Genomic DNA, 56097 nt, shown 5'->3' with positions numbered 1-56097 from the left:
ATAGTATTGCAGACGTTTTTCATCGACGTTGGCCAGGGCGGCGCGCAACCGCAGCTCTTGAGCGCTGAGATCCGGGCGACGGCTCAGGACGCTAGCGGGAATGCCGGTGTTGATCTGCGGCATCGCCGTCGTCGGCAGGCGCACGGGCGCGATGGTGGCCTGGCCTGATGGCGCGCCCAGCAGCACCGCCTGCTCGTTCAGCGCCTGTTGACGATCGTGTTGTAACGCCAGCAGGCTGCGTTCCTGCGCCAGCAAGTTTTGTTCCGCGTTCACTACGTCCAGCGCCGAGATGCTGCCGGCCTGATAACGGGCGTTGGCCAGCCGCAGCGTCGTTTTGGCATAGGCGATGCTCGCCTGGCTGACGCTGATTTGTTGATTGAGAAAACCGATGCGCCAGTAGTTGGTGGCGGCGTCGGCCAACAGTTTCAGGCGCGCCGCCTGCAGATCCTGCACGGAAGCCTGGCTGCTCCACTCGGCGGCGTCGCGCTGGCGCGCCAGCTTGCCCCACAGATCGACTTCATAGCTGGTGGTGAGCGACGCGTTGCTGGTTTTATTCCACGCGGAGGACTCGGACAGCGGGCGATTGATACCGCTGCCTAATGAGGCGCTGATGCCGGGCGCGGTGCTGATGCCGACGCGTTCCGCCTCGAGCTGCGCGCGGTAAACGCGCAGTACGGCGGCGGCCAGATCGTTATTGCTCGCCATCACCTGTTGCAGCCAGCGATCGAGCTCAGGATCGTGGAAATCGCGCCAGTCGAACGGCGTGGGCGCGGCGTTGTGGGCGTCGTGCTGCCAGCTCGTCGGATAGTTGACCTGCGGCGCCCGGTAGTCGCTTTTCAGGGCGTTGCCGCAGCCGGCGGTGAGCAAGGCGACGAGGCTTAGCGCCAGGGGAGATAAAATTTTCATGGGTTACTCGCTGGCCAATGAAACGACCGGATCCATCCTTGCCGCTTTACGGGCGGGGAGATAACCGAAGATCATGCCGATTAAAGTTGAACAGAAAAACGCCGTCGCGGCAGCTTGCCAGGAATAGATGGCGGTGAACATACCGCCCGCCAGCGAGGTGAACAGCGACCCGGCGGCGAACGACAGCGCGATGCCCAATGCGCCGCCGATCAGACAGACCAGCACCGCCTCTATCATGAACTGTTGCATGATGTCGCTGCGCCGCGCGCCGACCGCCATGCGCACGCCGATTTCGTGGGTGCGTTCGGTCACCGAGACCAGCATGATGTTCATCACGCCCAGGCTGCCGATCACCAGCGCGATTGATGCCACCATCAGGATCAGCAGGCTAAAAGTCATTGACGTGCGTTCGATGGACTTTCGGATTTTATCGAAGTTGTACAAACGGAAATCTTTTACGCCGTGGCGCTGGGTCAACAGCTGTGTGATAGCGGTGACGGCCGATTCGCTGGCGACATTGTCCTTTAGGCGAACGGTGATGCCGCTGAGCGTCGGTTTGCCTACCATGCGATACATGACAGTGCTGTAGGGCATCCATACAGTGATGCGATTGGGCGCGTAATTGCGATTGCTTTTAGCCACACCGATCACCCGGGCCGGCACCGAGCCGAGAAACACGATCTGGCCGAGCGGCTCGACGCCGAAATCGCCGAACAGCGCCTGGCGCGCATTGTCGTCGATGATCACTTCCTGCAGCGCATTACGATCGTCGCGGAAAGTCACGCCTTGTAACAGCTCGACGCCGTTAACGCGGAAATAGTCGCGCCCGACGCCGGTGATCGAGGCAGTGGCGGATTTGCTGCGAAAACGGATGCTGTCGGAGGCGTCTACTTCCGGGCTGACGCTGTCGACGAAGCTTTGCTGTGCCAGCGCGTCGGCATCGGCCGGTACCAGGGTGCGGATGCTGTCGATGGCGTCGTCGAAGAAATCGCGGCCCGGATAGATGCTTACCACATTCGTGCCGAGATCTTTGAGGTTTTCCAGCGTGCGCTGTTTGGCGCCTTCGCCCAGCGCCACTACCGTGACCACGGCGGCGATGCCGAAGATGATGCCGGTCATGGTCAGCGCGGTGCGCAGACGATGAGCGTTCATCGCCTTCAACGCCATGTGCAGCGATTCGCGAGTGCGGTCGATCAGGCGTTGCCAGCCGCTTTGCCGGCTGCGGTTCGGCGGCGGCAACGATGGGCCGGACGCCGACTTGCGGCCACTGTCAGCGATGATCTTGCCGTCTTGCAGTTCGATGACGCGCTGCGCATGTTGCGCCACTTTCATATCGTGTGTGACGATCACCACGGTGTGGCCGCGCTGATTCAGTTCGCTCAGGATCGCCAGCACTTCCTGGCCGGATTGGGTGTCCAGCGCGCCGGTCGGTTCGTCCGCCAGGATGATCTCACCGCCGTTGATCAGCGAACGGGCGATGCTGACGCGCTGCTGCTGGCCGCCGGAAAGCTGGCCGGGTTTGTGGTCTTCGCGTCCCTCAAGCCCCAACCGCGCCAGCAATTGCGCCGCCCGCTGCCGCCGCTGATCGCGCCGGGCGTTGGCGTAGATAGCCGGGATTTCGACATTGCCCAGCGCGCTGAGATCGGGCATCAGGTGGTAACGCTGGAAAATAAAGCCGATATGCTCGCGGCGCAGGCGGGCCAGTTCGTCCGGCGACAGGTGGGCGGCGTTCTGGCCGCTGATGTAGTAGTCGCCGCGATCCGGCACGTCGAGGCAGCCCATGATGTTCATCAGCGTCGATTTACCGGAACCGGAGGCGCCGATGATCGCCACCAGCTCGCCGGCGGCGATGGTCAAATCGATGTCTTTCAACACCGTCAGCGCCTGGCCGCCGTTGGTGTAGGTTCGGCTGATGCCTTTTAGTTCGATGATCGCGTTCACAGGAAGATGCCATCCTCAGCCGATTTGGCGGCGGGCTGCGACAGCACCACGGTTTCACCGGCTTTCAGGCCGCTGAGGATCTGAATGTCGACGTTGTTGGTGATGCCGGTGGTCACTTTGCGCGTTTCCAGCCGCTGGTCTTGGGTCAGCACCTGCACCTGCTGCTCTTGGCCATCGATTTTATGCACCGCCTGGATCGGCACCAGCAGGGTGTTCTTCGCGTCGCCGAGCAGCAAGGACACCTGCGCGGTCATGGCGATGCGCAGGCGGTTTTCCGGGTTGGGCACGTCCAGCAGCGCGTTGTAATAGACCGAGGCGTTCGAGGTGCCGGAGCCGGAAGCAGAGCTGGTCCCGGCGAGCGAGTCGTCTTTCATCACCGATTCCGGTGCCAGCTCGATGGTGCGCAGCGTGGCGTCGTACCGCTTATCCGGATCGGAGAAAATAGTGAAGTACGCCTTTTGTCCCGGCGAAATGCGGGTGATGTCGGCTTCGGAGATCTGCGCCTTGATGGTCATCATATCCAGCCGCGCCAGCTTGACGATGGTCGGTGCACTTTGGCTGGAGTTGACCGTTTGTCCCTGCTGCGTGACCACGGCGATAACAATGCCGTCCATCGGCGCAACCACGCGGGTATAGCCCAGATCGATTTTTTTCTTTTCGACTTCGATCTGCGATTGCACCAACTGCGCATTGAGCGCCTGCAGATCGGCGCGAGTGGTGGCGAGCGAGGCTTCGGCGGTCTCGAAGTCTTCCCGCGAACTGGCTTCGTCGTTCAGCATGCGACGCTGGCGTTTAAAACGCGACTCCGCCTGTTTCAGCAAGGCCTGTTTGGCTAACATATTGGCTTTGACTACGTTCAGCGCCGCCTCGGCGTTGCGCAGATCGTTGCGCTGTTGCAGATCGTCGATGTCGGCGATCGGTTGCCCTTTGGTGACGCGATCGCCCAGCTTGACCTTCAGCGATTTGACTTCGCCGGAGACGCGGGCGCCGACGTTGACGCGTTCGATGGCATCCAGCCGCCCGGTGGCCAGCACGGCGTTTTCGATATCGCCCAGGCGGGCCGGCGCGGTAACGTAGTCCTGCTGAGGCGGGCGTTGCCAAAAAATGGCCAGCGCGACGGCGACGGCGATGAAAACGATGGCGGCGATCAACGCCAGACGGCGGGAGGGGAGTTTCAGTGATGACATACCCAGGTTTTCCATAACGATAAAAGCGGCGGTTCCAGTCTGCCATCATGGCAGCGCCAGCTTGAACTGGCGCTAAACGTGAGGCGCTTTCCCGCTGGAAAGGGGATAGTAAAGGCTTTCCCGCTAAAGATCACGGCGAGTTATTATCCACCACGTGTGCAACCGGCTGCGTTGGGCGTTATACTGGGTAAAAAACCAGTATTAATTCATCAGCAGGATAACACCACCGCCATGATGCCAAACCGCCTCGAGCCAGAACTCGACATTTACCAATACCCGGAGCACCTGCGCGCCTGCCTGGCGCCGTTGCCCAAAGGGCCGGGCGTGTATGTGTTTCACGGTCAAAGCGAGAGCCTGCCGCTTTACATCGGTAAAAGCGTCAATATACGCAGCCGGGTGATGGCGCACTTCCGCGCGCAGGACGAGGCTAAAATGCTGCGCCAAACCCGGCGCATCAGCTTTATCGAGACCGCAGGCGAGTTGGGGGCATTGCTGCTGGAGGCGCAATTGATCAAACAGCAACAGCCGCTGTTCAACAAACGTCTGCGGCGTTCGAAACAGCTGTGCGCGCTGCGCTTGCAGGCAGATGCGGTGACGATTGCTCACGCCAAAGAGATCGACTTCGCCGTCACGCCCCACCTCTACGGGCTGTTTGCCAATCGCCACGCCGCGCTGGAAAAGCTGCGCGCCATCGCCGATGAGCATCGTTTATGTTACGGCAAGCTGGGGATCGACAAGCTGCCGGCAGGGCGAGCCTGTTTCCGCTACAGCCTGCGCAAGTGCGCGGGCGCCTGCTGTGGCGTGGAGTCGGCGCAGGAGCATGCGCTGCGGCTCGGCGCGGCGCTTGAGCAGTTACGCATCGCCTGTTGGCCGTTCGCCGGGCGCGTGGCGCTGGAGGAGCAGGGCGAGACGCTGCGTCAGTACCATGTGATCCACAATTGGTTTTATCTGGGCTCGGTCGGCGATCTGGCGCAGGCGGAGCAGCTACAGAGCGCGGCCAGCCATTTCGACAGCGATGGCTACAAGATTTTGTGCAAGCCGCTCATCGCCGGCGATTACCCGATTATTGAGCTGCCGTAAGGCCATCATGCTGGTGATAACCTAAGATTTATCCGTAAAGTCAGGGCATTATGCTAAAAAAGCTTGAATCCATAATGTTGTTATGGATAATGGCGCCCCGAAGCGAAGGAACGCGCTATTAACTCAGTTGGCAGAGTGATTGGTTTTATAATGGCTTGTTTTGGCTTGAAAATTGATAGACGCGGGTTCGAGTCCTGCATAGCGCGCCAGCTTTCTTCCTTCGTCTCATCGCGCTTACCGTAAAGCGCACCCGGGTTGATTTGCACTATCGGCTCCTCGTTGGGATTTTCGGGTGTGCTTTACCGTAACCGCTGGCTTTCCTTCCTCTTTCTCTTTCGATCCTTTGCTAAACTGTAATCAGGCAGGCTTGCTGCCCGGCAACAGGAGGTCGATATGTCTCACTCCGATCAACTGCAGGAACTCTTGCAACGCGTCGCCGCCCTCGAGGCGAGAGAGAAAGCGCTGACCGCCGCGTCCAACGCTTATCAGGCGATTATCACCACCATGTTAGGCAATATGGAGAAGACCGAACGTGATCGGATCATCGCGATGATCGATCAGGCCCATGAAATCGCCTACGCCCGCGCCATTCAGCGCAGCAACGAACCGCAAAAGCAGAAAATCAAGCAGGCCGACGATGTGGCCCAGCGCATGTTCATGTTTGCGCAAGGCAAGGCCGCTCAGCCGCGCTGAAGCCGAACTATAACAGTTGCCGTCATTAAGTTGGCTAACTGATCTACCCGGCAAAACTGTACTTGTGTTACTTTTAGCAGCGAGATTTGATGGCAATGCTGTTTCCAGCATAAGGTTGTAACGATGGACGCGATTAAAAGCATCTTGGTTAAAGAGATTGAGCAGATCAATCGGCGCGAAGGGCGTGACGGCAAGCCGCGCTTCAACAGCGAATTCGCCCGTACTCACCGCTATTTGTGCCTTGCCATGTTCGCCGGTTACTTCGCGGTGATCGCCGTGATGTATCAGGTGCCGTACATGGGAGTGTATGCCTTCCTGGGCTTCACCGCCTTCGTGCTGTTCATGTTCGCCATGCTGCTGATCGAGATCCGGCCGGTGTACCGTTTCGAGGACATCGGGGTGCTGGATCTGCGGGTTTGCTACAATGGCGAATGGTACTTCACGCGCGCGCTGTCGCCTTATGCGGTGCAGCAATTGCTGGATGAGCCCTCCATCGGCGCCGCGCTGAAACAGAAGATGCGAGTCATCATCGGCAACAAGGGCGAAATCGACTTCTACGACGTGTACGATATGGCATACGGAAAAAAGCCGCAGGATGAGCCACCGCAGCTGGCGGCGGCAAACTGAAAGGTTTCCGGCCGGCGGCTTGTCGATTATACTCAGCGTTTGAACATGAAGCAGAATAAGGACCAAGCGATGAGTGATGATATTTTCGATTTTGATATCGATGCCGAACTGGCGAAAGCCGAAGAAAAAGCGGCGCAGAAGGTAAAAGAGGTCCCTGAAATCCTCGAAGACGAAGCGGACTGCGAAGGTTGCAAGATCTGATCGCCTGACCCATAAAAAAAACCGCCGCGGCGGTTTTTTTTATGTCTGAGCGTCGCGTGGCATCAATCCAGCACGAATCCCCAGATCAGGAACGCCGCCACCAGAATCAGGCAAAGCGCGGACACCGTCACCAGTATTTTCCCCAGAATGTCTTTTTCTTGTTCCTGCTGCGTCACGTTAAAATTATCCAATTAAAAGTCTATGGACCAAACCGGCGATGCTGAGATCGGCTGCCGCTACACCCAGCGCCATGAGCATCATCACCGAAAGAAATCGAGTCTTGCCGTTCACACCCTTAATCCCTGTGGGCGCCGCTGTTAAGTTTTTATATCAAAGGGATATAATTCAGCGACGCCGTACTTCATGCATCATGATAGTGATTAAGAACGTTCTTAAGGCCAGAAGTTCCCTCATCTGATAACGCGGCCGCGTTAGTCGGTCACGATCCTGACGCCTATCTTGCTGACCTGATTGCCCTCCATTTCGGCAATGGTCCAGGTCAGGCCGTCCCATTCCACCTGGTCGCCGATCACCGGTTCGCCGCCGATCAGCTGAATGACGAACTGCCCCAGCGTCTGTTGCTCGTCGACATCGTCTTGCAGATTGAGGCCATAAACCTGCGAGATGTCGCTTAAACGGGCGTCGGATTGCAGGATAAAGTCGCCGAAGAAGCGTTCGTCGAGCGTCACGGCCGGCGCTTGGCTAAACAGTTTGCCGAGGATCGGCAGATCGTGCTCATGGCCGATAACGCACAGGATATCGTTCTCGCGCAGCCGGGTACTGCCGCTAGGGTGCAGCAGCTCTTTGCCGCGGAACAGGGCGGCGATGCGGGTATTGGGCGGCATTTTCAGCTCGCGCAGCGCGGCGCCGACGCACCAGTTTTCCGCCGAAAGCTGATACACAAACTGTTCCCACTGGTTTTCCGGGTGCACGTCCAGCCCAACGCGGGAGATCGGCGTCAGCGCCGGCGGCACGATCACCTTGGCCTTTTTGGCGGCGAAAGACAGCGTGGTGCCTTGCAGCAGCAGGGAGACCAGCACCACGAAGAACGCCACGTTAAAGAACAGCTGGGCGTTGGGCAGCCCGGCCATCATCGGGAACACCGCCAGGATCACCGGTACCGCGCCGCGCAGGCCAACCCAGGAAATAAAGCCGCGTTCGCGCAGGGTAAAGCTGCGGAACGGCAGCAGGCCGATAAACACCGACAGCGGGCGTGCGAACAGGATCATCCACAGCGACAGCAGCAGGGCAGGGATGGCGATCGGCAGCAGCTCATGCGGGTTGAGCAGCAGGCCGAGCACCAGGAACATGCCGATCTGGCTGAGCCATGCCAGGCCATCGAAGGTTTGCACGATGCCGTGACGGTTGCGAATTGGACGGTTGCCCAGCAGCAGGCCGCACAGGTACACCGCCAGAATGCCGCTGCCGTCCAGCGCCGTGGTCAGCGCGAAAATAAGAATGCCGCCGCTCACCGCCAGCAGCGGGTAGAGACCGTCCGCCAGCTTGATGTGGTTGATCAGCGTCAGCAGCAGCCAGCCGCCGCCGAGACCGAAGACGATGCCCATTCCGAACTGCTGCATCAGATGCAGCGGGAAGGTCCAGCTTAGCGCGGTTTCCCCGGCGGCGATCATCGCAATCAGCGTGATGGTGAGAAATACCGCCATCGGATCGTTGCTGCCGGATTCGATCTCCAGCGTAGCGCTGACGCGTTCGTTCAACCCTTTGCCGCCCAGCAACGAGAAGACTGCGGCGGCGTCGGTGGAACCGATGATGGCACCGATCAGCAAGCCCTGCAGCAGATCGAGGTTGAACAGCCAGGCGGCGGCCATGCCGGTTAGGCCGGCGGTGATCACCACGCCGACGGTGGCGAGAGACAGTGCTGGCCACAGTGCCACGCGGAACGAACTGACCCGGGTGCGCATGCCGCCGTCGAGCAGGATCACCGCCAACGCGAGGTTACTGACCAGATAAGCGACCGGGTAATTGCTGAAGACGATGCCGCCGGGGCCGTCGACGCCGGCCAGCATGCCGATCGCCAGGAAGATCACCAGGATCGGAATGCCGAGTCGGGAAGAAAATGAGCTGAGCAGAATGCTTGCCCCCACCAGCACGGCACCGATGACGAACAAGCTGTTAATGGTGCTGGCATCCAAAATTTCGCTCTCCTGAGGCTGGGGATAGGGGGCACTGCGCGTGTGCCGATGATAACGTGTTTAGTGGGTAAAACGCCAAGGCTGATTGTGAAAACAATCGATCAATTATTGCCCTTTGGTACGATTAAACTAAGAAAGTGAGGAGAAGAGGGGAAATTCTGCCTTTTATCCAACATTATCAGGCTGCTGTATTTTTGCTGTGGCAACAATGATCGAGCGGCTCGGAGGAAAAACCATTAAGCCCGCGCAGGCAGGCTTAATGGTTTGCAGGCGCGGTAGGGTTAGTGGTCGAGCGATTCCAGCGCCCGTTTGATCAGCTCGGTGGCCAGCTTGCTTTCTGCTTCAGAAATGCCGTCGAGATTAAAGTTGGAGAGCTCAGCGACCAAAACGCTGCGTTCTTTGCCGCTGATTGAGGCGTCCAGCGCGGACAGCAGCCTGCCGAGGATCTTCAGCAGGGTAGCGTTTTCCGCTACGGCTTCCTGAGCCGGGGTGTTCTTATCGGTCATTCAAAATCCTCTCTGTCGTGACGGAAGGGAGATGCAGCTAACGCCATCGAATGAATTAAACGATCGCGCAGCCCTTCGGGGGTGTCGAGCCCAATCACTACCGTAAGGCAGGGATATGGATTTTTACTTATGCATTGCAGTTATAACGACTAGGTAATCTATGCTGCCGTATCACTGTGCCCTAACGGGCGACGCCAGGCTGAGCAATGTGTGCTCTGTATGCAAACGACCAGTATAGGCTTTCTGCGCGGCGTTAATATGACAGAAAACCCCTGCGAACGGTCAGGTTTACAGGGGACAAGGTTATTGCGGCTTGCCGGAGAACAGGAAACGCAGCACCGGAATGCGCTTGTGCAGCTCATATAACGCGAAGGCCAGCGAGAACACAAACAGCAGGCCCAGCAAAAATCCCAACAGGTTATTGCCGATATACGGCGTCACGAAAGCGCCATATATCAGGGTCAACGGGTGGTGCACCAGATATATAAACAGCGAGGCGTTGACCAGATAGGTGATGCGCGGCGAGTGATAATTCAGCAGGTTATGCCCGAAAGAGAACACCACATTGGTCATCAGGATCCCCATTAGGGTTTTGATCACCACTTCCAGCTCGAACATATAGCTGCTGTGCGCCAACAGTTTCTGGTTCAGCATATATGCGATAAACAGCAGCAGCGAGCCGAGCAGCGCCAGCGGCGAACGACGCAGAAAAATCTCTTTAAGCCACACATACTTAAACGCATAGGCGCCGAGGATGAAGAACGGCAGGTAGAACATCGTCTCCATCACCACGAAATTGAACAGGCCATTGGATAATAGCTGCGGCGCGAAAATTAAAATAATACGGTGCGCGGCCGAATAGCATACCGCATAAATAAAGAAACACAGTGAGACATTTCCTAATCCACGCATTCTGTTTATTAACGGTGGAATAGGATCGCGGGTTTGACGCTTGATTTTGCGGAACAGATAAAAGCAGGCGAAGGTCAACAATGACAGGGTCAATAAGAACCACAGATGAGACACCAATTCCCAAACTGTTACATTTATTTTCTGATAGAGAGAAAACTCGTCCCAGCCGTTTAATTTATCGGTGAAATATTTCAGCATGAAAAATTGCGGCACCGTAATTAGCGGGATGGAGCTCAACAGCGGGATCGCCACCCGCTCCAGCCTGACCTTCAACCACTGATGGCGCTCGTAGCGCTCGTAGAGCATGTAGGAGAAGTAGCCGGAGATCACGAAGAACACCTGCATGCGGAAAGCGTGGATGAAGTCGTTCAGCACCGTGAGCGAGAAGGAGGGCGACGCGCTGTTCACCGCCCAGGCGTGGCTGGAATAAATCAGGGAGAGGTGAAACGGAATGCCGAGCAACATCAAATAGGCTCGGATCGAATCGAGGAAAAACTCGCGCTGTTTGCTGCCTTTAGTCATAGATTACCGCTGGTGATTTAATCGAGAGTTCATTAACACGCTTAATAAGTCGTCAAACGTTAAATTGTTATCCGGAACCCTACTATAGCCCCCCGCATTTTTCCATAGCGTCTTGTTGCGCGGCTTGCTACGCTGGTGTTCCATCAGCTGCTTAAACAATGAGCCGTAAACATGAACCATCCATTTATCATGTTGTCGGAAAGCTGAGTAATCCATTAATATGGATTTAAATGATTTGAGCACACGAATAGGGGGGGATGTGCTAGTTAATATATTATCCGGACAACCACGCGCCGCGAGCGTTCGTTGGTTAGGTGCTACCGTATTGTTCACGCTGTTCAGTTCGCCGGCATGGGCCTTTTCTATTGATGATGTCGCCAAGCAGGCGCAGGATCTGGCGGCGAAAGGTTTCGAAGCCCCGAAGAGCAACCTTCCTTCTCAGTTCCGCGAGATGAAGTTCGCAGACTATCAGCAGATTCAGTTCAATCACGATAAAGCCTATTGGAGCAAGCTGAAAACCCCTTTCAAGCTTGAGTTTTATCATCAGGGGATGTACTTCGATACGCCGGTGAAAATCAACGAAGTCACCTCCACCAGCGTAAAACAGATCAAGTACAGCCCAGATTACTTCAACTTCGGTTCGGTCAAACACGACCCTGAATCGGTGAAAAATCTCGGTTTTGCCGGCTTCAAGGTGCTTTATCCGATCAACAGCGCCGATAAAAACGATGAGATCATGAGCCTGCTGGGCGCGAGCTATTTCCGCGTGGTGGGTAAAGGGCAGGTTTACGGGCTTTCCGCTCGCGGCCTGGCTATCGACACCGCTTTGCCGTCCGGCGAAGAGTTCCCGCGTTTTCGCGAATTCTGGGTTGAACGTCCGAAGCAGGGCGACAAGCACCTGGTGATCTACGCGCTGCTGGATTCCCCGCGTGCCACCGGCGCTTACCGCTTCACGGTGATCCCGGGCCGCGACACCACCGTGGACGTCGAGTCTAAAGTGTTCCTGCGCGACAAGGTGGGCAAACTGGGCCTGGCGCCGCTGACCAGCATGTACCTGTTCGGGCCGAACCAGCCGTCACCGACGCTGAACTACCGCCCGGCGTTGCACGATTCCAACGGTCTGTCTATCCATGCCGGCAACGGCGAGTGGATCTGGCGTCCGCTGAACAATCCTAAACACCTGTCCGTCAGCACCTATACCGTTGAGAATCCGAAAGGCTTCGGTCTGCTGCAGCGCGGTCGCAACTTCAAAGAATATGAAGATCTGGACGATCGTTACGATCTGCGTCCGAGCGCCTGGATCGAACCGAAGGGCGACTGGGGCAAAGGCAAGGTCGAGCTGGTGGAGATCCCGACGGCGGATGAAACCAACGACAACATCGTCGCGTTCTGGACGCCGGATACCTTGCCGGAAGCCAAAAAGCCGCTGACGCTGAGCTACCGCCTGAACTTCACCCGCGATGAAGACAAGCTGCATTCGCAAGACATCGCCTATGTGGCGCGGACCATGCGTTCGACCGGTGACGTGAAGCAGTCCAACCTGATTCGCGAGCCAGACGGCAGCGTGGCTTTCCTGGTCGACTTCGTTGGCCCGGTGCTGAAAGGACTGGATGCCAATACCCCGGTCGCCTCTCAGATCAGCATCGGCGACAATGGTGAAATGGTAGAAAACAACGTCCGCTATAACCCAGTGACCAAAGGCTGGCGCCTGACGGTGCGTCTGAAAGTGAAAGACGACAAGAAGCCGGTAGAAATGCGTGCGGCGCTGGTCAATGGCGATAAGACTCTGTCGGAAACCTGGAGCTATCAGCTACCTGCCAATGAATAAGCCTACTCAACCCGCCCAGGATTATCTTGCGGCGTTGCCTCTGACCGCTGAGCGGTCAGAGGCGCTCAACCCTCAAACGGCGGATGACGCTCAGGCTCTGGAGGCGCTCCATCGGCAGATGGGCGCCGCCGACGCCAACGTCAATAGCCTGTCGGCGGATGACGTGGCGCTGGCCTCGGTCAAACCGCGTATCGAAAACGCCTGGCCGGATGCGGTCAGCGATGACGACTTCGATACCGACGCCGAAGGGCGTGCCATTCTGAAGGCGACGCCGCCGATCAAACGCACCACCATGTTCCCGGAAGCCTGGCGCACCAACCCGGTGGCGCGCTTCTGGGATTCTCTGCTGGGGCGTTCTCCGCACAATCGGCACGCCACCAAAGAGGAAGCCGCGGCCGAGAACCGCTGGCGTGTCGTCGGCTCCATGCGCCGCTATGTGCTGCTGGTGCTGATGCTGGTGCAGACCGGCATCGCCACCTGGTACATGAAAACCATCCTGCCTTATCAGGGCTGGGCGCTGATCGATCCTATCGCCATGTTGGATCAGGATCTGATGCAGTCGGTCCTGCAACTGCTGCCGTATGTGCTGCAAACCGGCATTCTGATCCTGTTCGCCGTGCTGTTCTGCTGGGTCTCGGCCGGTTTCTGGACCGCGCTGATGGGCTTCCTGCAGTTGCTGATCGGCAAGGACAAATACAGTATTTCCTCTACCATCAAGGGCGATGAGCCGATCAACCCGGCGCACCGCACCGCGCTGATCATGCCGATCTGCAACGAAGACGTCGAACGCGTGTTCGCCGGCCTGCGTGCGACCTATGAGTCCGTCGCCGCGACCGGTCAGCTGGAACACTTCGATATCTACGTGCTGAGCGACAGCTACGATCCGGACATCTGCGTGGCGGAGCAAAAGGCGTGGATGGAGCTGTGCCGCGATGTCGACGGCCACGGCCGCATCTTCTATCGCCGCCGCCGCCGCCGCGTAAAACGCAAGAGCGGCAACATCGACGACTTCTGCCGTCGTTGGGGCGGTGAGTACAGTTACATGGTGATCCTGGATGCCGACAGCGTAATGAGCGGCGAATGCCTCACCGGGCTGGTGCGTTTGATGGAAGCCAACCCGAACGCCGGCATCATCCAGTCGGCGCCGAAGGCGTCCGGTATGGATACCCTGTATGCGCGCGTGCAGCAGTTCGCCACCCGCGTTTACGGGCCGTTGTTCACCGCCGGCCTGCATTTTTGGCAGTTGGGCGAGTCGCACTACTGGGGCCATAATGCCATCATCCGCGTGAAGCCGTTTATCGAGCACTGTGCGCTGGCGCCGTTGCCGGGCGAGGGCTCCTTCGCCGGTTCAATCTTGTCGCACGACTTCGTTGAAGCGGCGCTGATGCGCCGCGCCGGCTGGGGCGTGTGGATCGCTTACGATCTGCCGGGCAGTTACGAAGAGCTGCCACCAAACCTGCTGGACGAGCTGAAACGCGACCGCCGCTGGTGCCACGGCAACCTGATGAACTTCCGCCTGTTCTTGGTGAAGGGTATGCACCCGGTGCACCGTGCGGTGTTCCTGACCGGCGTGATGTCTTACCTGTCGGCGCCGCTGTGGTTCATGTTCCTGGCGCTCTCCACCGCATTGCAGGTGGTGCATACGCTGATGGAACCGCAATACTTCCTGCAGCCGCGGCAGCTGTTCCCGGTCTGGCCACAGTGGCGGCCCGAGCTGGCGATTGCACTGTTCTCCACCACGCTGGTGCTGCTGTTCCTGCCGAAGTTGCTCAGTATTGTGCTGATCTGGGCCAAGGGCGCGAAAGAGTACGGTGGGGCGTTCCGCCTGTTCATTTCGATGCTGATGGAAATGCTGTTCTCGGTGCTGCTGGCGCCGGTGCGCATGCTGTTCCATACCGTGTTCGTAGTGAGCGCCTTCCTCGGTTGGGAAGTGGTGTGGAATTCTCCGCAGCGTGACGATGACGATACGCCTTGGGGTGAAGCGTTCCGCCGCCATGGCTCGCAGATGTTGCTGGGCCTGGTGTGGGCCGGCGGCATGGCGTGGCTGGATCTGCGCTTCCTGTGGTGGTTAGCGCCGATCGTGTTCTCGCTGATCCTGTCACCGTTCGTGTCGGTGCTGTCGAGCCGCGCAACGCTGGGCATGAAGAGCAAACGCGCCAAGCTGTTCCTGATCCCGGAAGAGTACAACCCGCCGCGCGAGTTGCTGGCGACGGAAGAATATCTGCATCTCAACCGCAACCGCGCGCTGACCAACGGCTTTATGCATGCGGTGGTCAACCCATCCTTCAACGCGCTGGCGACGGCGTTGGCGACGGCGCGTCACCATCTGCGTGCGACGCTCGATCGCAACCGCGAGGAGCGGGTGAACGAAGCGCTGCAGCTGGGGCCGGAGAAACTGGTGAAGGGCAAACGTCTGGAGCTGCTGAGCGATCCGGTTACGTTGGCTCGTTTGCACCAGCGCGTTTGGCTGTTGCCGGAAGGCGCCGCCTGGCGTGAGCACTATCAGCAGTTGCCGCACAACCCGCTGGCGCACCCAACGGGCCGGCGTTAATCGCTGAACGGCAACGCTCAAACGGGGAATGCGCATGGCGCGTTCCCCGTTTTTTTTTACCTTTTGCTTACGCGCGCCGATGCCGGTGGAGAAAGGGAACTGTGATAGACTGCGGCCGATGCGTTGTTCACTCGCGAAACAACCCTTTGCTCAGAGTCAATGTCGTGAAGCTCTCTTCCTACCTTCGGCTGGCCTGCGTGGCGGCCGGCGTGATGGTCTTAACCGGTTGCGGCAGCATCATCAGCCGCACCATGCCCGGCGCGGGGCATGGCCACCAGTACTATCCCGGCGTGCAGTGGGATTTGCGCGATACTCCCTGGCGTTACGTCACGGTGATAGATGTGCCGTTGTCGATGGTGGTGGACACCTTTATGCTGCCGTTCGATGCGCAGCACGGCCCCTATGAATAAACCTGCTCAGCGGGTGGCGAACACCACCAGCTGATAGCCTTTCTGCCCACAGTGGAAAGGTGCCAGCGCCGTCATGCCCAACCCTTGCACGTGAGCGGCCAACGAATGCGGATTGTCGTCGTCGATAAACAGCGCGCCCACGTCGTAGTCATGACTGGTGTGCGCTTTGACGGCGGCGTAGAGGCGTTTCAGCACGCCTTTGCCGCGCCAGGCGGCGTCGAGGCAAACCGGGCCGTAGAGAAACACCCGCTGCTCACTCAGCGCCCGCCCGGCGAAGGACTGCGTGGCGAGCGTCGCCAGCATCGCATCCACCACCGGTGGCCGCGGTTGCACGTCGGCAGGCATCAGGCAAACGAACCCTGCCAGTTGGTTCTCCTGTTCGGCCACTAGTATGCCGATGCCGCGGTTGATCGCCGTCAGCTGCGCCTCATTCATGCGCGATACGATAAATCCCTGCCGTTTTTGGCGCTCGTCGAGCGCTTCCGGCACGTTTTCCCCCTGCAGCTGCAAAATGGCGGGGTAGTCGGTAGAGCGGGCCCGGCGGATAATCATGTTGCCTCCTTGGCGATAAAAATGTGGTGCGGGTTAACGTTCATCCCACTCATCGGCCGCGGCCTGGCCTTCTTCGGTATCCAGCGGCGGTTCGAGCTGGAAGTCGCCTTCTTCCCATTCATACAGGGTATTTTCGTCTATCCACTCGGCGGTAATTTCCACCTCGTCGTAGTCCCCGTCGAAGATCGCCTGTGCCGCCGCACCGCTGCGCAGCGTCAGGCATTCCACCGCTTCACCCTCTTCTTCGAAGAACTCCGCCTGCCACATCGTGTCGCCATCCTGCATCACGTACTTTTGCAGATTGAACTGCTGCGGCACCGGCGGTTCGTCACCGCTGCCGCCTTCGGCGGTGTCGATAAACTCTTCGCGTGCGGCCTCGATGGCTTCTTCCAGGGTTGCATACAGGCTCATGTTCGCCTCCGTTGACAATGAGAATAAAGCGTCCGGCGTGCTGCCGGCGCGGTGGGGAAAAACGTCAAAACTAATTGTTGTCTCACTGGCGCAGGATGCAAATTTTTTTGTTGTCCGCTCTGCGACGACGGTTGTCCGCAAAGCGGGAGAAGCAGGCGCGGAGACGGGAAATAATGACGGTATCGTTCACTCAGGCATCAGGAGAAGCCCATGTTAATCGACCCTTCAAGCAAATACCGACCGTTCCCGCCGGTGACGTTACCGGATCGCCAGTGGCCTGCGCGCACGCTGCGGCAGGCGCCGCGCTGGTGCTCCAGCGATCTGCGCGACGGCAACCAGGCGCTGGCGGAGCCGATGGATAACGCGCGCAAGCGCGAATTCTATCAATTGTTGTTGCAGTGCGGTTTCAAAGAGATTGAGGTGGCTTTCCCTTCGGCGTCGCAAACGGATTTCGATTTTGTGCGTGCCCTGATCGACGAGCAGCTGATCCCGCATGACGTCACGATTCAGGTGCTGACGCAGTCGCGCGACGATCTGATCGATCGTACCTTCGAGGCGCTGCAGGGGGCGCCGCGGGCTATCGTGCATCTGTACAACGCCACGGCGCCGATGTTTCGCGACATCGTGTTCCGCCAGGATAAGGCCGCTACCGTGGCGCTGGCGGTGAACGGCGCGCGGCGCATTCGCCGGCATTGTGAGGCTCAGCCCGATACCGCCTGGTGCTTCGAGTATTCGCCGGAAACCTTTTGTTTTACGGAATTAGAGTTCGCGCTGGAGATCTGCGAAGCGGTGGCGGAGGTGTGGCAACCGGGGCCGCAGCGGCCGATGATTATCAACCTGCCGGCGACGGTGGAAGTGAGTACACCCAACGTGTATGCCGATCAGATTGAATGGTTCTGCCGCCATTTCAGCCGTCGCGCCGATGTGGCGATCAGCGTGCATCCGCATAACGATCGCGGTACCGGCGTGGCCTGCGCGGAGCTGGCGCTGTTGGCCGGCGCCGATCGGGTCGAAGGCTGCCTGTTCGGCAACGGAGAGCGTACCGGCAACGTCGATCTGGTTACGCTGGCGTTGAATCTTTATACCCAGGGCGTGGCGCCGGGCCTGGACTTCAGCCGCCTGAAACAGGTGGTGGAAGTGGTGGAACAGTGCAATCAGCTGCCGGTGCATCCTCGCCATCCTTATGCCGGCGAATTGGTGTTTACCGCCTTCTCCGGTTCGCATCAGGATGCGATCAAGAAAGGTTTCGCCGCGCAACGCCAGCGACAAGATGGCTGGTGGCAGGTGCCTTACCTGCCGCTCGATCCCGCCGATGTCGGCTGCAGCTATGAGGCGGTGATCCGGGTTAACAGCCAGTCCGGCAAAAGCGGCGCCGCCTGGCTGTTGGAGCAGAACCATGGGCTGGCGTTGCCGCGCGGTTTGCAGATTGATTTCAGCCAGGTGGTCCAGCGGGCGACCGACGGCAGCGGTAAGGAAATGAGCGTTGCGCAGCTGTGGCGCTTATTCCGCGACACTTACGGGCTGGTGGAGCAGCCGTGCTTGCAGCTGTTGAGCTACCAGACGGAAAGTCACGGGGTAGAGGCCTACAGTTTCAACGCGAGAGTCGCCTGGCAGGGGGAGACACTGCGGTTGCAGGGCGCTGGCAACGGCCTGCTTTCCAGCGCGGTGGATGCGCTGCGCCAACGCTTCGGCTTGCCGTTGGCGATCGAGGATTACCACGAGCACACGTTGGGGCATCAGAGCGACAGTCGAGCGGTGGCCTATATCCGCTGTGCGCTGCCGCACGGTGAGGCGAGCTACGGCGTTGGCATCGACGTCGACTCCGCCAGTGCTTCGCTGCAGGCGCTGTTCAACGTTGCCGGGCGCTATCTGGTGTCAACGTCGGCGCGGCCCGGCTGAAATAGTCGCTGGGCGCGACCCCCAGCACTCGGCGGAACATGGCGCTGAACGCGCTGGGGCTGTCATAGCCGAGATCCAGCGCCACTTCCAACACCGAGCGGCCGGTCGCCAGCGCGTTCAGCGCCGCCAGCAAACGGGCGCGTCGCACCCAATCGGCAAAATGCAGCCCGGTTTCTCGCTGGAAGCGCCGCGACAGGGTGCGTCCGCTGACGCTGAGCTGAGCGGCCGCCTGTTCCAGCGTCCAGGGCTGCGCCAGCGTGGCCTGAATATGGCGGCACAGGGCAAGCAGTGAGGCCTCACGCGGTTCGGGCAAGTGCAGCGGCAGGCTCGGCAGCATTCGCAACTCATCCAGGATCAGTTCCATCACGCGCTCATCGCGCCCGCCGCTGGGATAGCCGGACGTAATCTCCATCGCGCTGATAATCAGCTCGCGCAGCAGCGGCGACACCTGCACCACCTGGCACTGAGCCGGCAGATCGGCGCGCGCCAGCGGATCGACAAACAGCGTCCTGGCCGCCACCTGGCCGGTGATGCGCAGGCTGTGCACCACTTTCGCCGGTACCCAGACGCCGCGGCCGGGTGGCACCACCCAACTGCCGAGCCGGGTGGTGACCTGCACCACGCCGCTCAGGCTGTGGATCAGCTGCGCGCAGTTATGGTAGTGCTCCGGCTCGCTGTCGCCGTGGCGATAATCCCTGGCTAACGGCCGGATGGGCTGATCGGGCGGCAGAACGTCGTGAAACAACAGCATTGTAAGCAGTCTCCGCACGGCAAAAGGGGAAATGACAGGATGCCATGCGGCGCTGTTTCACACCAGTCTGTGGCGTGGTACGGCAAAATAGTTTATAAAATGATATTATATAATTTTATATATTGATGGAGGGGCAATGGATATTGACGCGATGCGCAAGGCGGCGGCGCAGGCCGGCGCGATGCTGCGCACTCTGGGCAACGAAGATCGGCTGCTGCTGCTGTGCCGGCTCAGTCAGGGCGAGATGGCGGTGAGCGAGCTCGCGCAGGCGCTGGATATCCGCCAGCCGACGCTGTCCCAGCAGCTTGGCGTACTGCGGGAGGAAGGGTTGGTGTCCACCCGGCGCGCCGGCAAGCAGATTTACTATGCGGTGGCCGATGCTAAAGCGTTGGCGCTGCTCCACACCCTGTATCAACTTTATTGCCCGCAACCGGAGAACCGCGATGACCATTGACTGGCCACACTTCACGCCTTATTCCGCGCTGGCGGGTGGGGCCATTATCGGCGGCGCGGTGGCGCTGCTGCTGCTTTTCAACGGCCGGATCGCTGGCATCAGCGGCATTACCGGCGGTGTCTTGAGTGCCGCTGGCTGGGAGCGGGGCTGGCGCGCCGCATTTATTGGCGGGTTGCTGCTCTCGCCCTGGCTGTATGCTGCCGCTGCGGCTTTGCCGTCCGGTGAGATCGCGGTCGGCAACGGCGGGCTGGCGGCCGCAGGGCTGTTGGTGGGATTGGGCACTCGATTGGGCAGCGGTTGCACCAGCGGGCACGGCGTATGCGGCGTCGCACGGTTGGCGCCGCGTTCGCTGGCCGCCACGGCGGTGTTTATGCTGCTGGGCTTTATGACCGTGTGGTTGATGCGCTACCTGGCGGGAGGTTGAGAATGCTTAAAACGCTGTTGGCGCTGCTGAGCGGCATCATTTTCGGTCTGGGGCTGATCGTCGCCGGCATGGCCAATCCGGCCAAAGTGTTGGCGTTTCTCGACGTTACCGGCGTGTGGGATCCCTCGCTGGCGTTGGTGATGGCGGGTGCGATCGCGGTGGCGGCGCCGGCCTTCCTGTGGGCGAGGCGACGCGAGCGTAGCCTGTTGGGGGAAACGCTGCAGATCCCGGCCGCCGGGCGTCTGGATCGTCGTTTGCTGGCGGGCAGCGCACTGTTCGGCATCGGGTGGGGTATCGCGGGTATTTGCCCCGGTCCAGCCTGGGTGTTGGCCGGGGCGGAGATAAGCCGGGTATGGCCGTTCCTGCTGGCGATGCTGGCGGGTATGGCGCTGTATGACGTTATCATGAGGAGGAGGAGTACGTGTCGATAGCCAAAGCGGTGTTGCGCATCGCGCGCCCGACCGATCGGTTGCAAGAGATTGCTACGCTGTATTGCCGCGGGCTGGGTTTCGAAAAGCTGGGTGAGTTTGTCGATCATCAGGGGTTTGACGGCATGATGATTGGGCATCCGCAGCATGCCTACCATCTGGAGTTCACGCAGCATCGTGGGGTGCGGGTCGGGCAGGCGCCGACGCAGGATCATCTGCTGGTATTTTATCTGCCGGATGAGAACGAATGGCGGGCTGCGTGTGAGCGGATGCAGGCGGCAGGGTTTTTATCGGTCGCCGCCTATAATCCCTATTGGGATCGGGCGGGGCAAACCTTTGAAGATCCTGATGGCTATCGGGTGGTATTGCAACATCAGGCTTGGCAGGCATAAAAAAACCGGCGCATCGAGCGCCGGTTTGCGAGATAAAACGGGGTATCCGTCAGACGTTGGTCGCCGGTTTTTGCGCGCTCTTGGACTGGGTATTTTCCAGCATGCGGCGAATCGGCACGATCAGCACAATAAGCACGGCGGCGCAGATCAGCAGCGCGATGGAGCAGCGAGCGAACAGATTCGGCAGCATATCCAGTTGGTCGGCCTTGACGTGACCGCCGATCAGACCGGCCGCCAGGTTGCCCAACGCGCTGGCGCAGAACCACAGCCCCATCATCTGACCGCGCATTCTCTCCGGCGCCAGCAGCGTCATGGTGGCCAGCCCGATCGGGCTCAGGCACAGCTCACCCAGCGTCAGCATCAGGATACTGCCTACCAGCCACATCGGCGATACGCCGGCGCCGCCGTTGCTCAGCACATTCTGCGCGGCCAACATCATCAGGCCAAAACCACCGGCGGCGCACAGGATGCCGATCACGAACTTGGTGATGCTGCTCGGACGCACGTTATTGCGCGCCAGCGCAGGCCAGGCCCAGCTGAAGACCGGTGCCAGCAGGATGATGAACAGGGCGTTGATCGACTGGAACCACACCGCCGGGATCTCGAAGTCGCCGATCATGCGATTGGTGTAATCGTTGGCGAACAGGTTAAACGAGGTCGGTTTCTGTTCAAACGCTGACCAGAAGAACGCGGCGGAGATCAGCAGGATGAAGCACACCAGCAGGCGTGCGCGCTCTTTGCGGCTCAGGCCGGCAAAGGCGAACAGATAGATGAAGTACAGGGTTACCGAGGCGGCGATGACGTACACTAGCACGCTGGCCACCTCGACCGGGTTGATAACGATCGTGCCCTGAGCGATCAGCACGATGGCCGCCACCAGGATGGCCGCCAACGCCAGCAACCAGGCACCGACGCCTTTTTTCTTCGCGACCGGGCTGTTCCAGGTGGAGTCCAGACCCACTTCGCGATCATAGCGTTTCATTGCTGGGACGGCGAACACCCGGAAGATCACCAGCGCCACCAGCATCCCGATACCGCCGATGCCGAAGCCCCAATGCCAGCCGTGTGACTTGATCAGCCAGCCGGAGATCAGCGGGGCGATGAACGAACCGATGTTGATGCCCATGTAGAACAGCGAGAAACCGCCGTCGCGACGTGCATCGCCTTTCTTGTACAGCGTGCCGACCATCACCGAGATACAGGTCTTGAACAGGCCTGAACCGAGCACGATGAACATCAGACCGATGAAGAACAGGTTGGTGCCCATCACTGCGGACAGGGCGATCGACAGGTGGCCGAGCGCGATCAGGATCGAACCGTACCAGACGGCCTTGCGTTGGCCGAGCCAGTTATCTGCCAGCCAGCCGCCCGGCAGCGCCGCCAGGTACATGCTGCCGGCGAAGATGCCGACGATCGCCGACGCGTTCTCACGCGCCAGGCCCAGGCCGCCGTCGTACACGGTGGCAGCCATAAACAGGATCAGCAGCGGACGGATGCCGTAGAACGAGAAGCGCTCCCACATTTCGGTGAAGAACAAAGAACCCAGTGGATAGGGATGGCCGAAGAAGGTCCGGCTTTCTGACTTATTGACAGAGGATTGCATAACGATTTCCCAATAAAAGGCGCTGCAAGGCTGCAGCCCGTACTGTGGTATGTATGTGTATTTAATGAAGGCGATCCGCCCAATGCGGATTACCCGACAAACACCGCGGCTGCAACGCTGATAAACCGTGGAAAGCGTGCTGACCTTTTCTTCACTTGGCCGATGCTTCACATCTGGCGTGATATTATTTAACCATTTGATAACTGGTCGTTGGTTTTGTCTAGTACCTGTATCCCATTTTTTAGACGAAAAGTCGACAAGCATCTCCTTTTCTGGTTTTTCTGTTGGTTATGACAGGAATATGATTGACAGCGGGTTTTATGCGCTGAAAGTTAATTAATTGTTGATAAACAAGATGTTGAGATAAGAATGTTCTGAGCGGGGCGAAAGTTCACAGGCCTGAAGGAAGCATTATTAAAAGTAGGGGAAACGCGCCGTTGATCTGACCAACGGCGGAAAGTGGCGATAAATGCAGCTATGACTCTTCCTGCAGCGTGTCTTCCCGCCTATAGCCCGGCCGTCGCCGCAGACACCACCAGGAATAACCGGCGTTGAACAGCACCACCAGCGCGGTGACCGCGAAGACCGCGCGAAAACCGTAGCCGGCGGAGATTGCGGCGCCGAGCAGCGGGCCGCTGACGTTGCCAACATCGCGGAACGACTGGTTGTAGCTGAAAATACGGCCGGCCACCTGATTGGTGCAGTTGTAAATCAACAACGTCTGTACCGCCGGCAGCAACGCGCCGTCGGCCGCCCCCAGCAGAAAACGCAGTACCCCGAGCTGCCACGGCGTCTGCACGAACGCCATCGGGATCAGTAACAGCACCGAGACGATCAGCATAAAGACCAGAATGCGTTCCGGGCCAATGCGATCGCCCAGCTTGCCCAGCCGCGGGGCGCTCATCAATGCCGCGACGCCGGGCACTGAGGCGATAAGCCCGCTGATAAACGCCAGATTGTGGGTGGCGCCGGCCAGATCGCGCACATACAGCGTCAGGATCGGCGCAATCGAGCCGGTGGCGATCTGGATGATCATGGTGGTGACAAACAGGCTGAGCACCAGTTTCGGGTTCTTCAGCGAGGCGAACACCTGTTTTGCGTGCAACATGTCGCGTTTTTGCACCGGGGTAAATTGTTCTTTGACATACAGCAGCGTCAGTACGAAGCAGACGAATAACACTGCGGCGGTGATATAAAACACCGGGCGCAGGCCGTACAGATCGGCTAACAAACCGCCGATCAATGGGCCTATCAGCGCACCGCCGACGCCGCCGGTGGACAGGGTGCCGAGCGCCCAGCCGCTGCGGTTGCGCGGCACCTGGGTGGCGATCAGCGCGTTGGCGTTGGGAATGAACCCGCCGAGCAGCCCCAGCACCGCACGCAGCGCGAGAAACTCCCAGACCGTTTGCGCCATGCCCATCAGCGCCATGACGATCGCCATACCGAGCGCTGAACGCAGCAGCATCAGTTTGCGGCCGCGTCGGTCTGCCAGGGCGCCCCAGAACGGCGCGGCGATAGCGGAAAACAGGAAGGTGATGCTGAACAGCAGACCGGACCACATGTTGAGCGCCTGATGGCCGGTAACGCCCAGCGTCTCTACGTACAGCGGCAGAAACGGCATCACCAGGCTGAAGGCGGCGCCGGTGAGAAAACATCCCAGCCAGGCGACGAAAAGGTTGCGTTTCCAGTTAACGGGTTCTGCTGCCGAAGCCATAAATGTCCACTGCCGAAAGGTGACGCGTTTTGCCAGCGGCAAGATGAAGGGGCAAAACGTGAAAGTTAGCCTGGTAAGTATGCGCCGCAAGCGCGGCGACGGCAAACGAGGGGACAAAGATTGGGCGAAAAATGAAATAAAGTTTTAAAAATGACGTTTAAACCTTATTCCGCGCTTAGCGCGCGGAATTTACAGCGTTTTATAGTCCGGTCAGCGCCTCGAAACCGGCGGCGGTGGTGGTGGCGCTAAAGTCGGTGACCTCGTAGTGGGCTACGGCGTTGAAGGGATCTTCGGCCAGGATGGCGTCTAACTGCGCACGGTCAATGCCCTTGGCCAGGATCACGCCGCCGGTGCGGGGATTCTTGCGGCCGGAGGCGACGAAGGTGCCATCCTGAAAATATTTCTTAAGCCAGGCGATGTGCCCGTCAAGGTGGCTGTCGACGTCGGCGATCGGGCGATGGTAGGTCAGGCTGACAATGTACATAACGGCTCCAGGGTGGGCGGCAAAGGCTTTACCATCCCACCCTCGCCGTCGATTCTCAAGAGGCGCGCAATAAAAAACCCGCCGGTGGCGGGTTGGCTTGATCAGTAGAGCGAAGGCTCGCCTTCCGGGCGGGTCTTGAAGCGGCGATGCAGCCACATGTATTGGTCCGGCGCCATCAGGATCTCTTTCTCCACCACTTTGTTCATAAAGGCGGCGGCCTCGAGTTCGTTATCCAGCGGGAAGTTTTCCACCGCCGGTTGCATAATCAGCTCATACCCTTTGCCGTCCGGCAGGCGGCGCGGGGTGAACGGAACGATCGCCGGTTTACCCATCCGCACCAGCACGTAGCTGCCGGTGGTGGTGGCAGCCTTGTCCACCGCGAACAGCGGCACGAAAACGCTGCTGCGCGGGCCGTAGTCGTGATCCGGCGCATACCAGATGATATCACCCTGTTTCAGGGCGCGGATCATGCCTTTGATGTCTTTGCGGTCCAGCATCGATTTGTTGGAACGCATGCGGCCCCAGGTTTGCAGCCAGTCCATCAGCTTGTTGTCGTGCGGGCGGTAAACGCCGATGCCCGGGTTGTGAATGCCGAAGATGCGCGCGCCCAGCTCCAGCGTCAAAAAGTGCAGGCCAATCAGCAACACGCCCTGCTGGTTGTCGCGCGCTTGTTGGATGTGCTCCAGGCCACTGACCTTGAACCAGCGCTCGATGCGCCAGTTGGGCCAGAACCACGCCATACCGGTTTCAAACAGCCCCATGCCGACCGATTCGAAATTCTTTACCACCAGCGCATCGCGTTCGGCCTGCGGCATGTCGGGAAAACAGAGCTCGAGGTTGCGTTGGGCGATAGCGACGCGTCGCTTGAGAAAGCGCATGGAAAATCGCCCAATCGAGGTGCCGAGCCAGTAGATGACGGGGTAAGGCAGCAACACCAGCAGGTACAGCAAGCCGATGCCGACCCAGGTCAGCCAATAGCGCGGATGCAATAAGGAACGATTGAAAGTAGGAACTTGAGTCATGGGTTCTCTGTTTGAATACGGTTGTTTAAGTGTAATGACAGAGTCATCGCATGGTCTGGCAGCCGGGTGAGCTCGGCGGCAAGGTTCGTTTCTGCCGTTTGTTTGCGACTATTGTGGCATTTTTCTGGCGATCCGGGAAAACACAACGCATTAAAATCCCTCTTTGGGCGTTAAATATGCATCGAATGCCGAATTTTTCCACAATCTTTCCTGCCAAAGATAATGGCGATATTATTACTGGTAATTATTCAGAGGGTAAATATTTTGGCACCATGGATCAGTGCGGGGCTGCTGGTTTTGGGCGCGATGGTCGGCAGCGTTGGCGCGCATCTGCAGGTGAACGCGATATTGGCGCTCGCCGGCGTGATGATGGCGCTCGGCATAGTGGCTTCTGCGTTTACCGAAGGCGACGGACACTGAACGGGGCGCTGGCGCCAGGGCTGCGCGGCGGCGGTTTTTCGGGTATGATATGCGCCGCGCGCGGGCCGGCAGGCGGCGCGCGATAATCAGTCACCTCCCGAAAGACAGGAAAGTACACCATGCCAGTGTTACATAACCGAATTTCTAATGAGGAACTGAAGGCGCGCATGCTGGCGGAAACCGAGCCGCGCACCACAGTTTCTTTTTACAAATACTTCTCCATCGACGATCCCAAAGCGTTTCGCGACAGCCTGTACGTTCAGTTCGAAAAACTGAAGGTGTTCGGCCGCATCTACGTGGCGAAAGAGGGCATCAACGCGCAGATCAGCGTGCCGCAGCATCACTTCGACGCGTTCAAAGCCGCGCTGTTCGCCTCACACCCGGCGCTGGATCAGGTACGCCTGAATATTGCGCTCGAAGACGATGGCAAATCCTTCTGGGTACTACGCCTCAAGGTGCGTGAGCGCATCGTGGCCGACGGCATCGATGACGAGAGCTTCGACCCAAGCAACGTCGGCGAGTATCTGCAGGCCGATCGCGTCAATCAGATGATAGACGATCCGAATACGGTATTCGTCGATATGCGCAACCACTATGAGTACGAAGTCGGCCATTTCGAAAACGCCATTGAGGTGCCGTCGGATACTTTCCGCGATCAGCTGCCGATGGCGGTGGAGATGCTGCAGGACAGTAAAGACAAGAATATTGTCATGTATTGCACCGGCGGCATTCGCTGTGAAAAAGCCAGCGCCTATATGCTGCACAAAGGCTTTAAAAACATCTACCACGTGGAAGGCGGGATTATCGAGTACACCCGCAAAGCGAAAGAACAGGGGTTGCCGCTGAAGTTTATCGGCAAAAACTTCGTGTTCGATGAGCGTATGGGTGAGCGCATCTCCGACGATGTGATCGCCAACTGCCACCAGTGTGGAGCGCCGTGCGACACCCATACCAACTGCAAGAACGACGGTTGCCATCTGCTGTTCATTCAGTGCCCGAGCTGCGCCGCCAAATTTGAAGGGTGCTGTAGCGAGATTTGCCGCGAAGAGCTGAAGCTGCCGCGCGAAGAGCAACGCGCGCGCCGTGCCGGCCGTGAAAACGGCGTCAAGATCTTCAATAAGTCAAAAGGCTTGTTGCAGACTACGATGCACATTCCGGCACCGGAAGAAGAAGGCCCAGCCCGCTGAGCCTGAGGAAATGAGAAGCCCGGCCGCCAAACCGGGCTTTTTTTTATTTATTTCTCGCGTACGCCTTCTACGGAGATGATCAGCTCAACGTCTTGCGACGCCGGGCCCAGATCGGTGGTGATGCCGAAATCTTTCAGCTTGATCTTACCGTTGGCCTCAAAGCCGGCGCGGTAGCCGCCCCACGGATCGTTGCCCTGGCCAATCAGTTTGGCGTCCAGCGTAACGGGCTTGGTCACGCCGTTCAGCGTCAGGTTGCCGACCACCGCATAACCGTCGCCGCTTTTCTTCACTTCGGTGGATTCAAACTTGGCTTGCTTGTTCTTCTCCACGTTGAGGAACTCGGCGCTGCGCAGGTGCTTGTCGCGCTCGGCGTGGTTGGTGTCGACGCTGGCGGTATTGATGGTCACGTTGACCTTGTCCTTGGACGGATCTTTCTCGTCGAAGGTGAAGCCGCCGTCGAAGTCTTTAAAGCTGCCATACAGCCAGCTGTAGCCCAGGTGCTGGATGCGGAACTCGATAAAGGCGTGCTGGCCCTGTTTGTCGATCTTGTAGTCCGCCGCCAGTGCGGAACCGGCGCTCAGCAGCAGGGCGCCTGCGGTCAGGCCCAATACGGTCTTTTTCAACATAGCAATCTCCATAAATCCAAAGGTTAATCGGCGCTGCTACCCAGCATCCGTTTCAAAGTGACATCACGATCGATAAAGTGATGTTTAAGCGCGGCCAGCCCGTGCAGTACCGAAAGCACTACCACGGCCCAGGCCAGGTAAAGGTGTATGGCGCCGGCGGTGTCGGCCTGTTCCGCCATGCCGGTGACGGTGGCGGGCACGTCGAACCAGCCGAATACGCTGATCGGTTGGCCGTCGGCGGTCGAGATCAGATAGCCGCTGATCAGAATGCCGAACAGCACGGCATACAGCGCCAGATGCGCGAGAATAGCGCTGACGCGAGTGAGGCGACCATAGCTGGCCAGCGGCTTGGGTGGCGGCGAGACAAAGCGCCAGATCACGCGGATCACCATCACGATGAACAGCAGCGTGCCGATGCTTTTGTGGATCTCCGGCGCCTGATGGTACCAGACGTCATAATAGCCCAGCGTAACCATCCACAGACCGAGTGCGAACATGCCGTACACCGTCAGCGCCACCAGCCAGTGGATTAACACTGACACATGGCCGAAACGATCGGCGGTATTTTTCCAGAGCATCCTGTTTCCTTCGATTACCGATTGGCTGGCTGCAATAATTAAACTTTAGGAAACATAAAATCAATAATAAATTTAACTATGTTACTTCTTAGAAATATTAGTCAGTGAATTTGTTTGAGATGTTCGGGCTTCATCAGATAAATCGTTGAAGATGATATTATTTCCCTCATGGGGCGGTTGTGCTAGTTGTTGAAAATTAGGCTTATTATCTATTAATGTCAGCTTTTGTCATTTTACGTAAATCGTCCATGAGTTGCTCGGTGGAATTATTTGTTGGCAAACGTTATGCCTATTTCTTGCGGCAAAGAGCAGGGCGGAAAGATTAATTTTTTCGAACGGTTAGGCGAAATCCTCTGCGGCGTGACGGTGGACTTTGCTACCATTAGCGCCAAGAGTCGGCTCTTGGTGGCCGGTTAACCCAGTGAAATAACAAGGAAACGTCATGGGCCGAACCCGTGTGACCGACAGTAGCCTGCGTCTGGCCGTCCTGCTGGCGATGTTGGTGATCATTTTGGCCGGGGTGAAAGCCGCCGCCGACATCGTGGTGCCGTTTTTGCTGGCGGTGTTCCTCGCCATGGTGCTGAACCCGCTGGTGGCGATGCTGGAACGCCGACGAGTGCCGCGTATCGTCGGGGTGACGCTGCTGGTGACGGCGGTGATCGTGGTCGTGATGCTGTTTATCGGCATGCTGGGTGCTTCGCTGAACGAGTTCGCCCGCTCGCTGCCCCAGTACCGCGGCATGATGATCGAGAAGCTGCGCGAGCTGCAGCATTACGCCGATCGCTTCAATATCAGTCTCTCCAGCGAAGCGATGCTGCAGTATGTCGATCCCAGCGCGGCGATGAATCTGGTCACCCGCATGCTGGGGCACCTGTCTGGCGCCATGACCAACGTCTTCCTGCTGCTGATGACCGTGGTGTTTATGCTGTTCGAAGTGCAGCTGCTGCCGTATAAGCTGCAGCAGGCGCTGGATAAGCCGAACGAGGGGCTCGCCGCGGTGCGGCGGGCGCTGGACGGCGTGACGCGTTATCTGGTGATTAAAACCATCATCAGCCTGGCCACTGGGGTGATCGTCTGGATCTTCCTGGCGGCGGTCGGCGTGCGTTTTGCCTTTATCTGGGGGCTGTTGGCGTTTCTGCTTAACTACATTCCCAACATTGGCTCGGTATTGGCCGCCATTCCGCCGCTGATTCAGGCGCTGTTGTTCAACGGATTGGGTGATGCGCTGGTGGTGGCGGGTGGCTTTATCGCTGTCAACATGGTGATCGGCAATATCCTCGAGCCGCGCGTGATGGGGCGCGGGCTGGGGCTGTCGACGCTGGTGGTGTTCCTGTCGCTGATCTTCTGGGGCTGGCTGCTCGGCCCGGTGGGCATGCTGCTGTCGGTGCCGCTGACGATCGTGGCGCGCATCGCGCTGGAGACCACCGAAGACGGCTATCGGCTGGCGGTTATCCTGGGGGACGGTCGCCCGCCGCGCCAGCCTCCGGCGGCGCCGGAGTGAGGAATATTTTGCCATTCACGCCGGGCTGGGCGGCGTGGTGCAGCGCCGCTGCGTACTGAGGCAAAGGATAAATCGCGGCGGGTGGGCGCAGCGCCAGCTGGCCGCGTCGCAACAGCTGGAATAACTGATAAAACGCCGTCTGCCATTGCGCCGGTGCCGCCTGTGCGTTCCATTTGCGCAAGTGGAACAGCGAAGCCCGCAGCTTTAACTCGTCCACCACGCGCCGCCAGTCTACCTGGCGGCCGCTAAGCAGGCCCAGCGCCACAAAATCGCCGCCGGTGCGGACCGCCCGCGCCAACTGCAATCCGTCTTCGCCGCCGATGCAGTCGATGGCCGCACGGGCGCCAAAATTCGTCATTTCCACCAGCTGCGACGCTTCGATAACGCGCCAGGCGCCGGCGGCCAGTAACGCCTGGCGATGAGCGGTGTTGCGCACCACGACCGCCAGACGAATGCCGCGCAGCGCCGTCATCTGCGCCAACAGCAGGCTAACGGCGGAACCGCCGCCGTTGAGCAGCAGTAAGTCGCCGGCGTTGAGCGGCAGCCATTGCGTCAACAGCACCCAGCAGGTGAGCGGGTTGATATAGATTTGCGCTGCGCAGGCGTCGTCGATGTCGTCCGGCACCCAGATCACCCGATCTTCAGGCAGCGTGACGAACGTTTGCCAACTGCCGGTACCCGCTACCGCCAGCGCGCGGCGGCCCGTTGAATGCCCATTCTGCGGGTTGACGACGACGCCCACGCCTTCATATCCCGGCACCTGAGGAAGGGCGATGCGGTGCGCGTATTGGCCGTGGATCGGGATCAGATCGGAAGGGTTGATCGGGGCATAGCGCATCTGCAATAACCGCTGTCCGGGGCGCAGCAGCGGTCTGCTCATCTGCTGCAATTCCAGCACCTGGGCAGGATCACCGAAGCGGTTGAAGCTCAATCGGGGAAATAACGGCGGCATGGATTACATGACGAAGAAGAAATAGACATCCAACGCCAGCAGCACTAGCCACAGACACAGGTACAGCACCAGGTGCTCACGCACGTTGTTGACGATAGCCGCCAGTATTCGGTTTAACATTTCAGCTGCCTGAAGAAAGGGACCTTTGATTATAGTCCTTTTCTCGGCGTCTTTTACAGCGCGCCGCGCGTGAGTGCGGGAAGAGAGGCGATAAAAAAGCCTGCGTTATCGCAGGCTTGAGGTTACACGGCCAGCAGCGCCAGCGGCGTCGAATTTGTTGGCGTGCTCGGCGGGTAGAAATAGCGCAGCACGTTATACAGCGAGTAGAACTCCAGCCGGTTGCGCGCGTTGATCTTCTCCGTGATGTGACGCTTGTGCACGTACACCGTATGCGAGCTGATTTGCAGCTTTTTCGCGATGCGGTAGTTGGGCATCTCCGCCATCCAATATTTCATCACCGTCAGTTCCTGCGGACTGAACAAGGAACGCTCTTCGCCGTCATCGGCCAGCGCCAGCGGATTTTCGCGCAGCGTGCGTAAAGTGAGTGGCAGAATGCTTTTATTGAACAGAAAGGCGTTATCGGCGATGCGCATTGGCGTTTCGCTGTAAGGGTAAGGCGTATCGAGATAGATAAACAGCAAGGCAGACTGGCTGGCTTCCATAAACGCCAGCAGCTGCGCGTCTGCTTCGTTATAACGGCACTGGTTGCTGAGGTTCACCAGAATGTGGCTCGGCTGAAAGCTGGCCAACAGCGGCGTAGCGTATTCAATGCTGTGGCAGCACTTGATCGTCGTAATCCCACTATCAGCAAAGTAGCTGGCTATACCGACCCGGGTGAAGCAGCATTCGTCCACGACAAGTAGTTTCATGGTGACGTCCTTGTTGAAAGCCGATGGAGCATATCTTCTGTAAAATAGGACTTACACTGCAAGTGTTCAATTCGGAAATTCAAATGCTGAATATAAGAAATTTCCGTTATCAGGATTTTTACTTGGTATTTAAAAGAGTTAGCAGGTTAATAAATTGTAACCGCTAAATTTTGCTGTCCAGGGCACGACGGCAACCTGGACAGAGAAATCCTTCGCTTAGCTAAATCGTTTCAGACCAAAGCTGGAGACGTCGACCGGCGGCGCTTTGTCCTGCGCGAACAGCGCGGCAATCTCACCCAACGCGCTGGCGAACTTGAAGCCGTGGCCGCTCAATCCGCTGATGACCATCAGGCGATCGCAATCCGGCAGCGTATCGATAATAAAGTCTTCGTCGGGGCTCATATCATAACTGCAGGCTTCGCCGTGTAAACATACGCCTACACCCGGTAAAAATTGCCGCAGGAAGGAGAAAACTTCCGTGCCGTCGCTGGCGTAGCTGCCGAAGGGTTTGCGCTGCTCGGGGGCATCCATCGGCTGGCCGCCGTCGTGCTTGCCTACTTTCAGGCCGTCGTTATCCGCCGGGAAACCGTAATAGTGCGTGCCGTCTTGCGCTTCGACGGTAAAGGCCGGGAAACGATTGTTCACGCTGTAGCGGCCATCTGCCTGATGCCAGGAGAAGACTTTGCGCAGTGGCGCGACGGGTAACTGCGGCAACAGCGCTTTGACCCAGGTACCGGCGGTGATCACCGCTTTTCGCGCCGTGAAACGCCCTTCGCCGGTGATGACCTCAACGCCGCCCTCGATAGGCTCCACCGCGCTGACCGGGCAGTTGAACAACTGGCTGCTGCCGGCTTCTTTTGCCAGCTTGATCAGAGTGGCTATCGCCAGCTCAGCATGCAGGAAGCCGGCGTCGGGCTCGAACACGCCGACATAACCTTGCGGGGCCCGGAATTCCGGCCAGCGTTGAGCGATCTGTTCGGCGCTGAGGGTTTGCGCGTTCAGGCGGAATGTTTGCGCGCTCTGCTGAGCATTGCGAATGAAGTCGGAGTGCTGTGGCCCCAGGTTGAGCACGCCGCACGACTGGAACAGTTCCTCGCCGGATTGTTGAATCAGCGCATTCCACAGCGCCTGGGCACGTAGCACCAGCGGCACGTACTTTTCGCCTTCGCCGTAAGCGTGACGGATAATGCGGGTATCGCCGTGATGGCTGCCGTTGCGGTGTGGAGGAATGGCGCTGTCGATCATCAGCACTTTCAAGCCGGCCCGCGTGGCGTAATAGCCTGCCGCTGCGCCGACGGAACCGCTGCCCACCACAATCAAATCATATTCCACGTACCCACCCTCTCTGATAGCGATTTCTTATCGCCCCATGATAAAAGGTTGGCGGGCGCAATGCACTGATTGAACGATGAAAGGCAAAGAAAAAGGCGCCGGGAATGGTCACGGCGCCTTAGAGGTTAGGAGACGATAAATCAATGTTTTCTGCGATCAAGATCCTGGTAATCCGTAGCTTCAATCTTGGCGATGCCGGCTTCTAAGATATTGATTAATTGACGGGCGACATCTGTAGTCAGCCAAAGCGTTCGGTCTACTTGGGCTTCTTCGGGCGTTTGGTCTAGTGAAGACAGGTAATGAAGGCGTATCATCATGGCGTCGTAAACGTCGACAGTACTGATATCCCAACCGACAAGCGGGTGCGTCTGAATTACTTCATCATTTCTGTCCATAAAGACCCCTTATTGAGTAGTAACTACCGTGAGTGACTAACGAGGATCAATGCGGCTCATCATCATGAGAGCAATTACAGTATACGCATCCGCTTTCATCGGTGGAGGGGGTTGTCACCGAAATTTGCAAAATAAATATTTATTTGAACAATTATTCTACAAATTTGTAGGTGCAGCAGTGGACGAGTCAGGCGCAGCGCGTTATTCCGCGTCGGCAGGTGGCGATGCACCATGTAGACATTTTTCCAGCTCTTCGGCCAAATGGGCGAAATGCTTTTGCGTTTCGGCATCACGATTCTGGCTGTGCGATTCCAGCTTCAGGCTGTGGATCAGCCGTTGGTTGGCTTTGTCATCCAGGCTGAAGGCCAGATAAGAGAAAGCTACTTCCAGTACGTTCAAGCGCCTTTTCTGATCGGCAATCAGCGCCAGCAGTTCGCCAAACGTCATTGCGTCTTCGGATTTCACCTTGTCCGGGGCCATGCTTACTCCTTTGCGTTAAATACAGCGCTGAGGCAGATTTTGTTTCAGAGTAAGGGTAAGCGATGAATGGGCAGGGCGCCAGAAACAAAAAAGCCGGAGAGCGACCCCCGGCAAAAACAGCATTGCAGTGTTATTCTGCGCTAAACCATTCGTCCGCGCTTTCCCAGGTTTCCTGAAGGATTTCCTCGATCAGATCCCGATCGGTTTTGGCGCCCCCCAGCACGGAGAGCCCGTTGGCGCTGGCATAACGTACGTGAACGACGGCGTCTGGAAACTGGCGATTGACCCGTTTGCCCAGTTCACCGGTCAGCGCCTCAATGGCGCCCGACGGCAGCGGCCGGGTTTTCTCTAGAGTGACTTCAACACGCATAATTGCCCCCGAAGCGATTTACTGTGTATTTATACAGTTAACCGGGTGCGAGGGCAAGAGGGCGATGCAAAAATATCAGTCTTTCAGCGACCAGTTCAGGGTTTCACCCGCCAGGAAGGGGATTACGGATTCATTGCCGAGGGTAATCTCTTCCGGTTGGGTGGTTGGCACGCGCTGCAGTTCGATGAAGTCTTCGTTGAGCGGCAGGCCATAGAAGCGTGGGCCGTTGAGCGAGCAGAAAGCCTCGAAGTGCTCCAGTGCGCCGAGCTGTTCGAAGACCGCTGCGTAAGCCGGGATGGCATTCGGCGCATTGAAGCAGCCGGCACAGCCGCAGCTGGACTCTTTGCGATGCTTGAGGTGCGGCGCGGAGTCGGTGCCGAGGAAGAAACGGTCCGAGCCGCTGGCAACCGCCTGACGTAGCGCTTCCTGATGGACGTTGCGCTTGAGGATCGGTAGGCAGAACAGGTGAGGGCGAATGCCGCCGACCAGCATGTGGTTGCGGTTGAACATCAGGTGTTGCGGCGTGATGGTGGCGCCGAGGAAACGATTGCCTGCCTGCACATATTGCGCCGCTTCTTTGGTGGTGATGTGCTCGAAGACGATCTTCAGCTCCGGGAACTGGCGGCGGATAGGCTCCATCACCTGTTCGATAAAGCGCGCCTCGCGGTCGAAGATATCCACGGCAGGATCGGTCACTTCGCCGTGGATAAGCAAAGGCATGCCGATTTTTTGCATCTGTTCGAACAGCGGATAAATGCCGGTCACATCGCTGACGCCGTGGCTGGAGTTGGTGGTGGCGTTGGCCGGATACAGCTTGGCGGCGGTAAACACCCCTTGCTCGAAACCGCTGACCAGTTCACTGGCCGCCAAGGAGTTGGTCAGGTAACAGGTCATCAGCGGAGTGAAGTTGTGACCCTGCGGCACCGCCGCCAGAATTCGATCGCGGTAGGCGCGCGCGGCGGCCACGGTCGTCACGGGCGGAACCAGGTTCGGCATCACGATCGCCCGGCCAAATACCTGGCTGGTATAGGGCACCACCGTTTTCAGCATCTCATCGTCACGCAGGTGGATATGCCAGTCGTCTGGGCGGCGGATTTTCAGAACTTGAGGTTGTGCGGTCATCTAGCTAGGCTCCGGCGGTCAAATACGTCTAATGAAAAGCGAATAATGGGTTTATTCACGCCGGGGTGTAAGGATAAGCGGAAAGTGCCGCAGATGCATCTGTTTGTTGGCGACAAGTTGAAATCAACGGCGCAGCAGGCGCATAGTGACAAGGATTTCAACGATGCCGACGCCAATACCGTCGACTTTCATCAAGTGGAAAGGGAGAAAACAATGGAAGTACGCGTTATCGCCACCCTGCAAGCGAAAGCGGGATTTGAGGCCGCAGTCAGTGAAGCCGTGCACGACATTCTCGAGCCGAGCCGCCAGGAGCTGGGCAACCTGCAATATGATTTGCATCGCGATCTGGAAAAGCCGGGCACCTTCGTGTTCTTTGAGCGTTGGGCCAGCAGCGAAGCGCTGGATAAGCATAATGAGACGGCGCATTTTCAGCAGTTCGTCAGTCGACTTGACGGCAAGTTGGATGTTCTGGACATCAAGAAACTGAAAAAGATCGCCTGAGCTTTTTACAGGCAAGAAAAAACCCGCCGATGGCGGGTTTTTTTAGGGTTGCAGATTAACTTATTCGTTAACCGGCTGCGGCTTTGTGGCAGGCGCGGTGGCCTGGCTCACTGCCGAGTGACCACCGGCTGAACCTTTGCCTTCAAAGTTGAAGGAAGGGCGCTGCCAGTTGCTGTGCTTGCGTTCTTCCGGCACGTAGGCTGGCGCAGGCGCTTTAGTCATCGGCGCAGTGGCGATGTGTTTGTACAGCGCGTCCTGCACGGCTTTCACCGGTGCCGGCTGCTGCGCAACTGCAGGTGCAGGTTCTGCGGCGATTGGCGCTGGGGCTTTTTCGACCGGAACAACTTCCACGGAGGCTGCCGTAGGTGCGGCTTCTACCACTGGCGTTTCTTCCGCTGGCGTGGCTTCTACCACCGGTGCAACTTCGACCACAGGCTCGTCTTCCGTTGGCACAGGTTCAACCACGGGCTCTACAGCTACGGTTTCAGCTACCGGCTCGGCTTCCACTGCAGGGGCAGTCTCTTCCACTTTCGGCTGTTCAACTGCAACAGCTGCTGGGGCGGTTTCCACCGGCGCCGGGATTTCCTCGGCCGGAGTGGCTACAACCGGTGCTACGACTGCAGCTTCTTCCGTTACGGTAACGCTAGCAGTTTCAACGGCGGCTTCGGGTGCCGGTCCGTTGACGCTGGCCGCGGTCTGAGTGTCTTCCACGGTAACGCTGTGCTGTTCAACCGCTGCGGTGACAACCGGCGCCTGCTCTACGGCTTCGGTTTGCACTTCGGCTTCTTCAACCTGAGCGACCGGGTAGCTTACCCATACTTTGCCTGATGCCATTTCCGGCGAAGCGAACGCGCCCGCCAACGGCATTGGGGATTGCAGCGGGTAACGCTCATCGCGGTAACGACGGCGACGCTGGCCGCTGACGCGCAGGTGACGCGGTGAACGACGGGAACGACGCGGCATGCCTTCGCCGTTGCCGCGGCTTTCGCCCTGGGCATCGTCTTCCTGCTGTGCGGCAACGGTTTCCGGCAACAGCTTGACGCTATCGTCGGCGGTCGGCTGCGCGTCTTCGGCTTTCGCTACCGGCGCTTTCGGCGCCAACAGCTCTTCCGCTGCACGCTGCAGCTCTTCTTCCGCAGACAGGATACGCACTTTCTGCGACAGAGGGCGGCGCTGACGGCGCTGCATGTTCTGCTGCTGGCGCTCTTCCTGCTCTTCGTCGGTACTCTCGACTGCGTCAACGCTTTCCAGCGCTTTCACTTCCTGCTGAGCCTGACGTTTCTCTTCCTGACGACGACGCTGGCGTTCAGCACGCTGCTCACGGCGTTGCTGCTGATCTTCGCGCGGCGCTTTAGCACCTTCTTCCGAAGCGGTTTCCTCCGCTACCGGCGTGTTCTGCTGCTGGTTGCGGCGGTTACGGCGCTGTTCATCGCGGGATTCACGCGATTCACGGCCTTCACGGTTCTCACGCGGTTCACGGTTATCGCGCTCGCGATTGTCACGGCCTTCACCGCGCTCTTTACGCTCGCCGCGTTCCGGGCGATCGCCACGGTCGCTACGCTCACCGCGCTCTTTACGGCCGGTGCCTTGACGGCGCTGACCGCGACGATCCTGACGACGGTTCTCACCGTTGCCTTCCGCCTTCGGCGTTTCGGCCGGTTTGGCTTCTTCGACGGCAGGTTGTTCTTCACCGGCGAACAAGTTCTTCAGACCACCGAACAGGCGGCCCAGGAAGCCCGGTTTAGCGGCGGCCGGCGCTGCGGCTTTAGTCTTGGCGGCTGCAGCGACAGGTTTGGCAACGGCGACGGGTTCTTCAGCCGGCGGCGGCACATCGGCGGACAGGGAGAAGGAAGCCAGGGCCGGTTGCTCCGGACGCTTGCGTTCCATCGGCGCATCTTCCAGCGGACGCTCCATGTCTTCTTCGTGCAGTTTAGGCAGCAGGTAGCTGAGGGTAGAGGTTTCCTCGCCCTTGCGCACGCGCAGCACCGAGTAGTGCGGGGTTTGCATTTCATCGTTCGGCACGATGACGGCTTTCACGCCACCCTGACGTTTTTCGATCGCGCTGACGGATTCGCGCTTTTCGTTCAGCAGGTACGAAGCGACCTGAACCGGCACGATAGCGTGAACTTCTTTGGTGTTTTCCTTCAGCGCTTCTTCTTCGATCAGGCGCAGGATGGACAGCGCCAGCGATTCGTTGTCGCGGATGGTACCGGTGCCGTTACAGCGTGGGCACACGTGGTGGCTGGACTCACCCAGCGACGGGCTGAGGCGCTGGCGTGACATTTCCAGCAGGCCGAAGCGGGAGATGCGGCCGATTTGGATGCGCGCGCGGTCTTGACGCACGGCGTCGCGCAAGCGGTTTTCCACTTCGCGCTGGTGGCGTACCGGCGTCATGTCGATGAAGTCGATGACGATCAGGCCGCCGAGGTCGCGCAGGCGCAGCTGGCGAGCGATCTCGTCCGCCGCTTCCAGGTTGGTGTTGAACGCCGTCTCTTCGATGTCGCCGCCGCGGGTTGCGCGTGCGGAGTTGATGTCGATGGCGGTCAGCGCTTCGGTGCTGTCGATGACGATCGAGCCGCCGGACGGCAGGCGCACTTCGCGCTGGAAGGCGGATTCGATCTGCGATTCGATCTGATAGTGGCTGAACAGAGGAATTTCACCGCTGTACAGTTTGATTTTGCTGCTGAAATCCGGGCGGCCCAGCGCAGCGATGTGCTCTTTGGCCAGATCGAGAATTTTCGGGTTGTCGATCAGGATTTCGCCGATGTCCGGGCGCAGATAATCGCGGAAGGCACGCACGATAACGTTGCTTTCCTGGTGGATCAGGAACGGTGCAGGGCGGCCTTCGGCGGCTTTTTTAATCGCTTCCCAGTGCTTCAGACGGAAGGAGAGATCCCACTGCAGCGCGTCGGCGGATTTGCCTACGCCCGCGGTGCGAACGATCAGGCCCATGCCGTCTGGCAGTTGCAGCGAAGAGAGCGCTTCTTTCAGCTCGGTACGATCGTCACCCTCGATGCGGCGAGAAATACCGCCGGCGCGCGGGTTGTTCGGCATCAGCACCAGATAGCTGCCCGCCAGGCTGATGAAGGTGGTCAAGGCGGCGCCTTTGTTGCCACGTTCTTCTTTGTCTACCTGAACGATGACTTCCTGGCCTTCGCGCAGCACATCTTTGATGTTCGGGCGGCCATGGGAAGAGTAATTGCTAGGGAAGTATTCGCGGGCGATTTCTTTAAGAGGGAGGAAACCATGTCGTTCTGCGCCGTAGTCCACGAACGCTGCTTCAAGACTTGGTTCAATGCGGGTGATTTTGCCTTTGTAAATATTCGCTTTTTTCTGCTCATGACCCGGACTTTCGATATCCAAATCATACAGCCGCTGTCCATCTACGAGGGCAACACGCAACTCTTCCTGCTGAGTTGCGTTAATCAACATTCTTTTCATCTTAACTTACTCGTTATTTTTACATTATCGACAAAGCTGCGGGCAAAATAACCTCATGGCCGGAGTTAAACCGAAAGCCCCGTGTCTTCTCGCAAAGCCGTCAACCTCACGGTTGTCGCCTGCATAGGGGCGCATTATCTCGGTAAGCCTGCTTTTCTTTGTGAAAGACAGCACTTTTACTAGGGGAATAGCCTCTGATTTACGTCGACAGATCTGATTCCATTTGCCGGCCAAGCTGCAACCCGCAGCCCGCTAATTGTTTGATTTCGCATTACGTCTTACGCCATTGCTGCGTTTTTGCGCAATCAGACAAATTTTATAATTCCACCGTTTTCCCTGTTTAACGAGAATCAACGCGGAAAGTGACTGCATTATTCCACTGCTGATGCCGTTATAGCAAGGTGACTTTTCCTTAACTGCGGAAGAAATCGCAAACGTTCAAATCGGCTTGCTGCCTTATTGTCCGCTGGGGTTTCGCCCGCCGTCAGAGAGACAGTTAAGCACAGAAAAAGATGTGGCGCTATTCACGCGCTCTATTTAGAATCCCGCACCATGAAAACGAACAATCCAGCAGTACAATTCATCACGATTTCCGACGACGAAGCCGGTCAGAGAATCGACAACTTTCTGCTCGCTCGCCTGAAAGGCGTGCCGAAGAGCATGATTTATCGCATCGTGCGTAAAGGCGAGGTGCGGGTTAATAAAGGGCGCATCAAGGTCGAATACAAATTAGCGGCCGGCGACGTGGTGCGCGTACCACCGGTGCGCGTAGCCGAGCGCGAAGAGGCGCCGGTGTCGGCGAAGCTGGATAAAGTGGCCGCATTGGCAGACTGCATCCTGTATGAAGACGACCACCTGCTGATCCTCAACAAACCTTCCGGCACCGCGGTGCACGGCGGCAGCGGCCTGAGCTTCGGCGTGATTGAAGGGCTGCGCGCGCTGCGCCCGGAAGCCCGCTTCCTGGAGCTGGTGCATCGCCTGGATCGCGACACCTCCGGCGTGTTGTTGGTCGCCAAAAAACGTTCCGCGCTGCGTTCGCTGCATGAGCAACTGCGCCTGAAAGGCATGCAGAAAGATTATCTGGCGCTGGTGCGCGGCCAGTGGCAGTCCCACTGCAAGGCCGTACAGGCGCCGCTGTTGAAAAATATTCTGCAAAGCGGCGAACGTATCGTGCGTGTCAACAGCGAAGGCAAGCCCTCGGAAACCCGCTTCAAGGTGGAAGAGCGTTACGAATTTGCCACCTTGGTGAAGGCCAGCCCGATCACCGGGCGAACTCACCAGATCCGCGTGCACACTCTGCATGCCGGGCACCCGATCGCCTTTGACGATCGCTATGGCGACCGCGAGTTCGATCGCCAACTGGCGGGTACCGGCCTGAAGCGACTGTTCCTGCACGCCGCGGCGCTGCGCTTCGAGCATCCGTCCACCGGCGAAACGATGCGCATCGAAGCGCCGATGGATGAAGAACTGCGTCACTGCCTGCAAGTGCTGCGCCGGCAGGCCGCCAAATAATCCGCGTCAGACCAGCGGGTTGATGCCTTCAGCCCGCAACATCGCCAACAGCGCGATCAACGGCAGGCCGATCAGGGTGTTCGGATCCCGGCCTTCCAGCCTGTCGAACAACGCGATCCCCAATCCCTCGCTCTTGAAACTGCCCGCGCAGTTCAGCGGTTGCTCTAGACGCACATAGGCGGCGATCTCCGCCTCGCTCAGCGCGCGAAAATGCACGTGGAAAGGCTCGCACAGGGCCTGCAGCTGCTTGCTGCGGCCGTTGTACAGCGCCAGGCCGGTATAGAAGGTCACGGCCTGGCCGCTGGCCTGGCGCAGCTGCGCCCGGGCGTTCACCTCGGTATGGGGCTTGCCGGTGATGCTGCCATCGATCACGCAGACCTGATCGGAACCGATGATCAGATGCTCGGGGTAGGCGAGGGCCAGCGCCTGAGCCTTCGCTGTCGCCAGGCGCAGCACCAGCGCTTCGGCGCTTTCACCCGGCAGTGGGGTTTCATCCACCTGCGGCGCGGCGCAGTCGAACGGCAGTTGCAGCTTCTCCAGCAGCATTTTTCGATAGGGGGAGGTGGAGGCTAAAAGCAATCTCTGCATAATTTTTTTCGCAAACCGTAGCGTAAATGGGTACGGCATTTTAAACTGTCGGCCGCTGTGGAAGCGAATATTGGTGAAAGGAGCCGTTTTACGGCCTTTTTCTTTGACTCTATGTCGTTACAAAGTTAATATGCGCGCCCTATGCAAAAGGTAAAATTACCCTTGACCATTGATGCGGTACGTACCGCTCAGAAACGCCTGGACTATGCTGGTGTCTATGCGCCTGAGCAGGTTACTCGTGTTGCCGACTCCGTGGTCAGTGTGGACAGTGATGTTGAGGTGTCGTTGTCGTTTAATATCGACAATCAGCGCCTCGCGGTGATAACAGGGCATGCGGACGTCACGGTAACGTTGATGTGCCAACGCTGTGGAGTCCCGTTCGAACATCAGGTTCACACAACATATTGTTTTAGCCCGGTCGTCAATGATGAGCAGGCTGAGGCATTACCGGAAGCGTACGAACCGATCGAAGTTGACGAGTTTGGCGAAGTCGATCTGTTGGCAATGATTGAAGACGAAATTATTCTTTCACTGCCTGTCGTTCCGGTACATGAATCTGAACACTGTGAAGTGTCCGAAGCGGACATGGTATTTGGCCAACTGCCTCCCGAGGCGGAGAAACCGAATCCGTTTGCCGTATTAGCCAGTTTAAAGCGTAAGTAATTGAGGAGTAAGGTCCATGGCCGTACAACAGAATAAACCAACCCGTTCCAAGCGTGGCATGCGTCGTTCGCACGATGCTCTGACCACGACTACTCTGTCTGTAGACAAAGTATCCGGTGAAACTCACCGTCGTCACCACATCACTGCCGACGGTTTCTACCGCGGTCGCAAGGTTATCGGCTAAGTAGCGATACCTTGACTCGTCTAACCCTGGCGTTAGATGCAATGGGCGGGGACTTCGGTCCCTGCGTCACAGTGCCTGCTTCGTTGCAGGCACTGGCCTCTAATTTACAGCTTCATCTCCTGCTGGTCGGCAATCCCGACGTCATCTCCCCTTTGCTTGCCCATGCCGATCCGGTTCTTCTGGAGCGTCTGCAAGTCGTGCCCGCCGAGTCTGTGATCGCCGGCGACGCAAAACCTTCACAAGCGATACGCGCCAGCCGCGGCACGTCGATGCGCATTGCGCTCGAACAGCTCAGCAGCGGCAATGCGCAGGGCTGCGTCAGCGCCGGTAATACCGGTGCGCTGATGGGATTGGCGAAGCTGTTGGTCAAGCCGCTGGACGGCATCGAGCGCCCGGCGCTGATGACGGCGATCCCGAATCAGCAACGCAGTAAAACCGTGGTGCTGGATCTGGGCGCCAACGTCGAGTGTGACAGTACCATGCTGGTGCAGTTTGCCGTGATGGGCGCGGTGATGGCGGAAGAGGTGATCGGCATTGCGCAACCGCGGGTGGCGCTGCTGAATATTGGCGAAGAAGAGACCAAAGGCCTGGATAATATCCGCGAAGCGGCCGCTGTGCTAAAAAATACTCCGGCAATCAACTATATTGGTTACCTGGAAGGAAACGAACTGCTCACCGGCAAGACCGACGTGTTGGTCTGCGATGGCTTCGTGGGCAACGTCACCCTGAAAACCATGGAAGGGGTGGTCAGGGTATTCTTATCGCTGCTGAAATCGTCCGGCGACGGAAACAAGCAAGCGTGGTGGCTGAAATTGTTGGGCCGTTGGTTGCAAAAACGGGTGGTTAAGCGGTTCGGCCACCTGAACCCCGACCAGTATAATGGCGCATGTCTGTTAGGATTGCGCAGCACCGTAGTCAAGAGCCACGGCGCTGCGAACCCTCACGCGTTTGCAGTCGCAATCGAACAGGCTGTGCAGGCGGTGCAGCGGCAAGTCCCGGAAAGGATTGCTGCGCGCCTTGAGGCTGTATTACCTAAGAGTGACTGATCGTACATGTATACAAAGATTCTCGGTACGGGGAGTTATTTGCCCGTACAAGTGCGCACCAATGCTGATTTGGAAAAAATGGTGGATACCTCTGACGAGTGGATCGTCACGCGTACCGGTATCCGCGAACGTCGCATCGCTGCTGCGGATGAAACCGTCGCGACGATGAGCTTCCAGGCCGCTGAGAAAGCGCTGGAAATGGCAGGTGTGGCTAAAGAAGACATTGGGCTTATCGTCGTGGCGACCACCACAACGACTCACGCGTTCCCGAGCGCGGCGTGCCTGGTGCAGCAAATGCTGGGCATCAAAGACTGCGCGGCGTTCGATCTGGCTGCGGCCTGCGCCGGCTTTACTTATGCGCTCAGCGTGGCCGATCAGTACGTGAAAAACGGCGCGGTCAAACATGCGCTGGTTATCGGCGCGGACGTCTTGTCGCGCACGCTGGATCCTGAAGATCGCGGCACCATCATTCTGTTTGGCGATGGTGCGGGTGCGGTGGTGCTGGGGGCGTCTGAAGCGCCGGGCATTCTGTCTACCCATCTGCATGCCGACGGCAGCTACGGCAACCTGCTGACGCTGCCGTACAAGGATCGTCAGAATCAAGACAAGCCGGCCTATGTCACCATGGCGGGCAACGAAGTCTTCAAGGTTGCGGTTACCGAGCTGGCGCGCATCGTTGACGAGACGCTGCAGGCCAACAACATGGACCGCAGCGAGCTGGATTGGCTGGTGCCGCACCAGGCCAACCTGCGCATCATCAGCGCAACGGCGAAAAAACTGGGCATGGGGATGGACAAAGTGGTGGTGACGCTCGATCGTCACGGCAACACGTCTGCCGCCTCGGTGCCTTCCGCACTGGACGAAGCGGTGCGTGACGGGCGAATTCAGCGTGGCCAACTGGTGCTGCTGGAAGCCTTTGGCGGCGGCTTTACCTGGGGCTCGGCGCTGGTTCGTTTCTGATTTGGACAGGAAGAAAAAATGACGCAATTTGCTTTTGTTTTCCCGGGCCAGGGGTCGCAGACCGTTGGCATGCTGGCCGAGTTGGCCGCACAGTTCCCGATCGTCGAAGAAACCTTTGGCGAGGCTTCTTCCGCCCTGGGTTACGACCTGTGGCAGCTGGTGCAGCAAGGCCCGGTGGAAGAACTGAACAAAACCTGGCAGACCCAACCGGCTCTGCTGGCTGCCTCGGTGGCGATTTTCCGCGTTTGGCAGCAGCAGGGCGGTAAAGCGCCTGCGCTGATGGCGGGTCACAGCCTGGGCGAATACTCGGCGCTGGTCTGCGCCGGCGTGCTGGACTTCAAGGCGGCGATCCGTCTGGTCGAGCTGCGCGGCAAGCTGATGCAGGAAGCAGTGCCGGAAGGTACCGGCGCGATGTACGCCATCATCGGTCTGGACAACGACGCGATCGCCAAGGCGTGCGAAGAGTCTGCGCAGGGGCAGGTGGTTTCTCCGGTCAACTTCAACTCGCCGGGCCAGGTGGTCATCGCCGGCAACAAAGAAGCGGTTGAACGCGCAGGCGCCGCCTGTAAAGCTGCCGGCGCCAAACGTGCGCTGCCGCTGCCGGTGAGCGTGCCTTCGCACTGTGCGCTGATGAAGCCGGCCGCCGACAAGCTGGCCGTGGCGCTGCAGGACATCACCTTCAACGCGCCGCAGGTGCCGGTGGTGAACAACGTCGACGTGCGCACCGAAAACGATCCGGAAGCGATCCGCAGCGCGCTGGTGCGTCAGCTGTACAGCCCGGTGCGTTGGACCGAAAGCGTAGAGTTTATCGCAGCACAGGGAGTGACGTCGCTGCTGGAAGTGGGGCCGGGCAAAGTGCTGACCGGTCTGACTAAACGTATTGTTGACACCCTGACGGCTGCGGCGGTGAACGACACCGCCAGCCTGTCGGCGGCGCTTGAACAATAAAGAGGAAAATGATGAGCTTCGAAGGTAAAATCGTTCTGGTCACCGGCGCAAGCCGCGGTATTGGCCGAGCTATTGCAGAAACGTTTGTGGCACGCGGCGCCAAAGTGATCGGTACCGCGACCAGCGAGAGCGGCGCTGAAGCGATCAGCAGCTACCTGGGCGCAAACGGCAAAGGGTTTATGTTGAACGTTGTTGATGCGCAATCTATCGACAGCGTGCTGGCATCGATTCGCGCCGAATTTGGCGAAATCGACATTTTAGTGAATAATGCCGGCATTACGCGTGATAACCTGCTGATGCGTATGAAGGATGACGAGTGGGAGGATATCCTCGACACCAACCTGACTTCCGTATTCCGCCTGTCAAAAGCGGTAATGCGCGCTATGATGAAAAAGCGGTTTGGCCGTATCATCACCATCGGTTCCGTCGTCGGCACCATGGGGAACGCAGGGCAGGCGAACTACGCGGCGGCTAAAGCCGGCCTGATTGGTTTTAGCAAATCTTTGGCACGTGAAGTTGCTTCACGTGGCATTACGGTCAACGTCGTGGCACCTGGCTTTATTGAGACGGACATGACACGGGCGTTGACAGATGATCAACGCGCAGGCATTTTGTCATCAGTTCCAGCCAACCGGCTGGGCGATGCTAAAGAAATCGCCAGCGCTGTTGCATTTTTGGCCTCTGATGAGGCCGGCTACATCACCGGTGAAACGTTACATGTCAATGGCGGCATGTACATGATTTAAAAAATGTGAAAACCATTTGCGTTATTTGAGGCAAAAACCGCAAAATAGCGTAAAATCGTGGTTTGACCAGCCGGGATTTAGTTGCATCTTTTTCAGCATTTTATACACTACGAAAACCATCGCGAAAGCGAGTTTTGATAGGAAATTTAAGAGTATGAGCACTATCGAAGAACGCGTTAAGAAAATCATTGTTGAGCAACTGGGTGTTAAACAGGAAGAAGTTTTGAACAACGCTTCTTTCGTTGAAGATCTGGGCGCTGATTCTCTTGACACCGTTGAGCTGGTAATGGCACTGGAAGAAGAATTCGACACCGAGATTCCAGACGAAGAAGCTGAGAAGATCACTACTGTTCAGGCAGCTATTGATTTCATCAACGCCAGCCAGCAGTAAGAGAACATATCTAGGCGGTCGTTCGACCGCCTAAGTTTTTTCTATCCCTAGTGTCATATTTTTCCCTCCCTGGAGGACAAACGTGTCTAAGCGTCGAGTAGTTGTGACCGGACTGGGCATGTTGTCTCCTGTCGGCAATACGGTAGAGTCCACGTGGAACGCTCTTCTTGCCGGTCAGAGTGGCATCAGCCTGATCGACCATTTCGATACCACTGCCTATGCGACCAAGTTTGCTGGCCTGGTAAAGAATTTTAATTCTGAGGATTTCATCTCCCGCAAAGATGCGCGCAAGATGGATGCCTTTATCCAGTACGGTATCGCTGCCGGCATGCAAGCCATGCAGGATGCAGGTCTGGACATCACCGAGGCTAACGCCAGCCGTATTGGAGCCGCGATCGGTTCCGGCATCGGCGGCCTGGGTTTGATCGAAGAAAACCACAGTTCACTGGTTAACGGTGGCCCACGGAAAATCAGTCCGTTCTTCGTGCCCTCCACCATCGTGAATATGATTGCAGGCCACCTGACAATCATGTACGGCATGCGTGGCCCAAGCATTTCCATCGCCACCGCCTGTACTTCAGGTGTGCACAACATCGGCCATGCAGCGCGTATCATTGCTTACAATGATGCTGACGTGATGCTGGCCGGTGGGGCAGAGAAAGCCAGCACCCCATTGGGCGTCGGCGGCTTTGGCGCAGCGCGCGCCCTGTCCACCCGTAATGACAACCCGCAGGCGGCGAGCCGTCCGTGGGATAAAGACCGCGACGGCTTCGTGCTGGGCGACGGCGCCGGCATGATGGTGCTGGAAGAGTACGAACACGCGAAAAAACGCGGCGCGAAAATCTATGCCGAAGTGGTTGGCTTTGGGATGAGCAGCGATGCTTATCACATGACGTCACCACCGGAAAACGGCGCAGGCGCTGCGCTGGCGATGGAAAATGCCCTGCTTGACGCCGGTGTGACCCCGTCACAAATCGGTTACATCAACGCGCACGGCACCTCTACGCCGGCGGGCGACCAGGCGGAAGCGCAGGCGGTGAAATCCGTCTTCGGCGCTGATGCCCAGCGCGTGCTGGTGAGCTCGACCAAATCGATGACCGGCCACCTGTTGGGTGCGGCGGGCGCGATCGAGTCCATCTTTACCGTGCTGGCGCTGCGCGATCAGGCGGTACCGCCAACCATCAACCTGGATAACCCGGATGAAGGTTGCGATCTGGACTTCGTGCCTCACGAAGCGCGCCAGGTCAGCGATATGGAGTTCACCCTGTGCAACTCCTTCGGCTTCGGCGGCACCAATGGCTCGCTGATCTTCCGCCGAGTGTAACTCGCGCGGTTGTTCGCTGATGAAAAGCCCGGTTTTTTAACCGGGCTTTTTTACGCCTGGCGTCCGGCCGTCAGCAGGGCTGCGTATTGCCTCGTCGCCTGCTATTCTGCGAGCGTAATGAAATCACCCGGCAACAGGAGGAAGCATGTACTGGATTAACGGACAACGCCACGATGCGCTGGCGCCGAGCGATCGTGGCCTGCAGTTCGGCGATGGCTGCTTTACTACCGCCCGGGTTGTCGATGGCAAAATCGAGCTGCTGCCCTGGCACCTGGAGCGGCTGCAGCAAACGGCACAGAGGCTGATGCTGCCCACTACCGATTGGGCCGCTTTCGAGCGCGAGATGGCTCAGGCGGCCGAATCAATTCCGCTCGGCGTGGTCAAAGCGATACTGACGCGCGGCAGCGGCGGGCGGGGCTACAGCCCGACGGGGTGCGAAAATCCAACGCGCATCGTCGCCCGCAGCAGCTACCCTGCGCACTATTTGCAGTGGCGCGAGCAGGGCATCACGCTTGCGCTCAGCCCGTTGGCGCTGGCGCGCAATCCGCTGCTGGCGGGGTTGAAGCATTTGAACCGCCTGGAGCAGGTGCTGATCCGCGCGCATCTTGACCAGACGGCCGCCGACGAGGCACTGGTGCTTGACACTGCCGGTATGCTGGTGGAATGCTGTGCGGCTAATTTGTTCTGGCGTAAGGGAAAAGCGGTGTTTACCCCGGACCTGAGCCAGGCGGGCGTCGCGGGCCTGATGCGGCGGCGGGTGATCGCGCTGCTGGCGGGCTCGGAATACCGTCTGCACTGCGTCAGCGAACCGCTGGAGACGCTGGCCGATGCCGACGAAGTCCTGGTGAGCAACGCGCTGATGCCGCTGCTGCCGGTAAACGTTGCTCAATCATGGCGTTATCATTCGCGCCAGCTGTATGATTTTTTGCGTCCACACTGTTAACCATGGCTGATTGATGAAGAAAAGAAAGCTGAAGGTCCTGTCTGTTATTGTTGTTCTGGTATTGGCGCTGCTGTTTTGGGGCTACCAGAAGATCGAACGCTTTGCCGATACGCCGCTGGCTATCCAGCAAGAAACCATCTTCAAACTGCCTGCCGGCACCGGCCGGATGGCGCTGGAAGGGTTACTGGTGCGCGATAAACTGGTGCGCAGCGGCCGCTGGTTCCAGTGGCTGCTGAAACTGGAGCCGGAGCTGGCGGAGTTTAAAGCCGGTACCTACCGGTTCACGCCGGGAATGACGGTGCGCCAGATGCTGAAACTGTTGGCCAGCGGCAAAGAGGCGCAGTTCACCGCACGCTTTATCGAAGGCTCACGCCTGCGTGACTGGCAGCAGGTATTGCAGCAGTCCAAATACCTGAAACACACCCTGGCGGGCAAGAGCGAAGTGGAGATCGCTACAGCGCTCGGCATTCCTGCGGGAGAAACCCCGGAAGGGCATTTGTACCCGGATACCTATCAGTATACCGCCGGCATGAGCGATATCGCGCTGCTCAAACGCGCACATGTTCGTATGAACAAAGCGCTGCAGGCCGCCTGGGACGGCCGCGACACCAGCCTGCCGTATAAAACGCCGGAAGAGCTGCTGACTATGGCCTCGATCGTCGAGAAAGAGACCGCGGTGCCGGAAGAGCGTAGCAAGGTGGCGTCGGTGTTCGTCAACCGTTTGCGCATCGGCATGCGCCTGCAGACCGATCCGACGGTGATCTACGGCATGGGCGAAAGCTATAATGGCAACATCACGCGCAAGGATCTGGAGACGCCGACGCCTTACAACACCTATGTGATCGCCGGCCTGCCGCCAACGCCGATCGCCATGCCGGGCGAGGCCTCGCTCCAAGCGGCCGCCAATCCGGCCAAAACGCCATATCTTTATTTTGTCGCCGACGGCAAGGGGGGGCATACCTTCACCACCAATCTGGCGAGCCATAACCAGGCGGTGCGCGTGTACCGTCAGGCGTTAAAGGAAAAGAATGAAAAGTAAATTCGTTGTAATCGAAGGGCTGGAAGGCGCGGGCAAAACCACAGCGCGTGACACGGTAGTCAATGTGCTGCGCGAACATGGCATCAACGACATCGTTTTCACCCGCGAACCGGGCGGCACACCGCTGGCGGAGAAGCTGCGCGAACTGTTCAAACGCGGCATCGACGGCGAATTGCCGACCATCAAGGCCGAAGTCTTGATGCTGTACGCTGCGCGCGTGCAGCTGGTGGAAACCGTGATCAAACCCGCCCTCGCGCGTGGCGCCTGGGTGGTGGGCGACCGCCACGATCTCTCTTCACAGGCTTACCAGGGCGGCGGCCGCGGTGTGGATCCACAGCTGATGAGCTCGCTGCGCGACACCGTACTGGGGGATTTCCGCCCGGATTTGACGGTTTATCTCGATCTGCCTCCGCTGGTCGGCTTGCAACGCGCACAGGCGCGCGGCCAGCTGGATCGCATCGAACAGGAGGCGCTGCCGTTCTTCGAACGCACCCGCGCTCGCTATCTTGAGCTGGCGGCGCAGGATGAAACGATCGTTACCGTTGACGCCGCCCAGCCGCTGGAACAGGTGACCGCGGCGATCCGCGACTGCGTCGGCCACTGGCTGCGGCAGCAGGAAGGCGCATAATGAACTGGTACCCGTGGCTGAATGGCCCTTATCGCCAGCTGATTGGGCAGTACGCCGACGGTCGCGGCCACCATGCGCTGCTGCTGCATGCGGCGGCGGGCAATGGTGACGATGCGCTGGCCTACGGCCTGAGCCGTTGGTTGATCTGCCAACAGCGCAACGGCGAAAAAAGCTGCGGCGAGTGCCACAGCTGCCGGCTGATGCTGGCGGGGAATCACCCGGATTATCACGTGCTGGCGCCGGAAAAGGGCAAGAGCAACCTGGGTATCGAACCGATCCGCCAGGTGATTGAAACGCTGTACGCCCACGCGCAGCAGGGCGGCGCCAAGGTGATTTGGCTGCCGCAGGCGGAACAGTTGACCGAGGCGGCGGCCAACGCACTGCTTAAAACGCTGGAAGAGCCGCCGGAGAAAACCTATTTTCTGCTGGGTTGCCGTGAGCCGTCGCGGCTGATGGCGACGCTACGCAGCCGCTGTCTTTATTGGCATTTGGCCAGCCCGGATGAGCAGCTCAGCCTGCAGTGGCTGGGCCGGCAGGCGGCCGGTTCTCAGACAGACCGCCTCACGGCGCTGCGCCTGCACGACGGCGCGCCGCTGGCCGCCGAACAGCTGTTGCAGCCGCAGCAGTGGCAACAGCGCAGCGCCCTGTGCACCGCGTTGAGCGCCGCGCTGCCGCAGCGCGATATGCTGTCGCTGTTGCCGGTGCTGAACCATGAAGATGTCGCCGAGCGCCTGCACTGGTTGTGCGCGCTGCTGGTGGACGCGATGAAGTGGCAGCAGGGCGCGCATCACTATGTATTGAATCAGGATCAGCAACCACTGGTGCATCAGCTGGCCAGCGTGCTGAGCAGCGCTTCGCTGCAGCAGATCGTGCAGCAGTGGCTGACCTGCCGCCATCAGCTGCTCAGCGTGGTGGGTGTCAATCGCGAGCTGCTGCTGACCGAACAGTTACTTCGCTGGGAACAGATGCTTGGCGCCGCCGGCTATTCCCACCCTCATTCGCTGTAAAGTAAAAGAGTTAAAAATTATGTTGTTAGTCGATTCTCATTGCCACCTTGACAGTCTGGATTATCAAACGCTGCATCAGAATGTGGACGATGCGCTGGCCAAAGCCAAAGCGCGCGACGTCGGCTATGTGCTGGCGGTCGCCACCACGTTGCCGGGTTACCGTTCCATGACCGAACTGATCGGCGAGCGCAACGATGTGGCTTTCTCCTGCGGGGTGCATCCGCTCAATCTGGAAGAGGGGTATGATTACGCCGAGCTGCGTCGCCTGGCGGCGGCGGAGCAGGTGGTAGCGCTGGGAGAGACCGGGCTCGATTACTTCTACCAGAAAGACAATCTTGAGCTGCAGCAGGACTCTTTCCGCGAACATATCCGCATTGGCCGGGATCTGAACAAGCCGGTGATCGTCCACACCCGCGAGGCGCGCGCGGACACGCTGGCGATCCTGCGTGAAGAGAACGCACAGGACTGCGGCGGCGTGCTGCACTGCTTCACTGAAGATTTGACCACGGCCGAAGCTTTGCTGGATCTGGGCTTCTACATCTCCTTCTCCGGCATCGTCACCTTCCGCAATGCCGAACAGCTGCGCGAAGTGGCACGCTACGTGCCGCTGGATCGCATCCTGGTGGAAACCGATTCGCCTTATCTGGCGCCGGTGCCGCATCGCGGCAAAGAAAACCAACCCGCCTATGTGCGTGATGTGGCTGAATACATGGCAGTATTGAAGGGCGTCAGCCTGGAACAACTGGCCGAAGCCACCACCGCCAACTTTTCACGCTTATTTCACCTCGATCTGTGATCTTTGACCTAGGCTATAGCTGTAGGTCATTGTCTGCGTAATTTTTTTTAAGCTCGTAATTAATCACTGAAACGGGTAAGGTTCCCTCCCGTTTCAGGGGGATTGGTGCGTGTTTTTTGGCCGGTTTTGCCAAAAAACGGCCGGTTTATGCAAAGTTGCCGCGGCTCGATCATCGAAACGTGATTGTCATCAAACATTGCGCAGGCTATTTATTTTACTCTGCGTAATAAATTCAAGGGGTGCTCAGACACCCTGAATTGCAGGGGTTTTTCTCCCCCCCTTGCAGCGCGACCAATCGCGACAAGAAGTAGCAAAGCATTATTACTCAGGAGCACACTCAACTATGTTCAAGAACGCATTTGCAAACCTGCAAAAAGTAGGTAAATCGCTCATGCTGCCGGTGTCCGTGTTGCCTATCGCAGGTATCCTGCTGGGCGTCGGTTCCGCCAACTTTAGCTGGCTACCTGCGGTAGTCTCCCACGTGATGGCGGAAGCGGGCGGTTCGGTCTTCGCCAACATGCCGCTGATTTTCGCCATCGGCGTCGCCTTGGGCTTCACCAACAACGACGGCGTTTCCGCGCTGGCGGCGGTGGTGGCTTACGGCATCATGGTGAAAACCATGGCGGTGGTTGCGCCGCTGGTGCTGCACCTGCCGGCTGAAGAGATTGCGGCCAAACACCTGGCGGATACCGGTGTGCTCGGGGGGATTATCTCCGGTGCCATCGCGGCCTATATGTTCAACCGCTTCTTCCGCATTCAACTGCCGGAATACCTGGGCTTCTTTGCCGGTAAGCGCTTCGTGCCGATCATTTCCGGTCTGGCGGCGATCGTTCTGGGCGTAGTGCTGTCCTTCATCTGGCCACCGATTGGTACGGCTATACAGACCTTCTCGCAGTGGGCGGCTTATCAGAACCCGGTCGTGGCCTTCGGCATTTACGGCGTGGTTGAGCGTGCTCTGGTGCCGTTCGGTCTGCACCACATCTGGAACGTACCATTCCAAATGCAAATTGGTGAGTTCACCAACGCGGCGGGCCAGGTATTCCACGGTGATATCCCTCGCTACATGGCGGGTGACCCAACCGCGGGTAAACTGTCCGGCGGCTTCCTGTTCAAAATGTACGGTCTGCCTGCTGCGGCCATCGCCATCTGGCACTCGGCCAAGCCGGAAAACCGCGCGAAAGTCGGCGGCATCATGATCTCCGCCGCGCTGACCTCGTTCCTGACCGGCATCACCGAGCCGATCGAGTTCTCCTTCATGTTCGTCGCGCCGATCCTGTACGTGATCCACGCTATCCTGGCCGGCCTGGCGTTCCCAATCTGCATCCTGTTGGGCATGCGTGACGGCACCAGCTTCTCGCATGGCCTGATCGACTTTATCGTACTGAGCGGCAACAGCAGCAAAATCTGGCTGTTCCCAATCGTCGGCATCGTCTACGGTCTGGTGTACTACACCATCTTCCGCGTGCTGATTGCCAAGCTGGATCTGAAAACCCCGGGCCGTGAAGACACCGCTGCCGAGCAGACTGCGCAGGGCGGTTCCGAAATGTCCGCGGCGCTGGTTCAGGCCTTCGGCGGTAAAGAAAACATCACTAATCTGGATGCTTGCATCACCCGTCTGCGCGTCAGCGTGGCCGACGTGTCCAAAGTTGACCAGGCGGGCCTGAAGAAACTGGGCGCAGCCGGCGTAGTCGTCGCTGGCTCCGGCGTGCAGGCCATCTTTGGCACCAAGTCCGACAACCTGAAAACCGATATGGACGAATACATCCGTAATCACTGATTCAGGAAGGGGAGTTACCAAGGGAGGCGAAAGCCTCCCTTTTTTATTGCCTGCCGTCAGGTACCAAGCCGCTGTTCGAGCTTGGCGAGAGAAGGAAGGAACCAGATCTGTTCGCCGCGATTGGCTTCACGCACAAAATCTTGCAGCGCGCAGCTTTGCGCCAGCCAGGGGGTGATATCACCCAGCAGCGTCACGCGCAGGCGGTAGTTGATGAATTTCTGCAATACGGCGCCGGCCACGCCGCTTCTTAGCTGGAAGAAGGCGGCGTCGAGGCGGTTGACGGGGAGGGCAATCATCCCGGCCTCGTGTTCAAAAGCGGGCGCGATAAACAGGCTGACGTCGTTTTCGTCTTTCAACAGCGGCCCGGCTTCGGCGAAAACCACCAGGCGCAGGCCATGAACGTGCTGCACGGCGTAGCTCATCGGCGCCCCGGGAGTCAGGGTTTGACGTGTTGCTGCAAGTAATGCTCGAACACCGCCAGCGTTTCGTCCGAGATATGGTGTTCAATCCCTTCGCTGTCCAGCTCGGCAGTTTCACTCGGCACCCCGAGGCACATCAGCAGATCGACCACGATGCGGTGACGGCGGCGCACCTTCTGCGCCAGCTGCTCGCCTTCCTCGGTTAGAAATACCCCGCGATAAGGGCGCGATTCCACCAGCCCGGCGCTTTTCAGCCGCGCGATATTTTTGATCGCCGTCGGATGAGACACGCCGAAGCGGCGCGCGATATCGGTGGTTCTGGCTTCACGGGTGCTTTGCAGCAAATCGGCGATCAGCTCAACGTAATCTTCGATCAGCGCATTGGACTGCGCTTCGCGGGCGCGGCTAAAACGCAGGGCGTGCTCGGCCTCGTCCGGCATGTCGGTCTGGGCGGGGCGGTCGGCGTTATCTGGCGCGCGGGTAACCATAGCGTGGGGCGTCCTGTAAGCATAAAAATGGCGTCTCCCGGCAATGCGGGGAGGGTTGCCCTAAGTTAGTCCAAATAGCACACATTATCAATTCGATGCCACGCATTGTGGTAGTTAGAAATATCTCTACACAAAGCCCATTAATTTCGCCTGTTGCATAAAGTGTAGCCGATGCTACATTGTCAGCATGATCGGTGGAAAAATAACCAGCAAAAGATTAAGGGTACTTCATGCGAGACGCGGCAACTCCCTCATCGTTAACCGAACGGACCAACATTGCGATTGGTGCCGCCCTTGCCGGGCGCAAACGCGGCGCTTTTACGCCGCTGCTGTTCGCCGGCCCGGCGGTGATTGCCTCTATTGCCTATATGGACCCCGGTAACTTCGCCACCAACATCCAGGCCGGGGCGAAATACGGCTACAGCCTGCTGTGGGTGGTGGTGATGGCCAACCTGATCGCCATGCTGTTCCAGGCGCTGTCGGCCAAGCTCGGCATCGTCACCAACCGCAATCTGGCGGAGATGTGCCGCGATCAGTTTTCGCGGCCGGTAGTGATCGGCATGTGGCTGCTTAGCGAAGTGGCGGCGATGGCCACCGATCTGGCGGAGTTTCTCGGCGGGGCGATCGCGCTGGCGCTGCTGTTCCACATGCCGCTGCTGGTGGGGATGGGGGTGACGGCGGTGATCACCTATGCGCTGTTGATGGTGGAAAAGAAAGGTTTCCGGCCGGTCGAGCTGATGATCGGCGGCCTGGTAGGCATCATCGCGCTGTGCTACCTGGTGGAGATGTTCATTGTGCCGGTGAACTGGCAGGCGGCCGGGATCGGCATGGTGACGCCACAACTGCCGGATGCCCAGGCGCTGACCATCGCCGTCGGCATTATCGGCGCCACCGTGATGCCGCACGCCATTTTCCTGCACTCGGGGCTGACCCAGCACCGCAGCCCGGCCAGCGACAACGGCGAGCGGCGCAAACTGCTGCGTTTCTCCAATATTGAAGTGGTGATCGCGCTGGCGCTGGCAGGGCTGGTGAATATCGCGATGGTGATCATGGCCTCGAGCGCTTTCCACGCCGGTAACAGCGACGTGGCCGAAATTGGCACCGCCTACCATACGCTGACGCCGCTGTTCGGCGCGGCCGCCGCCGGTATCTTCCTGGCGTCGCTGATCGCCTCTGGCATTTCCAGTTCGGTGGTGGGCACCATGGCCGGGCA

General features: G+C 58.6%; 60 protein-coding genes and 1 tRNA gene (2 of these 61 only partly in view). 33 read left to right on the top strand and 28 right to left on the bottom strand.

The genetic code is table 11. The features are described 5' to 3' along the window. The 3 genes in view from RE418_RS21645 to RE418_RS21635 are tightly spaced (at most 3 nt apart) and all read right to left on the bottom strand, a layout consistent with a single transcriptional unit that may run on beyond the window. A protein-coding gene (locus tag RE418_RS21645; protein WP_038629170.1) for a TolC family protein crosses the window boundary here: on the bottom strand, positions 1-906 show its 5' portion. It extends 462 nt beyond the left edge of the window; only the first 906 of its 1368 coding nucleotides appear in the window; it begins with the start codon at positions 904-906; the stop codon falls past the left edge of the window. Between the two features lie 3 nt (positions 907-909). Continuing rightward, on the bottom strand, positions 910-2847 hold the full coding sequence (locus tag RE418_RS21640) for a MacB family efflux pump subunit (RefSeq protein WP_033642649.1): 1938 nt from the start codon (positions 2845-2847) through the stop codon (positions 910-912). Beyond that, positions 2844-4049 (bottom strand): efflux RND transporter periplasmic adaptor subunit, encoded by a 1206-nt coding sequence (locus RE418_RS21635; RefSeq protein WP_080271250.1) that lies wholly within the window; start codon positions 4047-4049, stop codon positions 2844-2846. The genes RE418_RS21640 and RE418_RS21635 overlap by 4 nt, the downstream gene beginning before the upstream one ends. A gap of 216 nt (positions 4050-4265) precedes the next feature. Here RE418_RS21635 and cho point away from each other — a divergent pair, with 216 nt between their 5' ends. The 5 genes from cho to RE418_RS21610 all read left to right on the top strand — a co-directional run bounded on the left by cho (position 4266) and on the right by RE418_RS21610 (position 6635). After that, positions 4266-5114 carry an excinuclease Cho gene (cho, locus tag RE418_RS21630; RefSeq protein WP_049205152.1) on the top strand — a complete coding sequence of 283 codons (849 nt, stop codon included), beginning with the start codon at positions 4266-4268 and terminating at the stop codon, positions 5112-5114. Between the two features lie 112 nt (positions 5115-5226). Then, a tRNA-OTHER gene (locus tag RE418_RS21625) sits at positions 5227-5323 on the top strand. 184 nt (positions 5324-5507) lie between these two features. Beyond that, the gene (locus tag RE418_RS21620; protein WP_025302380.1) at positions 5508-5807 is read left to right on the top strand and encodes a sigma-S stabilization anti-adapter protein IraP; all 300 of its coding nucleotides are present in this window, start codon (positions 5508-5510) and stop codon (positions 5805-5807) included. 123 nt (positions 5808-5930) lie between these two features. Beyond that, positions 5931-6434, top strand: coding sequence for a YlaC family protein (locus RE418_RS21615; protein WP_043141770.1), 504 nt, complete (start codon positions 5931-5933; stop codon positions 6432-6434). 69 nt (positions 6435-6503) lie between these two features. Further along, positions 6504-6635: a hypothetical protein gene (locus RE418_RS21610; RefSeq protein ID WP_256376330.1), complete on the top strand. Its 132-nt coding sequence runs from the start codon at positions 6504-6506 to the stop codon at positions 6633-6635. Between the two features lie 62 nt (positions 6636-6697). On the opposite strand, the gene RE418_RS21605 is transcribed toward RE418_RS21610, so the two are convergent. From RE418_RS21605 to mdoC, 4 genes are all read right to left on the bottom strand, one after another. Then, positions 6698-6826, bottom strand: coding sequence for a hypothetical protein (locus tag RE418_RS21605; protein ID WP_016928228.1), 129 nt, complete (start codon positions 6824-6826; stop codon positions 6698-6700). A gap of 240 nt (positions 6827-7066) precedes the next feature. Then, positions 7067-8788, bottom strand: a complete 1722-nt coding sequence (locus tag RE418_RS21600; RefSeq protein WP_004927894.1) for a potassium/proton antiporter — start codon at positions 8786-8788, stop codon at positions 7067-7069. Positions 8789-9069: 281 nt separating this feature from the next. After that, entirely contained in the window at positions 9070-9294 is a 225-nt protein-coding gene (locus RE418_RS21595; protein ID WP_033633376.1) for a hypothetical protein, read from the bottom strand. Between the two features lie 303 nt (positions 9295-9597). Then, entirely contained in the window at positions 9598-10728 is a 1131-nt protein-coding gene (gene mdoC / locus RE418_RS21590) for a glucans biosynthesis protein MdoC (RefSeq protein WP_043141764.1), read from the bottom strand. A gap of 259 nt (positions 10729-10987) precedes the next feature. Between mdoC and mdoG the strand changes: the two genes are divergently transcribed. The 3 genes from mdoG (at position 10988) to RE418_RS21575 (ending at position 15517) form a co-directional block, all read left to right on the top strand. Continuing rightward, positions 10988-12556, top strand: coding sequence for a glucans biosynthesis protein MdoG (gene mdoG / locus RE418_RS21585; protein ID WP_025302384.1), 1569 nt, complete (start codon positions 10988-10990; stop codon positions 12554-12556). Further along, positions 12549-15107 carry a glucans biosynthesis glucosyltransferase MdoH gene (mdoH, locus tag RE418_RS21580; RefSeq protein ID WP_025302385.1) on the top strand — a complete coding sequence of 853 codons (2559 nt, stop codon included), beginning with the start codon at positions 12549-12551 and terminating at the stop codon, positions 15105-15107. Before mdoG ends, mdoH begins: the two co-directional genes overlap by 8 nt. A gap of 212 nt (positions 15108-15319) precedes the next feature. Further along, positions 15320-15517 (top strand): YceK/YidQ family lipoprotein, encoded by a 198-nt coding sequence (locus RE418_RS21575; protein ID WP_049205154.1) that lies wholly within the window; start codon positions 15320-15322, stop codon positions 15515-15517. Positions 15518-15523: 6 nt separating this feature from the next. Here the strand turns inward: RE418_RS21575 and RE418_RS21570 are convergent, their stop codons facing one another. Next, positions 15524-16069, bottom strand: a complete 546-nt coding sequence (locus RE418_RS21570; protein ID WP_025302387.1) for a GNAT family N-acetyltransferase — start codon at positions 16067-16069, stop codon at positions 15524-15526. 33 nt (positions 16070-16102) lie between these two features. After that, positions 16103-16480, bottom strand: a complete 378-nt coding sequence (locus RE418_RS21565; protein WP_004927872.1) for a MysB family protein — start codon at positions 16478-16480, stop codon at positions 16103-16105. A 210-nt stretch (positions 16481-16690) separates the two neighbouring features. Here RE418_RS21565 and leuA point away from each other — a divergent pair, with 210 nt between their 5' ends. After that, positions 16691-18379 (top strand): 2-isopropylmalate synthase, encoded by a 1689-nt coding sequence (gene leuA / locus RE418_RS21560; RefSeq protein WP_197770804.1) that lies wholly within the window; start codon positions 16691-16693, stop codon positions 18377-18379. On the opposite strand, the gene RE418_RS21555 is transcribed toward leuA, so the two are convergent. Next, on the bottom strand, positions 18330-19130 hold the full coding sequence (locus tag RE418_RS21555) for a helix-turn-helix domain-containing protein (RefSeq protein WP_197832184.1): 801 nt from the start codon (positions 19128-19130) through the stop codon (positions 18330-18332). The genes leuA and RE418_RS21555 overlap by 50 nt on opposite strands. Positions 19131-19266: 136 nt before the next feature. On the opposite strand from RE418_RS21555, the gene RE418_RS21550 reads away from it, so the two are divergent. From RE418_RS21550 to RE418_RS21535, 4 genes are read left to right on the top strand one after another with little or no spacing between them, the layout of a single operon-like run. Continuing rightward, positions 19267-19584 carry a helix-turn-helix transcriptional regulator gene (locus RE418_RS21550; protein ID WP_033638023.1) on the top strand — a complete coding sequence of 106 codons (318 nt, stop codon included), beginning with the start codon at positions 19267-19269 and terminating at the stop codon, positions 19582-19584. Then, a complete protein-coding gene (locus RE418_RS21545) occupies positions 19574-20008 on the top strand; it encodes a YeeE/YedE family protein (RefSeq protein WP_043141752.1) in 435 nt (144 codons plus the stop codon). Before RE418_RS21550 ends, RE418_RS21545 begins: the two co-directional genes overlap by 11 nt. Before the next feature lie 2 nt (positions 20009-20010). Then, complete coding sequence (locus RE418_RS21540) at positions 20011-20439, top strand: YeeE/YedE family protein (RefSeq protein WP_043141748.1); 429 nt, start codon at positions 20011-20013, stop codon at positions 20437-20439. Continuing rightward, positions 20430-20828 carry a VOC family protein gene (locus tag RE418_RS21535; protein ID WP_025302393.1) on the top strand — a complete coding sequence of 133 codons (399 nt, stop codon included), beginning with the start codon at positions 20430-20432 and terminating at the stop codon, positions 20826-20828. Before RE418_RS21540 ends, RE418_RS21535 begins: the two co-directional genes overlap by 10 nt. Positions 20829-20877: 49 nt before the next feature. Here RE418_RS21535 and RE418_RS21530 read toward each other — a convergent pair whose 3' ends face one another. The 4 genes from RE418_RS21530 to RE418_RS21515 form a co-directional block, all read right to left on the bottom strand. Next, complete coding sequence (locus tag RE418_RS21530; RefSeq protein ID WP_043141745.1) at positions 20878-22431, bottom strand: peptide MFS transporter; 1554 nt, start codon at positions 22429-22431, stop codon at positions 20878-20880. A gap of 475 nt (positions 22432-22906) precedes the next feature. Further along, complete coding sequence (mdtG, locus tag RE418_RS21525; RefSeq protein WP_025302395.1) at positions 22907-24145, bottom strand: multidrug efflux MFS transporter MdtG; 1239 nt, start codon at positions 24143-24145, stop codon at positions 22907-22909. 199 nt (positions 24146-24344) lie between these two features. Continuing rightward, on the bottom strand, positions 24345-24629 hold the full coding sequence (locus RE418_RS21520) for a YciI family protein (RefSeq protein ID WP_089180764.1): 285 nt from the start codon (positions 24627-24629) through the stop codon (positions 24345-24347). Between the two features lie 101 nt (positions 24630-24730). Further along, positions 24731-25651 carry a Kdo(2)-lipid IV(A) acyltransferase gene (locus tag RE418_RS21515; protein ID WP_025302397.1) on the bottom strand — a complete coding sequence of 307 codons (921 nt, stop codon included), beginning with the start codon at positions 25649-25651 and terminating at the stop codon, positions 24731-24733. A 264-nt stretch (positions 25652-25915) separates the two neighbouring features. Here RE418_RS21515 and RE418_RS21510 point away from each other — a divergent pair, with 264 nt between their 5' ends. Together RE418_RS21510 and RE418_RS21505 are read left to right on the top strand one after the other, a co-directional pair. Then, positions 25916-26071 (top strand): histidine kinase, encoded by a 156-nt coding sequence (locus tag RE418_RS21510; protein ID WP_236689676.1) that lies wholly within the window; start codon positions 25916-25918, stop codon positions 26069-26071. 119 nt (positions 26072-26190) lie between these two features. After that, a complete protein-coding gene (locus tag RE418_RS21505; RefSeq protein ID WP_025302399.1) occupies positions 26191-27258 on the top strand; it encodes a rhodanese-related sulfurtransferase in 1068 nt (355 codons plus the stop codon). Between the two features lie 47 nt (positions 27259-27305). Here RE418_RS21505 and RE418_RS21500 read toward each other — a convergent pair whose 3' ends face one another. Together RE418_RS21500 and RE418_RS21495 are read right to left on the bottom strand one after the other, a co-directional pair. Then, a complete protein-coding gene (locus tag RE418_RS21500) occupies positions 27306-27884 on the bottom strand; it encodes a YceI family protein (protein WP_016928208.1) in 579 nt (192 codons plus the stop codon). Between the two features lie 23 nt (positions 27885-27907). Continuing rightward, entirely contained in the window at positions 27908-28462 is a 555-nt protein-coding gene (locus RE418_RS21495) for a cytochrome b (protein ID WP_004927830.1), read from the bottom strand. 442 nt (positions 28463-28904) lie between these two features. Here RE418_RS21495 and RE418_RS21490 point away from each other — a divergent pair, with 442 nt between their 5' ends. Continuing rightward, positions 28905-29963, top strand: coding sequence for an AI-2E family transporter (locus RE418_RS21490; protein ID WP_049205122.1), 1059 nt, complete (start codon positions 28905-28907; stop codon positions 29961-29963). On the opposite strand, the gene RE418_RS21485 is transcribed toward RE418_RS21490, so the two are convergent. The 8 genes from RE418_RS21485 to pyrC form a co-directional block, all read right to left on the bottom strand. Further along, entirely contained in the window at positions 29911-30843 is a 933-nt protein-coding gene (locus tag RE418_RS21485; RefSeq protein ID WP_233494388.1) for a zinc-dependent alcohol dehydrogenase family protein, read from the bottom strand. The two genes, RE418_RS21490 and RE418_RS21485, sit on opposite strands and share 53 nt — an antisense overlap. 75 nt (positions 30844-30918) lie before the next feature. After that, positions 30919-31035: a DUF2770 family protein gene (locus RE418_RS21480; protein ID WP_004927822.1), complete on the bottom strand. Its 117-nt coding sequence runs from the start codon at positions 31033-31035 to the stop codon at positions 30919-30921. Between the two features lie 122 nt (positions 31036-31157). Next, positions 31158-31784 carry a LuxR C-terminal-related transcriptional regulator gene (locus RE418_RS21475; RefSeq protein WP_025302402.1) on the bottom strand — a complete coding sequence of 209 codons (627 nt, stop codon included), beginning with the start codon at positions 31782-31784 and terminating at the stop codon, positions 31158-31160. A gap of 216 nt (positions 31785-32000) precedes the next feature. Next, on the bottom strand, positions 32001-33116 hold the full coding sequence (solA, locus tag RE418_RS21470; protein WP_089180766.1) for an N-methyl-L-tryptophan oxidase: 1116 nt from the start codon (positions 33114-33116) through the stop codon (positions 32001-32003). 140 nt (positions 33117-33256) lie between these two features. Continuing rightward, entirely contained in the window at positions 33257-33511 is a 255-nt protein-coding gene (gene bssS, locus RE418_RS21465; RefSeq protein ID WP_004927812.1) for a biofilm formation regulator BssS, read from the bottom strand. 201 nt (positions 33512-33712) lie between these two features. Beyond that, positions 33713-33991 carry a hypothetical protein gene (locus tag RE418_RS21460; protein ID WP_004927809.1) on the bottom strand — a complete coding sequence of 93 codons (279 nt, stop codon included), beginning with the start codon at positions 33989-33991 and terminating at the stop codon, positions 33713-33715. 130 nt (positions 33992-34121) lie between these two features. Then, entirely contained in the window at positions 34122-34361 is a 240-nt protein-coding gene (gene dinI, locus RE418_RS21455; RefSeq protein WP_089180767.1) for a DNA damage-inducible protein I, read from the bottom strand. Positions 34362-34436: 75 nt separating this feature from the next. Beyond that, positions 34437-35483 (bottom strand): dihydroorotase, encoded by a 1047-nt coding sequence (pyrC, locus tag RE418_RS21450; RefSeq protein WP_089180768.1) that lies wholly within the window; start codon positions 35481-35483, stop codon positions 34437-34439. Positions 35484-35696: 213 nt separating this feature from the next. Here pyrC and RE418_RS21445 point away from each other — a divergent pair, with 213 nt between their 5' ends. After that, positions 35697-35984 carry a putative quinol monooxygenase gene (locus RE418_RS21445; protein WP_025302406.1) on the top strand — a complete coding sequence of 96 codons (288 nt, stop codon included), beginning with the start codon at positions 35697-35699 and terminating at the stop codon, positions 35982-35984. Between the two features lie 60 nt (positions 35985-36044). On the opposite strand, the gene rne is transcribed toward RE418_RS21445, so the two are convergent. Further along, positions 36045-39425, bottom strand: a complete 3381-nt coding sequence (rne, locus tag RE418_RS21440) for a ribonuclease E (RefSeq protein ID WP_060447401.1) — start codon at positions 39423-39425, stop codon at positions 36045-36047. A gap of 552 nt (positions 39426-39977) precedes the next feature. On the opposite strand from rne, the gene rluC reads away from it, so the two are divergent. After that, the gene (gene rluC, locus RE418_RS21435) at positions 39978-40937 is read left to right on the top strand and encodes a 23S rRNA pseudouridine(955/2504/2580) synthase RluC (RefSeq protein ID WP_025302408.1); all 960 of its coding nucleotides are present in this window, start codon (positions 39978-39980) and stop codon (positions 40935-40937) included. Positions 40938-40943: 6 nt separating this feature from the next. On the opposite strand, the gene RE418_RS21430 is transcribed toward rluC, so the two are convergent. Then, a complete protein-coding gene (locus RE418_RS21430; protein WP_145956977.1) occupies positions 40944-41525 on the bottom strand; it encodes a nucleoside triphosphate pyrophosphatase in 582 nt (193 codons plus the stop codon). Between the two features lie 141 nt (positions 41526-41666). Between RE418_RS21430 and yceD the strand changes: the two genes are divergently transcribed. From yceD to ptsG, 14 genes are all read left to right on the top strand, one after another. Continuing rightward, positions 41667-42188 (top strand): 23S rRNA accumulation protein YceD, encoded by a 522-nt coding sequence (gene yceD, locus RE418_RS21425; RefSeq protein WP_004927780.1) that lies wholly within the window; start codon positions 41667-41669, stop codon positions 42186-42188. 16 nt (positions 42189-42204) lie between these two features. Then, complete coding sequence (gene rpmF / locus RE418_RS21420; protein ID WP_004927778.1) at positions 42205-42372, top strand: 50S ribosomal protein L32; 168 nt, start codon at positions 42205-42207, stop codon at positions 42370-42372. A gap of 11 nt (positions 42373-42383) precedes the next feature. Continuing rightward, entirely contained in the window at positions 42384-43418 is a 1035-nt protein-coding gene (gene plsX, locus RE418_RS21415) for a phosphate acyltransferase PlsX (protein WP_025302410.1), read from the top strand. A gap of 6 nt (positions 43419-43424) precedes the next feature. Beyond that, positions 43425-44378 carry a beta-ketoacyl-ACP synthase III gene (locus RE418_RS21410; protein ID WP_025302411.1) on the top strand — a complete coding sequence of 318 codons (954 nt, stop codon included), beginning with the start codon at positions 43425-43427 and terminating at the stop codon, positions 44376-44378. Positions 44379-44396: 18 nt separating this feature from the next. Then, positions 44397-45326 carry an ACP S-malonyltransferase gene (fabD, locus tag RE418_RS21405; RefSeq protein ID WP_049208450.1) on the top strand — a complete coding sequence of 310 codons (930 nt, stop codon included), beginning with the start codon at positions 44397-44399 and terminating at the stop codon, positions 45324-45326. A gap of 11 nt (positions 45327-45337) precedes the next feature. Further along, a complete protein-coding gene (gene fabG / locus RE418_RS21400; RefSeq protein ID WP_016928193.1) occupies positions 45338-46072 on the top strand; it encodes a 3-oxoacyl-ACP reductase FabG in 735 nt (244 codons plus the stop codon). A 154-nt stretch (positions 46073-46226) separates the two neighbouring features. Further along, a complete protein-coding gene (acpP, locus tag RE418_RS21395) occupies positions 46227-46463 on the top strand; it encodes an acyl carrier protein (protein ID WP_004719003.1) in 237 nt (78 codons plus the stop codon). Positions 46464-46545: 82 nt separating this feature from the next. Beyond that, positions 46546-47787, top strand: a complete 1242-nt coding sequence (fabF, locus tag RE418_RS21390; protein ID WP_025302412.1) for a beta-ketoacyl-ACP synthase II — start codon at positions 46546-46548, stop codon at positions 47785-47787. Positions 47788-47932: 145 nt separating this feature from the next. Further along, entirely contained in the window at positions 47933-48730 is a 798-nt protein-coding gene (gene pabC / locus RE418_RS21385) for an aminodeoxychorismate lyase (protein WP_213928162.1), read from the top strand. Positions 48731-48743: 13 nt separating this feature from the next. Next, entirely contained in the window at positions 48744-49769 is a 1026-nt protein-coding gene (gene mltG / locus RE418_RS21380) for an endolytic transglycosylase MltG (protein ID WP_173890337.1), read from the top strand. Continuing rightward, entirely contained in the window at positions 49759-50397 is a 639-nt protein-coding gene (gene tmk / locus RE418_RS21375; RefSeq protein ID WP_025302415.1) for a dTMP kinase, read from the top strand. The genes mltG and tmk overlap by 11 nt, the downstream gene beginning before the upstream one ends. Continuing rightward, a complete protein-coding gene (holB, locus tag RE418_RS21370) occupies positions 50397-51404 on the top strand; it encodes a DNA polymerase III subunit delta' (protein WP_025302416.1) in 1008 nt (335 codons plus the stop codon). The genes tmk and holB overlap by 1 nt, the downstream gene beginning before the upstream one ends. Before the next feature lie 19 nt (positions 51405-51423). Next, the gene (locus tag RE418_RS21365; protein ID WP_043141693.1) at positions 51424-52200 is read left to right on the top strand and encodes a metal-dependent hydrolase; all 777 of its coding nucleotides are present in this window, start codon (positions 51424-51426) and stop codon (positions 52198-52200) included. Between the two features lie 343 nt (positions 52201-52543). Then, positions 52544-53977 (top strand): PTS glucose transporter subunit IIBC, encoded by a 1434-nt coding sequence (gene ptsG, locus RE418_RS21360; protein WP_016928184.1) that lies wholly within the window; start codon positions 52544-52546, stop codon positions 53975-53977. A gap of 56 nt (positions 53978-54033) precedes the next feature. Here ptsG and RE418_RS21355 read toward each other — a convergent pair whose 3' ends face one another. Continuing rightward, positions 54034-54399 carry a DUF4180 domain-containing protein gene (locus RE418_RS21355; protein ID WP_213928161.1) on the bottom strand — a complete coding sequence of 122 codons (366 nt, stop codon included), beginning with the start codon at positions 54397-54399 and terminating at the stop codon, positions 54034-54036. 14 nt (positions 54400-54413) lie between these two features. After that, entirely contained in the window at positions 54414-54884 is a 471-nt protein-coding gene (mntR, locus tag RE418_RS21350) for a manganese-binding transcriptional regulator MntR (protein ID WP_025302421.1), read from the bottom strand. Positions 54885-55114: 230 nt separating this feature from the next. Between mntR and RE418_RS21345 the strand changes: the two genes are divergently transcribed. Beyond that, positions 55115-56097: the 5' portion of an Nramp family divalent metal transporter gene (locus RE418_RS21345; protein ID WP_213928160.1), read on the top strand. 322 nt of this gene lie beyond the right edge of the window; only the first 983 of its 1305 coding nucleotides appear in the window; the start codon lies at positions 55115-55117; its stop codon lies beyond the right edge, outside the window.

Origin of the sequence: Serratia sp. szju, assembly GCF_044594185.1 — a bacterium.
GTDB lineage: Bacteria > Pseudomonadota > Gammaproteobacteria > Enterobacterales > Enterobacteriaceae > Serratia > Serratia bockelmannii.
The sequence above is the reverse complement of the archived record's forward strand: the minus strand, read 5'-3'. Positions and strand labels throughout refer to the sequence as shown.

Coding starts and splice junctions, on each gene's coding strand:
- RE418_RS21635 (WP_080271250.1), bottom strand. CDS start 4,049: ATGGAAAACCTGGGTATGTCATCACTGAAACTCCCCTCCCGCCGTCTG.
- cho (WP_049205152.1), top strand. CDS start 4,266: ATGATGCCAAACCGCCTCGAGCCAGAACTCGACATTTACCAATACCCG.
- RE418_RS21620 (WP_025302380.1), top strand. CDS start 5,508: ATGTCTCACTCCGATCAACTGCAGGAACTCTTGCAACGCGTCGCCGCC.
- RE418_RS21615 (WP_043141770.1), top strand. CDS start 5,931: ATGGACGCGATTAAAAGCATCTTGGTTAAAGAGATTGAGCAGATCAAT.
- RE418_RS21610 (WP_256376330.1), top strand. CDS start 6,504: ATGAGTGATGATATTTTCGATTTTGATATCGATGCCGAACTGGCGAAA.
- RE418_RS21595 (WP_033633376.1), bottom strand. CDS start 9,294: ATGACCGATAAGAACACCCCGGCTCAGGAAGCCGTAGCGGAAAACGCT.
- mdoC (WP_043141764.1), bottom strand. CDS start 10,728: ATGACTAAAGGCAGCAAACAGCGCGAGTTTTTCCTCGATTCGATCCGA.
- mdoH (WP_025302385.1), top strand. CDS start 12,549: ATGAATAAGCCTACTCAACCCGCCCAGGATTATCTTGCGGCGTTGCCT.
- RE418_RS21575 (WP_049205154.1), top strand. CDS start 15,320: ATGGTCTTAACCGGTTGCGGCAGCATCATCAGCCGCACCATGCCCGGC.
- RE418_RS21570 (WP_025302387.1), bottom strand. CDS start 16,069: ATGATTATCCGCCGGGCCCGCTCTACCGACTACCCCGCCATTTTGCAG.
- RE418_RS21565 (WP_004927872.1), bottom strand. CDS start 16,480: ATGAGCCTGTATGCAACCCTGGAAGAAGCCATCGAGGCCGCACGCGAA.
- leuA (WP_197770804.1), top strand. CDS start 16,691: ATGTTAATCGACCCTTCAAGCAAATACCGACCGTTCCCGCCGGTGACG.
- RE418_RS21555 (WP_197832184.1), bottom strand. CDS start 19,130: ATGCTGTTGTTTCACGACGTTCTGCCGCCCGATCAGCCCATCCGGCCG.
- RE418_RS21550 (WP_033638023.1), top strand. CDS start 19,267: ATGGATATTGACGCGATGCGCAAGGCGGCGGCGCAGGCCGGCGCGATG.
- RE418_RS21545 (WP_043141752.1), top strand. CDS start 19,574: ATGACCATTGACTGGCCACACTTCACGCCTTATTCCGCGCTGGCGGGT.
- RE418_RS21540 (WP_043141748.1), top strand. CDS start 20,011: ATGCTTAAAACGCTGTTGGCGCTGCTGAGCGGCATCATTTTCGGTCTG.
- RE418_RS21530 (WP_043141745.1), bottom strand. CDS start 22,431: ATGCAATCCTCTGTCAATAAGTCAGAAAGCCGGACCTTCTTCGGCCAT.
- mdtG (WP_025302395.1), bottom strand. CDS start 24,145: ATGGCTTCGGCAGCAGAACCCGTTAACTGGAAACGCAACCTTTTCGTC.
- RE418_RS21520 (WP_089180764.1), bottom strand. CDS start 24,629: ATGTACATTGTCAGCCTGACCTACCATCGCCCGATCGCCGACGTCGAC.
- RE418_RS21515 (WP_025302397.1), bottom strand. CDS start 25,651: ATGACTCAAGTTCCTACTTTCAATCGTTCCTTATTGCATCCGCGCTAT.
- RE418_RS21505 (WP_025302399.1), top strand. CDS start 26,191: ATGCCAGTGTTACATAACCGAATTTCTAATGAGGAACTGAAGGCGCGC.
- RE418_RS21500 (WP_016928208.1), bottom strand. CDS start 27,884: ATGTTGAAAAAGACCGTATTGGGCCTGACCGCAGGCGCCCTGCTGCTG.
- RE418_RS21495 (WP_004927830.1), bottom strand. CDS start 28,462: ATGCTCTGGAAAAATACCGCCGATCGTTTCGGCCATGTGTCAGTGTTA.
- RE418_RS21490 (WP_049205122.1), top strand. CDS start 28,905: ATGGGCCGAACCCGTGTGACCGACAGTAGCCTGCGTCTGGCCGTCCTG.
- RE418_RS21485 (WP_233494388.1), bottom strand. CDS start 30,843: ATGAGCAGACCGCTGCTGCGCCCCGGACAGCGGTTATTGCAGATGCGC.
- RE418_RS21480 (WP_004927822.1), bottom strand. CDS start 31,035: ATGTTAAACCGAATACTGGCGGCTATCGTCAACAACGTGCGTGAGCAC.
- RE418_RS21475 (WP_025302402.1), bottom strand. CDS start 31,784: ATGAAACTACTTGTCGTGGACGAATGCTGCTTCACCCGGGTCGGTATA.
- bssS (WP_004927812.1), bottom strand. CDS start 33,511: ATGGACAGAAATGATGAAGTAATTCAGACGCACCCGCTTGTCGGTTGG.
- RE418_RS21460 (WP_004927809.1), bottom strand. CDS start 33,991: ATGGCCCCGGACAAGGTGAAATCCGAAGACGCAATGACGTTTGGCGAA.
- dinI (WP_089180767.1), bottom strand. CDS start 34,361: ATGCGTGTTGAAGTCACTCTAGAGAAAACCCGGCCGCTGCCGTCGGGC.
- pyrC (WP_089180768.1), bottom strand. CDS start 35,483: ATGACCGCACAACCTCAAGTTCTGAAAATCCGCCGCCCAGACGACTGG.
- RE418_RS21445 (WP_025302406.1), top strand. CDS start 35,697: ATGGAAGTACGCGTTATCGCCACCCTGCAAGCGAAAGCGGGATTTGAG.
- rne (WP_060447401.1), bottom strand. CDS start 39,425: ATGAAAAGAATGTTGATTAACGCAACTCAGCAGGAAGAGTTGCGTGTT.
- rluC (WP_025302408.1), top strand. CDS start 39,978: ATGAAAACGAACAATCCAGCAGTACAATTCATCACGATTTCCGACGAC.
- RE418_RS21430 (WP_145956977.1), bottom strand. CDS start 41,525: ATGCAGAGATTGCTTTTAGCCTCCACCTCCCCCTATCGAAAAATGCTG.
- yceD (WP_004927780.1), top strand. CDS start 41,667: ATGCAAAAGGTAAAATTACCCTTGACCATTGATGCGGTACGTACCGCT.
- rpmF (WP_004927778.1), top strand. CDS start 42,205: ATGGCCGTACAACAGAATAAACCAACCCGTTCCAAGCGTGGCATGCGT.
- RE418_RS21410 (WP_025302411.1), top strand. CDS start 43,425: ATGTATACAAAGATTCTCGGTACGGGGAGTTATTTGCCCGTACAAGTG.
- fabD (WP_049208450.1), top strand. CDS start 44,397: ATGACGCAATTTGCTTTTGTTTTCCCGGGCCAGGGGTCGCAGACCGTT.
- fabG (WP_016928193.1), top strand. CDS start 45,338: ATGAGCTTCGAAGGTAAAATCGTTCTGGTCACCGGCGCAAGCCGCGGT.
- acpP (WP_004719003.1), top strand. CDS start 46,227: ATGAGCACTATCGAAGAACGCGTTAAGAAAATCATTGTTGAGCAACTG.
- pabC (WP_213928162.1), top strand. CDS start 47,933: ATGTACTGGATTAACGGACAACGCCACGATGCGCTGGCGCCGAGCGAT.
- mltG (WP_173890337.1), top strand. CDS start 48,744: ATGAAGAAAAGAAAGCTGAAGGTCCTGTCTGTTATTGTTGTTCTGGTA.
- tmk (WP_025302415.1), top strand. CDS start 49,759: ATGAAAAGTAAATTCGTTGTAATCGAAGGGCTGGAAGGCGCGGGCAAA.
- holB (WP_025302416.1), top strand. CDS start 50,397: ATGAACTGGTACCCGTGGCTGAATGGCCCTTATCGCCAGCTGATTGGG.
- RE418_RS21365 (WP_043141693.1), top strand. CDS start 51,424: ATGTTGTTAGTCGATTCTCATTGCCACCTTGACAGTCTGGATTATCAA.
- ptsG (WP_016928184.1), top strand. CDS start 52,544: ATGTTCAAGAACGCATTTGCAAACCTGCAAAAAGTAGGTAAATCGCTC.
- RE418_RS21355 (WP_213928161.1), bottom strand. CDS start 54,399: ATGAGCTACGCCGTGCAGCACGTTCATGGCCTGCGCCTGGTGGTTTTC.
- mntR (WP_025302421.1), bottom strand. CDS start 54,884: ATGGTTACCCGCGCGCCAGATAACGCCGACCGCCCCGCCCAGACCGAC.